Below are 54329 nucleotides of genomic sequence, written 5' to 3'. Positions count from 1 at the left end.
CTTGAGCATGCCCATGGCATCGGCCAGGCTGCGCACGCCGTCCCAGCGCAGCTCCATGTTGAAGTTCAGGCCGCCGCGAATGATGTGCAGGTGGTTGTCGATCAGCCCCGGCAGCACGCGCTTGCCGTGCAGGTCGATCACGCGGGTGGCGCTGCCGGCCAGCGGCAGCACGTCTTCGGCGCGGCCGACGCGGGTGAAGCGGCCGTCCCTGATGGCCACGGCGTCAGCCACGGGGTTGGCGCGGTCCAGCGTGGTGAAACGGCCGTTGTGCAGGATCAGGTCTGGGGTTTCGGTGTTGGTGGTCATGTTGTCGGAGAAGGAGGCGACGGCAAGGCCGGGGGCTGCGAGGGTGGCGCCGAGCGCTCCGAGGAGGCGCCGGCGGCTGGGGTCTGCGGACGGCTTCATGCGTCGCGCCTGCCGGAAGACTGGGCTTCGGCGGCGTTCACCGCCGTCGGCTGCGCACACTTCGGCAGTTCGCCGAACACGTGCGGCTTGACCTGGTGGTGCAGCCACGAGGTGGCCACCGCATCGGGCTTGATCACGCTCTTGATGAGCGGCGGGATCTGCTCGCCGAGCAGGATCCCGAGAAGCCCCACCAGGGCGATGACCGGCGGCGCCGGCGAGCGCACCTGGAACAGTGCGTAGATCACGCCGACCAGCAGGCCGAGCGCGAGCGACAGGACATAGGGCTTCATGATTTCGTTCGCCTCGGCGTTGTCGATCAACCTTCGTGTGCGCCGAACATGGTCTTGGCGTAAGTCACGCCAAGGCCGTAGGCGCCGCCAACCTTTTTCGCGATGCCGGTGGTCAGCTCGTAGGTGTCGCCGCGGGCCCAGTCGCGCTGCAGCTCGAGCAGGTATTGCAGCGAGGTCATCGGCTGCGCGCCGGCCTGCACCATGCGTTCCATCGCGCGGTTGTGCGCCTCGGCCGACACGTCGCCGCAGGCGTCGGCAATCACGTACACCTCGAAGCCCTGGTCGAGCGCCGACAGTGCCGGCCCCACGATGCACACGCTGGTCCACAGGCCCGCCAGCACGATGCGCGGCTTGCCGATCTGGTTCACGCGCTCGATCACGGCGGCGTCTTCCCAGGTGTTCATCGAGGTGCGGTCGAGCATCTTCTGGCCCGGGAAGGCGTCGGTGATCTCGCTGAACATCGGGCCCGAGAAGCTCTTCTCGGCCACCGTCGTGAGAATGGTCGACACGCCGAAGCCGGCGGCCGCCTGCGCCACCAGCGCGGCGTTGTTGCGCAGGTTCACGGCGTCGATCGAGTGCGTGGCAAAGGCCATCTGCGACTGGAAGTCGATCATGACCAGCGTGTGGTCGGTGGGGGTGAGCAGCTTGGCGCCGGCGGTGGGGGTGGCCTTGATGGACATGTGAAGCTCCTTGCGGTTGAGTGGATATTCGATTGAATTCACAATTGCTTTCGGAGGGAATCTCCTTGGCATGGGCTGAATCATCGGGTCCGCATCAACTGTCATCGACGAAACTTTTCACAGGCAATGATCGAAGTTTTCGATCATTCCTTTTTCACCCCTTTCTCACCCCTTTTTTCTTCTTCAAGGAACCGCAGCGTGCTCAAACTCAGCCTGGAAGCCATCGAGGTCGTCGACGCCATCGCCCGCCACGGCTCCTTCGCCGCCGCCGCCACTCGCCTGAACAAGGTGCCCTCCACCATCTCGTACGCCGTGGGCAAGCTGGAGGAGCAACTGGGCATGCTGCTGTTCGAGCGCAACGGCCCGCGCGTGACCCTCACTGCCGCCGGTGAAGAAATGCTCAAGGAGGGCCGCTGGCTGCTCAGCGCCGCGAGCGATCTCGAATCGCGCATGCGGCTGATCGCCACCGGCTACGAGTCGGAGCTGCGCCTCGTGCACGACTCGCTGATTCCCACGCAGGCGCTCATCGACGACATCCGTGCCTTCGAAGACCTGCGCTGCGGCACGCGGCTGCGCATCGGCTGCGAGGCGCTCACCGGCAGCTGGGAGGCGCTGCGCGAGGGCCGCGCCGACATCGTCATCGCCGCGGGCGAAGGCCCGGCCGGCGGCGGCTACCAGGCCGTGACCGTGGGCAGCCTCGACTTCGCCTTCTGCGTCGCGCCTTCGCACCCGCTCACGCGGCTCGGCCGGCCGCTGCAGCGCGGCGACCTGCTGGAGTGCAACGCCATCGTGGTGGGCGACAGCGCGCGCACGCTGTCGGAGCGCACCGTCGGCCTGCTGGCCGGCCAGCCGCGCATCACCGTGCCGTCAATGCCCGCGAAGATCGCCTGCCAGGTGGCCGGCCTGGGCCACGGTTTTTTGCCGCGCGCCTGCATCGTGGGTGAGCTGAAGCGCGGCACGCTGGTCGAACTGCCCACCGAAGAACCGCGCCCGCCCGAGGCGTTCTGGCTGGCCTGGAAGACCGGCGCGCAGGGGCAAGCGCTGCGCTGGTGGCGCGAGCGGATGAATCGCACGCTGGTGCCGGCGCTGCTGCCGCGATCGGCCTTCTGAGCCGCCGCGGCAGCGCCTTGCGGACCTACCCGGCCGTGCCCGGATAGTCGGACACGAAACCGCCGCCTGTCGGATATCTCGTGAAGAACCACATGGAAGCCTCGTCATCCAGACGGATGCAGAACAGCTTCTCGTCGCGCTCAGTCAACCTCAGCCCGTAGGCGTAGATCCGTTCCTCGACCTCATCGAGCAGCGAAAGCGCGCCTTCATCGACGAGGCTGTTGTACTCATCGATGAGCGCGACCAACCCCTGCGGGAACCGGTTCTCAAGAATCCGGGCGGAGAAACAGTACGGGATGTCTTCGTCAGCCCTGTAGTCGATGACGGCGATGACCTCTCCGTGCTTCGACAGGATGCGGTCGATCATCGAGCCGGCCTTTGCAGGAGCGCTCAGCCCGCCGCGCGCAGCTTGTCCAGCGCCCGGTCGAGGAACGCCAGCCGGTCCTGCCCCCAGAACCGCTCGCCGTTCAGGATGAAAGTCGGCGCCCCGAACACGCCTGCCTCCACCGCCTCCGCGCTGTAGACCCGGTAGGCCGCCAGCGTCTCGGCCGCCTGCTCCAGTGCCTGCAGCGAAGCGCCGTCGTAGCCGGTCTCGTCGGCCACCGCGATGCGCACCTCGGCCTGCGAGGTGTCGCGCTCCTCGGCCCACAGTGCGCGCAGCAACGCATGCGACAGCGGCTGCGCGTCGAGCCCCTGCAGCTGCGCGGCGATCACCATCCAGCCCGGGTACTTGTTCCAGTTGGGGTCGGTCGGCGCGCCCTTGGGGTAATGCGCGGGCGCCAGGTTCATGGGCATGCCGAGGTAGTCACTCCAGCGGGCGAGCTCCAGCGCGTGGTAGGTGCGGCGCGGCTCGGGCCGGGTCTTCAGCGGAATGCCGCCGGTCTGCGGCACCACGGCCTGGAAGTCGTACGGTTTGAGCGTGAGCCGCACATGGTGGCGGCGCACGATGTCTTGCAGTTGCGGGCCGCCGAGGTAGGCCCAGGGGGAAGAGAGGCTGTAGTAGCAGTCGAGCGCGATCATGTTTCGATTATCTTCAGCGCATGCCCGACGCCTCCGCGCTCCCCACCCTTCTCCCCTTGGGGTTTGCGCAGGCCATGCCGGCGCGATGAAGTTCCCCGCTTTTCTCTTCTCGCTGTTTCTCTCCAGGCTGGCCGACCAGATCCTGCTGTTCCTGGTGCCGCTCGTGGTGTTCCAAGTGACGCAGGACGTGGCTTGGTCGGGCTACGCCTTCGCAGCCGAGACGCTGCCGCGCTTTCTCTCGTTTCCCGTTTGCGGCGCGCTGTGCGACCGGGTGTCGCCGCTGAAGCTGCTGCGCGGCAGCCAGATCTTTCGGGCACTGGCCTGCGTGCTCGGCGTGCTGGCCAACGAAGCCATGGGCGGCATCTGGTGGCTCGTGGGGCTGTCGGCCGTGTGCGGCGTGCTCACCACGCAGGGAATGATGGCCCGCGAGGTGATGCTCCCGCAGATCGCCAGCGGAACCCGCGGCCTGGGCTTCGACAAGGTGCTGGCCTATGCGCAGACCGCCGACCAGACCGGCATGGTGCTCGGCCCCCTGCTGGCGGCTGCGCTGATTGCCGTGTGGCCGTGGCAGGCGGCAGTGTGCGCTGCGGCGGCGCTGTTCCTGCTGGCCGACGTAGCCACTGCCTGGTGGCGGCGCGGCAACCCCGTCGAGCTGCACGAGCCGCAGGGCGAGCCGGGGCAGCATCTGCTGAAACCCATCGCCACCGCACTCGGCCATCTGCTGCGCCTGCCGGGCCTGCTGCGACTGACCATGCTGACTGCAGGCGTGAACCTGATGCTCGGCACCACGCTGGCCTCTTCCGCCGCGATGGTCACCGGGCTGCACCAGCGCTCTGCCACCTACTACGCGTGGCTGCAGACACTGGGGGCCGTGGCGACCATCGTGATCCTGCTGGCGATCATCCGGGGATCGATCGCGCTGAAGCACATGGGCATCACCGCCTACCTGCTGATACTGGCCGGCGGCCTGCTCACGGCCGCAAGCACCAATCACTGGGGCTATGCGGCCGGCTTCCTGCTGGTCATCGGGTTCGACAAGATGTTCAGCATCTACATCCGCATCCACCGGCAGCGCATCATTCCGACGCAGGACTACGGCAAGACCACCGGCGTGATCGTGCTGCTGAACAACCTGACGCAGCCGCTTGCGGGGTTGATCGTCGGTGCGTTTGCCGATGCGACGCAGACGCGTGGGGTGATCTTTTCGGTATGTTTGCTGGTGGGTGCGATCGGCGTTGCTTCAGCCGTGGCCGCCCGCAGGAAAGCCGACGCCACGCAAACCTGACGGCGGCCCCGCCGCTCAGGACGCCTTCCAGAAGATGTAGTCAGCCTGGTACTGCACAACCTGCTTCTGCCCCTTGGTGGCCGGCGTGCACGGCACGGTCGCTGGCGCTGTGCCGCCTTGCAACGCCACCCGCTGGATGTAGGTCACGCCAGTCATCGCACCGGTGCCCACGGCCGGATTCGCCTTCACGAGCTGGAACGGCAGGCTCGTCGGCCCCGAGGGCGCCACCGCCAGCTGCGTGGCCGTGAGCCTGGAGCCATCGTTCGACTCCCAGGTGGCCGGCGGACCGTAGTACTTGCCGACCTGCTTGCCGCCGCGATCCCACAGCTTGGCATCGGGGCCGACGAACACCCACTCGGTCTGCCCGGGCACGTTGGCCTTGTCACGGCATTCGTAGGTGATGTCGCCCTTGCCCACGGTTTCCATGGCGACCTTGTTGCCGGCCGGCACCTGGATTGTCGGCGGCAGGCTGGACTGGTTGAACGCGGGGGCCATCGGGCCTGAAGACATGGAGCCGCATGCGATGAGCACGGCAACGGCCGGGACGACGCCGAGCGCGGCGATGAGACGGGTGGTGTGCATGAAAGTTCTCCTGGTTGTAGATAGGTAGACGGACAGCAGCTCCTCGCTGCTGGGGCGTTTACGCACCGGAGATGGATTTGGATGTGGAGGAAGAGATTTCACCTTCTCGCGGTGGGGGCAAGCCACGGATCGAATACGCGTCTCGCCGTGAAATACGAACGGGCGACTGACGATAGACAACCGTGATTTCCGTCCTGGCCGCGTGCACCTCCCGGGTCATCAACTCAGGAGGTAATGGATGAATCGAGAAATTCGCGGCCTGCATCGCAGGCGTTACATGAGAAAGCGCCGAGCAACTGCCTGGCACTTGGCTGCAGCGCTAGCGACGTTGGTCACTTCAGCCGCTCATGCATGCAGCCCAATCAAGAGCATTGGCATCGTGTTCGATTGGAACTCTGCAGAAGTTCCAGCCGAACAAGTTCTCAAGCTTGCCAGCTGGACCTCCATGCTTCGCGTGATCCTGTCCCGATCCGGGGCCCAGAGCAGTGACGCAACACCCCCTACCTCCGCCCGAACCCCACCCCCTGGGCCAACAACGTCAACACCGCAAACCCCAATATCACCCCCACCCCCGGATAAAGCATCGCCAGCTCCGTCCCAGGCGCAATCGCCGCAGTCAGCACTGCCAGCCCACAAGCCCCACCCACCTGCAGCGAACTGTTCAGCAGCCCAGCCGCCAGCCCTTGCTCATGGTCGGCAACACCATTCGTGCCGGCCACCATCAACGCCGAAATGCTCAGCGCAAACCCCACGCCCCACAGCACAGAAGCCGGCAGCAGCACGCCCCACAAATCAGGCTCAGGCCCGATGCGCAGCATCAGCAAATAGCACGGCACAAAAGCCACCAGCCCGACCATCAACACACGCGTCACGCCAAAGCGGCTGATCAGCGCACCGATCTTCGGGCCGATGACGACCACCATCAGCCCCGCCGGCAGCAGCACCAGCGCCATCTGCCATGGCTTCCAGCCTTGCAGGTTCTGCAGGTACAGGGCAATCAGAAACTGGAAGCCCATCGCGCCGCCGTACAGCAGTGCGGCACTCACGTTCGCCGCCACCAGCCCACGGTTGCGGAAGATGCCCAGCCGCACCAGCGGTTCTTTCACCGTGCGCTCGATGACGACAAAGCCGGCCAGCAACGCCACCGCCGCCACGAACCCGCCAACCGTGCGCAGCGAAGCCCAGCCGGCCTCTTCCGCCGACACCACGGTGAACACCATCAGCAGCATGCCCGCCACCAGCGTGACGGCGCCGCCGATGTCGAGCCGCTGCTGTCCCCCTGCCTTGGTGTTGCGCGGCGGGTCGGGCGGCAGGTAGCGCAGCGCGGCCAGCAACAGCAGCACCGCGACCGGAATCGGCAGCACGAAGATGTAGCGCCAGTTCAGCGCTGCCAGCAGCCCGCCGATGAGCAGGCCCGACGAGTACCCCGAGGCCTCGAACAGATTGAAGATGCCGAACGCCTTGTTGCGCGCCGGCCCTTCGGCAAAGGTGGTGGTCAGCAGCGACATCGCGGCCGGCCCGGTGAAGCCCGCGGCCATGCCTTTGATGAAGCGCGAGACGATCAGCAGCCCCGCGTCGGTGGCAAACGCGCCGCCCAGCGACACCAGCGCAAACACCGCCAGCCCCGCCACCAGCACGCGCCTGCGGCCGAACAGGTCGGCGCAGCGCCCGCCCAGCAGCAGAAAGCCGCCAAAGGCCAGGATGTACGCGCTGACCAGCCATTGCGCCGTGACCGCGCCAATGCCGAAGGCGTGCTGGATCTCGGGGATTGCCACCGCAATCATCGAGATGTCGAGCCCATCGAGCAGAATCACGCCGCTGAAGATGAGCAGCGCAATCCACATGCGCGCGGGCCAATGCAGGGGGTCTTTGTTTCTCTCCGCTGCGACAACAGCAACGCCTTCATCGTCAGGGCGCGCGTCGCACGGGTTCAAGCTGGCAGACATTTTTCAATTGCTCCAATCAATCCATGGTTTCTTTTGATTCGATTGGCTCGATCGTCCCGCGCCGCTCGCGCCTTGCAAAACGAGTAGTTCTCAACGAACCGTCAAATGGAGCTTGAAGATCGATGGCACTGACGACGACGCCGACGCCGATGAACAACCGCATGCTGCCTGGCACTCGCGCCCTGCGAACCTTCGAGGCGGCCGCGCGGCACCTGAACTTCACGCGCGCGGCCGACGAGGTGGGACTCACGCCCGCGGCCGTGAGCTACCAGATCAAGGAAATTGAAGACCAGCTGGGCGTGGTGCTCTTCACGCGCACCAGCCGCAGCATTCAGCTCACGCCGGCCGGCGCCGTGCTGTTCGAGGCGACCGCCGACGCGCTAGACACCCTGCACCGCGCCGCAGGCCGCGCCCGCAAGCTCACGCGCAATGCGGCGCACCTGCGCGTGTCGCTGAGCGCGCGCTTTGCCACCAACTGGCTGCTGCCGAGGCTGCCGCAGTTCAGGGCCGCCAACCCGGGGCTGGAGCTGACCTTCGACATCACCGACACGCTGCGCGACTTCGAGGCCGATGACATCGACATTGCCATCCGCTTCGGCACCGGCAGCTATGAAGGCGCGCGCGCTGACCGGCTGTTCGACACCCTCATCGTGCCCGTGTGCAGCCCCAGGCTCATCGAGACCGGGCCACCGCTGAACGAGCCGCGCGACCTGTTGCACCACACGCTGTGCTATGTCGACTGGAAGACCGACACCATGACCTGGCCCAACTGGCGCATGTGGATGGCCGCGGCCGGCGTCGACGACAACTTCGACGACAGCCGGTGCGTGGGCTTTGCCGATTCGAGCTACGTGGTGCAGGCCGTGGTCGAAGGCGGCGCAGTGGGGCTTGCCGACCTGGACATGATTGCGGGCGACCTGGCGCAGGGGCGGCTGGTGCGGCTGTTCGACGTCGGCGTGCGCATGGCGCCGCCGTATGCGTATCACCTGGTGTATCCGCAGGGGAGCGGGGAGGATGCGCGGGTTGTGGCGTTTCGGGAATGGCTGCTGAGGGAGGCAGGCGCACCGCCGACTGCCTGATTGATCGCCCTCACCCCACCGCGCTGCATCAAAGCTCGTTGCAATAGCTACTGACAGGCGCCCCAGCCAGCTCAGCCGCCATCGTGTCCCAAGCACCGGACGACACCACGCCCGCGATATGAGCCTGATGGTGGCTGCGTGACTCCCACGACTCAACCAGCGTGAACACGCAGTCGTTGTCGGCGCGCCCGAACAGCTGCACGCCACGGCATCCATCCGCCGATGGCAGCGACTGCTTGACCTGCTGCATGAGTTCGGCGAACGCGGATGCGCGCTCGGGCTTGGCTTCGAAAGTGATGATGACGTTGATCGGGTTCATGGGAGTTTCTTTGTCGTTTGCTTGAAGAAAAAGGCAGACGGCAGGTTAGCCAGCGCCCTCCCCCACGCCAAGGCGCGAAGCTGCGAAGAAATTGACCATGGCTGCGAAAGACGCAGCCGCCCCCATGTCGGTGAGTCAGTCAATCAGCCCGACTGAACGCGCCGCACGTACTCGGCAGGCGTTGCCTCGAAGCGCCTGCGAAACGCGCGATTGAAATGCGCCGCGCTCTCGAACCCCACCTTCGCAGCCGCATCGCCCGGCCGCAGCCCCGCGCCCAGCATCAGCATGCGCGCCTCTTCCAGGCGCAGGTCGCGAATGCAGCGCATCGGCGTGACCCCGGCCACCTCGCGAAAACTGTGCGCGAAGTGCGAAGGGCTCATGTGCACGTGGCTGGCAATCTCGGCCACCGACAGTGGCCGGCCCAAATGGCGACGCATGAAGGCGATGGCCGTTTGTATGCGTGCACCGGCCTTGGTAACGGCGCCCGCGCTGCGGATGGCGGCCGCGGCCTCGGCCTCGGAGCGCAGCAGCCGCAGCACGATTTCTTCAACTGCCAGCGGCGCGAGCGTGCGGCGATCCACCGGGTCGTCGGCCGCCAGCAGCAGGCGGGCAAAAGCCTCGACCACCTCCGGCCCCACCGCAGCCGTGAAGTTCTCGGTCACGCGGGCGGGCTCGGCCAGCGTGCCGCTTTCTGCCAGCGCGACAAAAGACTTGACCAGCATGTCGGGCGGCAGGTCGAGATGAATCGCGAGGTACGGATGCTCGGCGCTCGCCCCGACGACCGTGCCGAGGCACGCGACCTCGGCCCCGAGCACCAGGCACTGCGTGGCGCCGTAGTCGAGCGAACGACGGTCGCCGAGGTACGCGGTCTTGCGGCCCTGCAAGACCACCACCACGCCCGGCGTGAGGCGCTGGGTTTTCTCGTAACGCACCGGGCGCGAGAACCGGTAGCAGCGCAGCCCTGGATACAGCGCATCGGTGCGGCCATCCGCAGGGGTTCGCGCCGCGACCATGTCGCGCAGACGGGCCCAGGCGGCGGTAGGAATGGCCTCGGGCTTGTTGTCGGCAACGGGCGCAGTTGGCATCGGTTTTGTTGTGGGGAGAAGAAGAAAAGCGAAATGCGCAGCGCTGCCGGTTGGCGCGCGCCCGTTGCCGGGGCGCGCGGCCGGTGCTATTGGGTGCTGCCGATGTTCTGTCGCAGCGCTTCTACTTCCCAGTCAAACGAGTGGTGCGAGAAAATGAACCAGCAGAAGATCTGGACTGGCGGATGGAAGATGTGGCCGCAGTCCGCAAAGTATTCACGCTGTTAGATGCAGAGGTAAAGCAGGCTCGAGGTCGCATACAAGTAATTGTGCTCAACCACGCGGATGAAGAGGTTGGGGCAGATTGTCCAATGTTCATCCAGTTGAAGAATGGCGAGGAAAGGCAAAGGCCCTCGTACCTCCAGCGTGGCTACGCTCCCGTCCTCCTGAGACCTGACCTTTAGAGTTGTTCGGTATTGAAATGCTTTGGCGTCGCCTCGACGCAGTCCGGTTAGCGATGAGAGCATCTCGCCGGACCCCGATAGCTCACGGAGCTTAATAATTGCTTCTGAATCAACTATCTTCTGCCCCAACCCCCATTTATCCGCAAAGGTAACCGCTAGACACTCCTCTACATCCAAGAAGGAGTGCCCTCATGCCAATCGCCTTACTCGCGCTGACCCTCAGCGCTTTCGCCATCGGGACGACCGAGTTCGTCATCGTTGGTCTCATCCCCACTGTGGCCGCCGACCTCGGCATCGGCCTTCCCTCGGCCGGCCTGCTGGTCAGCCTCTATGCGCTGGGCGTCGCCATCGGCGCGCCGGTGCTCACCGCCCTGACGGGCAAGCTGCCGCGCAAGGCGCTGCTGCTCGGGCTGATGGCGCTGTTCACGGTCGGCAATCTGCTGGCGTGGAAGGCGCCGAGCTATGAATCGCTGATTGCCGCCCGCGTGCTCACGGGGCTGGCGCACGGGGTGTTCTTCTCCATTGGCTCGACCATTGCCACCGGCCTGGTGCCGAAGGAAAAGGCGGCGAGCGCCATCGCGATCATGTTCACGGGCCTCACGGTGGCGCTGGTCACGGGCGTGCCGCTGGGCACGTTCATCGGGCAGCACTTCGGCTGGCGCGAAACTTTCCTGGCGGTGTCGGCGCTGGGCGTTATCGCCTTCATCGGCAGCTGGATCTTTGTGCCCAGCAACATCCGCCACACGCCGCCGGCCTCGCTGGCGCAGCAAGCCAAGGTGCTGGCCGAGCCGCGCCTGTTGCTGGTGTATGCGAAGACGGCCATCGGCTATGGCGGCTCGTTCATTCCGTTCACGTTTCTCGCGCCGATCCTCACCGACGTGTCTGGCTTCAGCGCCGGCGCTGTGGGCTGGGTAATGCTGGTGTACGGCATCTCGGTAGCGGTGGGCAACATCTGGGGCGGCAAGCTGGCCGACCGCATGGGCCCGATTCCGGCGCTGAAGATCATCTTCGCGCTGCTGGCCGCGGTGCTGCTGGTGTTCAACTTCGCGGCGCCGCACAAGTGGCTGGCCCTGCTGGCGGTGCTGATGTGGGGCGCGGTGGCTTTCGGCAACGTGCCGGGGCTGCAGGTGTATGTGGTGAAGCAGGCCGAACGCTTCACGCCGCAGGCGGTAGACGTGGCCTCGGGCCTGAACATCGCGGCGTTCAATCTGGGCATTGCCGGCGCGGCCTGGGCCGGTGGGCTGATCGTGACGCACCTTGGGCTGATGCACACGCCGTGGATTGGCGCACTGGTGGTGCTGGTGTCGCTGGCCCTCACGCAGTGGAGCGGCACGCTCGACCGCCGTGCCGGCATTCCGGTTCGCGCTTCGGGGCCGGTGCCGGTCGGTCACTGAACCCCCTCTTTTTTCAACACACAAGGACAACACACATCATGAACACGAACAACATCATTCCCGCCTTCGGCCTCGGCACCTTCCGCCTGAAGGGCCAGGTGGTCATCGACTCGGTGAAGAACGGCCTCGACGTGGGCTACCGCACCATCGACACGGCGCAGATCTACGGCAACGAGGCCGAGGTGGGCCAGGCCATTGCCGAAAGCGGCGTGGCCCGCGACAGCCTCTTCATCACCACCAAGATCTGGACCGACAACTACGCCAAAGACAAGCTGGTGCCCAGCCTGAAAGACAGCCTCGCCAAGCTGCGCACAGACCATGTCGACCTGACGCTGATCCACTGGCCCTCGCCCGGCAACGCAGTGCCGGTGGCCGAGTTCATGGGTGCGCTGGCCGAGGCCAAGGCGCAGGGGCTCACGAAGCGCATTGGCGTGTCTAACTTCAACATCGCGCTGATGAAGGAAGCCATTGCGGCCGTGGGCGCGGAGCAGATCGCCACCAACCAGATCGAGCTGCACCCCTATCTGCAGAACCGCAAGGTGGCTGAATTCGCGAAGAGCCAGGGCATTCACATTACTTCTTACATGACGCTGGCTTACGGCAAGGTGCTGGGCGACCCGGTTGTCGAAGCGATTGCCAAGGCGCACGGCGCGACCACGGCGCAGGTGGTGTTGGCGTGGGCGATGCAGCTGGGCTATGCGGTGATTCCGTCGTCCACCAAGCGTGCGAACCTCGAGGGCAATCTGAAGGCTCTGCAGTTGAAGCTGACGGACGAGGAAATGGCGCAGATTGCGGTGCTCGACCGCAATGAGCGCCTGACAGACCCGGCCGGTCTGTCGCCGGCCTGGGACTGAGCTCCCGACGCTCTTCCTCTCAACCCGCGCTGCCCACGGGCTTGAACCCCCAGGCCTGCGCCCGGAACCCGGTGAAGCTGATGGGGCCGGCCACGGCGCTGGCTTCCACCTTGTTGTCGGCGAGCCCGATGACCAGCGGCGCATTCGAATTGCTCGCCCCGGACTTGCACTGGATGTACCAGTAGCCGGGCTCCTCGGTGGACAGCAGGCTCCAGAGTTGCCTGTCGGCATCGGACAGGCCGACGGGCATCATCACGACGGGCGTGGGCATGACCGTGGAGCCGGGCTGCAACGTCAAGACGAACCCGGTGCCCATCTTTGTCTGCAGGTACCACCAGCCCGGTGCCTGGGGTGCGGGAACGAACAACCATTGCTGGTTGCCGACCTGCGGCAGCTTGAGCGTGTACCCGATGACCCCTGCGCCCTTGGCGGGGTTGTTGCCGCTCACGTCCAGCACGTAGTGGTCGCCTGGCAGGTACTGGATGTTGTAGGGCCCGAGGTTCAAGTTCTCCACGGGGATGGCGGGTGCTGGCGCTGCAGCACCTGTTGCGGTGATCGACATTGTCGTTTCTCCTTTCCTGGAATGCGTTTGCTTGCAGGTGATGCTCAGGTCCGCACCGAGCCGAGCGCGTGTTCGACCCAGTACAGCTGCAGCAGGGCTTCGGCGTCCGCGGTGTCCGCGTTCGCGCCCTTGTCCTGCAGCAGCTGCAGGGCCTGCGGGTAGACCGTGTTCTCCGGAATGAAGAAGGGCAGCGTCGGGTTGATGTTGGTGTAGCGATCGCCAAGCAGCATCTTGGCGAGCATCGGCATGAGTTCGGTCGAAGTTCCGTTCAGGCTCATGTCGAGCACCGGCGACGACTTCAACTGGTTCATGAGGAACGGCGGCGAATTGTTGAAGGGATTCGCATCGCCGTTCATCCACTGGTCCGCACCCCAGCCGTGGGTATCGCTGGCAACCCAATCGGGCATGTAGCCAGTGCCGAAGGTGATGGCGGTAATGTCCTCGAGTGCATGGCCCGCCTTCACCGCCAGGGCGATTGCCGCGACCGTGGGATCGTGGTTGAAGAAGCAGCCGTCGACGTTGCCGTCGAGCGAGCCCAGTTGCCCGGGCATCGCGCCGCTCGACGTGGCCGCCTTGGCGATGGTCACGTCGCCATGGTCGGGGATCATGTTCGTGTACATGACCGGCTGCCACGGTATGGCCGTCTGCACAGAGTTCTTCACTTCGAGCCCGCCGACATTGAAGGTCACGAAGAGCGCTTTCTTCATCAAGATATCCTGGACCTTCGCGTCGCCATGCAGCGCAAGCTGCGAGGCGTAGACCTCATCGATCGAATACGCGGGCGCCTTCGGATCGGTGTTCATCTTTTGGTAGAACCCGATCTCCCCGTTCTGGGAGGTGAAGAGATTGATGATGTCTTGCGGCGTCTTTCCCGCCAATAGCTCGCTCGTGATGATCGAGCCCGTCGAGCATCCCGCGATGAGGTCGGTGTTGTCGATGATCTGAGGGAACTTCGCGTACAGCTTGTTCAAGACCGATACCGGCATCAGCCCTCGTATGCCACCGCCGACAAACGAGAGGATGGTGAATTTCTGCTTTTCCGCCATTGCCAACTCCTTTCAAGAGAAATGACTTCCATGAAATAAATCCCCGGCCGGGGAAGCGGAGTCTGGGCGCTGGTTGCGTTTGTCGCTACGAGTGAAATCCCGTTCAATCCATCAGCGTAATTCCGAAGGCCGCGCAACGATTCGGAACGCACCACAGTGGGACAGAAGTTGCGCGAAGGTACTCGTCTTCATGCAGCTGAGTTGCGAAATTCGTCGAGCGCGTACCTAAGTTCGCGCTCCTCTTCGAGGGTCAGCGCAAGTGCCAGTTCGCGAAAGCTGGATTGGTAGCAGGGCAGCATCAGCGCTGCGGTGAGTGCGTTGGCGCTGCTGCTGCTGTTGTTTGCGATGTGCGCGTGGCACGCGGCGATGCTTCGATAGATGGCGAGCGCCTGTGCAACCAGTGCGCAGGGTTGCGTTGTCGCGGTGTTCCTGATGCTGCTCATGCCGACTCCTCATCGCGCGCTTCGTATCGCGCCGTGAGGCAACTCTATTCACGCTGGTTTGCAGCGGGGAGTAACAACATCGTCGTGAATCGGGGCGGCTGCCGCGCCCTCAGCCTCGATCGCGCGGGCTCAGGAACCCCGTCGCGTCGCAGCCCAGTCCGAAAGAATCTGCACGGCCTCACGGTCGAGCTTCTGCTCCGCAGGCAGGCCGCGCTGCGCAAGCGCGGCGCCGGCTTCGGCGCGAAGCGCATCGACATCGATGGGGTGCCGCGCCGCCACAGTCACACCCTTGAATGCCTCGCCCGACTGCGCGAGCGAGGCCGCGTAGTACAGCTTGGCGATGCCCGCGATGTGCATCGCCGCCACGCACATGGCGCACGGCTCGCACGAGGTGTAGAGCTCGCAGCCCGACAGGTTGACGGTGTCGAGCTTGCGGCAGGCGTCGCGGATGGCTTCGACTTCGCCGTGCGAGGTGGGGTCGGAATGGGCGACTGAATGGTTGAAGCCTTCGCCGACGATCACGCCGTCTTTCACGACGACGGCGCCGAAGGGCTCGGTGCCGGGCTCCTGGAGCGCTTGTGCCGAGAGGGTCAGTGCGCGTTGCATGAATTGCTGTTGGTACATGGTGTTCAGGCCTTTCTGGCGCTGCTGTCCAGCGCCGTGAGCGTGTTGGTGGCGTGGTGCGCTTTCGGCGAGAAGAGCCCAGCCGTTGCCGCGGCATAGCGACGCGGGTCGAAGCACAGCATGAGCGGCAGCAGCACCACCACGACTACGGCAAGGTAAGCCCATGCGAGCGTGAAGCCGCCGGTGTGCTCGCGCACCCAGCCGGTGACGAAGGGCGCGAGTGCGGCGATCATGAAGCCCACGCCCTGCATGAAGCCCGCGAGCGCGCCGGCCTGTGCGGGGTCGGGCAGGTGATCGAGCGCCAGCACCATGCACAGCGAGAACGCACCGCCGAGGCCGAAGCCCAGCACGACGGCGATGGCGACGGCCGGCACGGGCGCATCGAAGGTCAGCGCGCAGAAGCCCGCCAGTTGCGCAACCAGCGTGAGCACCAGCCAGGGCCGCAGGTCGCGCCCCCGGCTGCGCGCGATGGCGGGCATGGCGAGCGCGGCGACCACCTGCGCGGCCGTCATCAGCGCGAGCACCGAGCCGCCCTGCTGTGCGGTCCAGCCCTGCTGGGCATAGAAGTGCGGCAGCCATGCGACGAGGCTGGTGTAGCCACCGTTGATGAGGCCGAAGCACGCCGCCAGCAGCCATGCGCGGCGGCTTGCGAAGCAGCGCAGCCACGAGAGGTTCTGGCGCGGCGCATCGGCGACTGTGAATTCCATGCGACGCATGTTCAGCCAATACAGCAGCGCGAAGGTTGCGAGCAGGGCCCATATCGCGAGGCCCGCGTGCCAGTCGGGCTGCGCTCCGCCGATTGCATGCGCCACCCACGGGCTGGCCATGGCGCCGAGCCCGCCGCCGCCCATGATCGCGGCGGAGTACAGCCCCGTCATCACGCCGATGCGCGTCGGGTAGGCCTGCTTCACCACGCCGGGCATCAGCGCCTGCACCAGCCCGACACCCGCTCCCGCGAGCGCCGCGCTCCACAGCAGCGCGGCCGCACCGCCCGCCACATAGCGGCTCGCACAAGCGAAGGCAATGGCCCCGAGCCCGAGCGCGACACCGCCGCGCGCGCCGATGCGCTGGCCCACTGCCGCGCCGCACAGCGACGTGGCCCCCATCGCGAACATCGGCAGCACCGTGAGCAGCGCCACCGCATGAAAGCCGATGCCGGTCGCAAGGCGTATGGGTTCGAGCAGCGGGCTGCTCGACGTGAGAAAGGCGCGCAGGTTCAGCGCCACCAGCACGATCACGACCGCGAAGGCGACGCCTCCGTCACGACTGCGCCCTGCCCTCACAAGGCAGCCACGTCGGCCTGCAGCACGCCGTTGCGCGCCACGATGCGGCCGCCCGCCACCACCAGCTTGCGCACGGGCCGCGACACCACGGCCTGCGCGACCGTTTGCGCATCGACCAGCACGAGGTCGGCGCGGTTACCGGGCACGAGGCCGTAGGCCTCGAAACCGCAGCCGCGCGCGCCGGAGTGCGTGACGGTGTCGAGCGCGACTTCGATCTCGTCGTCGCGGCGCAGGTTGTAGCGCAGGCCGATGATCATGGCGCGCTCGAGCATGTCGGGGTTGCCATAGGGCGACCAGGTGTCGCGGATGCCGTCGTTGCCGCCGAGCACGCTCACACCGGCCTGCCGGCAAGCCATGAGCGGCGGCACGGTGCGCGAGGGCGGCGCGCTGGTGACGAGCACCACGCCGAGCCTGGCCATGCGCGCGAGCAGCGCATCGCGCTCTCGTTCGCTCACGTCGCCCAGGCAGAAGCCGTGGCTGATGGCCACCCTGCCCTGCAGGCCCAGCGCCTCGGTGCGCTGCAGGATGAGGTCGAGCGAGAACGCGCCCATGGCGCCGGGCTCGTGCAGGTGGATGTCGATGGGGCGCTGGTGCTTGTCGGCAATGCCGAACAGCACGTCGAGCGACTTCACTGGGTCGCCGTCGATGGCGCAGGGGTCGAGGCCGCCGAGCACGTCGGCGCCCTGCGCCAGCGACTGGTCGAGCAGCTCGGCCGTGCCGGGGCGGCCCAGCAGGCCCGATTGCGGGAAGGCGACGATCTGGATCTGCTGCACGTCGCGCAGCGCCTCGCGCGTGCGCAGGGTGCCTTCAAGGTGGCGCAGGCCGGCCTGCGTGTCGACGTCGACGTGCGTGCGCAAGCGCGTGGTGCCGAGCGCGAGAAAGGCCTTGGCGAGCACCAGCGACTGCGCGGCCGCGTCGTGCCCGCTGGAGTGGCGGAAGGCGCGCTCGTTCTCGATCTTGTCGGTGAGATTGGTGCCGACCTCGTTGCGGTACCAGTCCATCCCCCACATCGTCTTGTCGAGGTGGGTGTGGCCTTCGACGAGGCCCGGCAGCAGCAAGGCGCCCTGGCCGTCTTCGATGGTGGCGCCGGCCGGCGCAGCAAGCGCGGCGCCGATCTCGGCGATGCGCCCGTCCTGGACCCGCACGTCGACCGGGGAGGCGCCCATGGGGCGCACGTTGCGGATCAGGAGCGATGGCATGTTGAGAGTCCGTTCGTTGAAAGCATCAGGCAGGTTGCGCTGCAACGGTACGCGGCACGATGCGCGCCGTGAAGAGCGCCACGATCACGAACACCAGTGCATTCGTCGCCAGCGCCACGAGCCCGATGTTGAGCGACTTGAAGACGACCGGTGCAGCCGGGAACAGCGTACCCAGGTTCGAGCTGGTGGTCATCATGAAGGCCAGCACCGCGCCGCCCGCCAGGATGCCCGCGAAGGCTGCGTGCTTGTTGCCGAAGGGCTTCTTCATGAGGCTGAACAGCAGCGAGGGCAGCAGCTGCGTGAGCAGGCTCGACGCGAAGATGGCCACCGACACGATGGTGGTGCCGCCGCGCAGCACGAAGTACACCGCCACCAATGCAAACAGAGGCAGCACGCCGCGCGCCACGCGCGACACCTGCTTGTCAGTGGCGTTGTGGGCGAAGCCTTCCTTGTAGACGTTCTTGCCGATCACGGTGGAGGCCGTGAGCAGAATCATCGAGCCCGGCACCAGTGCGGTGAGCACGCCCGTGCCGCCGATCACGCCGACGAACCATGGGTCGAAGGTGTGCTTTGCCAGCCCGAACAGCGCAAGGTCGACCTCCGAGCCCTTGAGCCCAGGCACCTGCAGGATGGCCGCGAAGCCGACGAGGAACAGGAAGGCGATGACCACCTGGTACAGCGGCATCAGGATGGTGTTGCGGCGCACCGCGCTCGCGCTCCTGGCGGCATACACCGAGGTGAGGTTGAACGGGTACAGGTAATAGCCCAGCGCCGTCAGCAGGATGGTCGAGTTGTACCAAGTGAGGTTCAGGCCTTCTTTCGGAAACTCGAAGAAGCTGGGGCTGGCCGCGTGGATGGCGGTGAACATGGCCGTGACGCCGCCGTAGTAGTGCCACGGCAGGTAGATGCCGAGGAACACGGCGAGCGCGAGGATGAGCACGTCTTTCACGATGGCGATGCTGGCCGAGCCATGGATACCCGAGAACAGGATGTAGCTCACCATGACCACGGTGCCGATCCAGATTGCCACCTGCGGCGCGATGGAGCCGTATGAAGCTTCCGACACGATGATGCCGAGCCCGCGCAACTGGATGGTCAGCAGCGCGACCATGCCCATGAGCGCGACGATGGACACCAGCACGCCGAGCGGGCGGCTGTCGTACTTGTGCGCGAAGAAGTCGGAGAACGACACCAGCTTGTGCGCGGTGGCGTAGCGCCAGATGGCAGGCAGCATCCAGAAGGCCATGAGATAGGCCAGCCCGCCGTAGGCCAGGATGTAGAAGGCCGGCGAGCCCTTGCTGTAAGACCAGCCGCTGGCGCCCAAAAAGGTGAAGGTGGAAAACGATTCACCCGCCATCAGCAGGAACACCATGATCGCGCCCAGCCCGCGCCCGCCGAGCGCCCATTGCTCCAGGCTCATGGTGCGGCCGCGCCGCGCGAGCACCGCGAGGCCCAGCGCACCGACGACGAACAGGGCAATCACGCCGAGTGCGGCGTTCATCGGGCTTCTCCGTTGGCCGCTGTGGGCGCATCGAGGTCGCCTTCAGCGCGGTCGATGACCACCATGAGCAGCGAGGTCAGCACCAGCCAGCTGACGTTCCACACCATCAGGAAGGGCATGCCGAACACGAAGGTGGGCGCGATGGAGGACAGCCATCCCCCGCTGAAGAAAGCGGCTGCCGGCAGCGCGGCCAGCCATTTGGCGGATTTCATGGGTTGCCTCGATTCCTGTTCTGGTTGAGATTCGAATTCAGTTTTGGTTAACCATATACAATTATTTTGGTTAACCAAACGAGGCGAATGGTACGAAGCGGGAGGGGCCGAGTCAATCCGGGGGATTTCCCGGAGGCGACACGGCGCGGGCAATAATCCCCACGCCTATGCCTTCCACCGCACGCAAATCCCCCACTTCCGCCGCCCCTGCAGAGCCCACCGACGCCAACGAAGCCAACGTGGACGAGCGCGTCTACGCCGCCGTGTCGAAGGCGTTGCTCAGCGGCAAGCTGCGCCCCGGCACGCCCCTGCGCGAACGCGCGCTGGCCGAGGCGCTGGGCTGCACGCGCGGTGCGGTGCGCAAGGTGCTGGCGCGGCTGGGGTCGGAAAAACGGCTGGTGCTGGAGCACAACCGCGGCGCCTTCGTGCCCAACCCGTCCATCGACGACATGCGCGGCATCTACCGCGCGCGCCGCATCGTCGAAGCCGGGCTGGTGACCACGCTGTTCGGCAACCTCGAACGCGAGCAGGTGGCTGCGCTGCGCAAGCACGTGCAGGCGGAGCAAAAGGCGTTCAAGGAAGGCAGGCGTGAAGACTCGATCCGCCTGGCGGGCGACTTTCACCTGCTGCTGGCGGAGATGGCGGGCAGCGACGAGCTGCTGTCGTACATCCGGCGGCTGATTTCGAACACCGAGCTCTACAAGGCGCTGTACGACTCCGCCGAGGCCGCAAGCTGCGCGCCGCGCGAGCATGAGCAGATCATCGAGGCGCTGACGACGGGCAAGTCGCTCGACAAGGCGCTGGCCGTGGCGCTGGAGCACCTCGACGAGCTGGAGCAGCGCGTCATCGCAGGCGCGGCGGCCGAGCAGGAGGTGGACCTGGCGACGCTGCTGAACGGCGGCGGCACCACCGCGCACGGGCACAGCCACTGAGGCATCCACGCTTCGCTCGCGGGCGAAGTGTCGGTTGGCAGGGCTCGCGATGATCGGCGCCATGCACACACTCTCCTGCGCCAGCAAGCCCCGCACCAACGCCGCCTTCGAATGGGCGCTGCTCGCGCTGCTGGCCACCTGCTGGGGCGCTTCGTACACCTTCATCAAGATCGGCGTGGCGACGATCCCGCCCGTCACGCTGATCGCGGCACGCACGCTGATTGCCGGCCTGCTGCTGCTTGCGGTGCTGCGCATGCGCGGCGTGAAGCTGCCGAAGGAGCCGGCGATGTGGTGGCGCTTCGCACTGCAGGCCTGCCTGAACAGCGTGCTGCCCTTCACGCTCATTGCGTGGGCTGAACGCAGCGTGGATGCGGGCCTGGCGACCATCCTCAACTCGACCTCGCCGATCTTCATCTTCCTGCTGGGGCTGGGCCTTGGCGGCTCCGAGAGGCCCACGCTGCGGCGCCTGTTCGGCGTGGGCGCGGGGCTGGCGGGCATCTGCCTGATCGTCGGCTTCGAGGCGCTGAACGGGCTCGGGCATTCGCTGCTCGCGCAACTCGGGCTGGTGGCCGCCGCCGTCTGCTACGGCTGCGCCGCGATGTTCGGCCGCGTGTTCAAGGGGCTGGACCCGATGGTGCCGGCCGCCGGCTCGCTGCTGAGCGGCACGGCGATGCTGCTGCCCGCGAGCCTCGTGATCGACCGGCCGTGGACGCTCGCGCCGTCTGCCGCTTCGATGATGGCGGTGCTGGCGCTCGCGGTGCTGTCCACCGCGCTGGCCTTCACGATCTACTTCCGGCTCATCAAGACGCTGGGGCCGATGTCGACGGCTGCGCAGGCTTATCTGCGCGTGCCTATCGGCGTGATGATCGGCGTGGTGTTTCTTGGCGAGGCACCGGCGCCCACGGCGTGGGCCGGCCTTGCATGCATCATGGCCGGCGTGATCGCGATGACGATGCCGGCGCGCCGGGCGTGAACTGAACCCCGGCCCGTAGCTGGCAACTCAGTCGATGCTGATGTTCGCGGCCTTCGCGACCTCGGCCCACTTCACGCGGTTGTCGTGCACGGTCTTCTTGAACTGTGCCGGCGACTCGATGCGCACGGTGTTGCCCTGGCTCTCGAAGCGCTCGCGGATCTCGGGCTGCTCCAGCACCGCCTTCACGGCGGCATTGAGTTTGTCGACGATCTGCGGGTCGGTGCCCTTGGGCGCGAAGATGCCGAACCAGATCGAGCTGTCGAAGCCCTTGGTGCCCGGCAGGCCGCTCGATGCGATGGTGGGCACTTCTTTCACTGCCGGCACGGCCGCCGCGGTGGTCACGCCCAGCAGGCGCACCTTGCCGGCCTTGTAGTGCGGAAGAATGGTCTGCACCTGGTTCATGATGCAGCAGGTCTCGCCGCGCACCACCGAGGTAATGGCCTCGGGGCCGCCCTTGTAGGGCACGTGCACCATGTTCAGGCCCAGGCGCGAATTGAATTCGGCAAAGGCCATGTGCGTGCCGGCGCCGTTGCCTGTAGACGCATAGTTGTACTTGCCGGGGTTGGCCTTGACCAGCTCGACGAATTCCTTCAAGGTCTTGACGTTGATCACGTCGGGATTGATGGTGAGCACGTTCGACACGTCGAGCACCGGCGCCACCGGAATGAAGTCGGCTTCCACATCGAAGGGCAGCTTCTTGTAGAGCGCGGCGTTGCTGCCGTGCGTGGCAGCTGTGCCGAAGGCAAGCGTGTAGCCGTCGGGTTTCGAATGAGCCACGTAGTCGCTGGCGATGTTGCCTGCGGCGCCAGACTTGTAGTCGATGACGACGGGCCGCCCGAGCTGCTTTGCCAGTGGCTCCTGGATGACGCGGGCCACCACGTCGACGCCCGAGCCGGCCGGAAAGCCCATGATCAGCGTGACGGGTTGTTGCGGCCAGTCCTGTTGAGCGAGGGCGGCGGGCACGACGAGCGAGGCCGCTGCCAGCAGCAATACACGGCGGGCAAGACGAGTGAGTGGAGAATGGGCCATGACAGTCTTTCGGTCGTTCAGTCTTTTGTCTTCAATGCAGACGGTGCAGGCGCGAATTGTGGCGCGCCGCTGATGCCCGATTCCATATGAGCTTATGCGCGTCGACATGCATGTATCGCGCCTGCTCCCCATAATTGCCCCATGGTCCGTTCCTCCCAACAACTACACACCCCACGCGAGCCCGCGCCCCTGCGCGCGGCCGCCACGGTGCTGCTGCTGCGCGACAGCGCCGCCGGCGTCGAAGTGCTGATGACCCGCCGCTCGGCCACCGCCAGCTTCGCGCCCGGCGCCTACGTATTTCCCGGCGGCCATATCGACGACGCCGACGAAGCGGCCAAGCGCATCGCCACGCGCCGCCCCACGCAAAGCCGCGTGCAGCGCACGCAGGCCATCGCGGCCATTCGCGAGGCTTTCGAGGAGCTGGGCATCCTGCTGGCGCACCATGCCGACGCAAGCCCTGTCAGAGCCGAAGAAGTCGCCGCCATGGACCGCGGCGACACCGCCGGCACCGCCTTTGCCGACCAGTGCGCGGCACGCGGACTGGTGCTCGACTCGGACCGCGTGTTCACCTTCGCGCACTGGATGACCGACCGCGACCTGCCCAAGCGCTTCGACGTGCCCTTTCTGGTGGCGCGCATGCCCGAAGGCCAGACGCCCACGGCCGACGAGAGCGAACAGTTCGAGCCCAGCTGGGTGCATCCGGCCGATGCGCTCGCGCGCCATGAGGCCGGCACCTTCTTCATGATCTTCCCGACCGTGCGCACGCTGCAGCGCATGGCCGCATACCCCACCGTCGATGCCCTGCTCGCGGCCTGTGCCAGCGAGGCCCCGCTGTGGACCAGCTGCCCGCGCGCCGGCCTGCTCAAGGGCGAGGACGCGCGCTACATGGAACACGAGTCGCCCTATGGCGAACTCGCGCTGGTGTGCCCCGACGGCCAGCTCCTGCACGCGCTCGACTGGCAGAGCGAGCACCCGGTGCCGCTGCTGAAGAACGTGATGCGCCTCACCGCACCCAACCCGAGCGCGATGACTGGCCCGGGCACCAACAGCTACCTCGTGGGCGACGCGGCGACGGGCTACATCGTGATCGACCCGGGCCCGAACGACTTCGACCACATCGGCCGGCTGTGGCGCGCCACGAAAGGCGACATCCGCATGATCGTCTGCACGCACTCGCATGCCGACCACTCGCCGGGTGCGGCGCCGCTGCAGGCGCTGTGCAAGAACGGCAAGCCGCCGATCCTGGGCCTGGCCTCGAAGCCGACCGCGCGCGCCACCGCGCGCTTCACGCCCGAGCGCGAACTGGCCGACGGCGAACGCCTCGTGCTGTCGGGCGCCAACGCTGCCGGCGAAACCGTCACCCACACGCTGCACGTGATACACACACCCGGCCATGCGGCCAACCACCTATGCCTGGTGCTGGAAGAAGACGGCCTGCTGTTCTCCGGCGACCACATCCTCAACGGCAGCACCACGGTGGTCGATCCGCCCGACGGCGACATGAGCGCGTACCTCGATTCGCTCGACACGCTCGATGCGGCCTGCGAGGCCGGCGGCATCGACTTCATCCTGCCCGCGCACGGCTACGTGATCGGTTTTGCCCGCACCGCCATCGGCATGCTGAAGGCGCACCGCCTGAAGCGCGAAGCCAAGATCGCCGCCGCGATGCAGAAGCTGCCCGAAGGCACGCCCGAAGAATGGCTGCCGCTGGCCTACGACGACGTGCCCGAACGCATGTGGCCGGTGGCGGCCCGCTCGCTGGCCGCGCACGTGGCACGCATCCGCCAACTGGCGGCGCCCCGATGAACATGAAGACTGCTCCCGTCGAAGACGAAGGCATCCGCCTCGCCAAGCGCGTGGCCGCAATGGCTGGCGTGTCGCGACGCGAAGCCGAACTGCTGATAGAGAACGGCGCAGTGCGCGTCGATGGCGTGCCGCAGATGCTGCCGCAGTCGCGCGTGCTGCCGCACCAGCAGGTCGAGATCGAGGCGGGTGCCAAGCCCGAGCCGGTAGTGCCTGTCACATTGCTTCTGTACAAGCCTGCCGGCATGGCAACCGACACCGCGCACCGCCTGCTGGTGGCTGCGAATCATCACGAGCCCGAGCGCGCCGGACAGCGCTTTCTGCCGGCGCATGCAAAGGCGCAACGCTGCATGACGCCGCTCGAAACCGGCGCCAGCGGGCTGGTCGCGTACACGCAGGAATTCCGCATCGAACGCAAGCTGCAGGAAGACGCCGGCATCCTCGAACACGAGGTGATGGTGGACGTGGCCGGCCCGGTGAGCGCCGAGGTGCTGGCGCGGCTGGAACGCTCGCCCGCGCGCGTGAGCATCGGCCGCCAGAGCGACGAGCAGACAGGCCTGCGCTTCGCGCTCAAGGGCGCGCGGCCTGGGCAGATTGCCAACATCTGCGACGGCGTAGACCTGCGCATTCTGGCGATGCGGCGCATCCGCATTGGCCGCGTGCCGCTGGCGGGGCTTCAGCCCGGGCAGTGGCGCTACCTTGCACCCCACGAACGCTTCTGAAAAACAACAACGAAGAAATAAAGAAGAGAAGAGAAAGAGGACGACAACGACGATGCACCGCATGTTCGCGGCCTGCAATTTTCAGCCAGCGGCCCCGATGGGCCGCCGTCAGGGAGACTGAGCCATGAAGTTCGGACCACCGAGCACCGCCCTGGCCTGCACCGTGCCTCTGGCACTGGTGGCGGGCTGCACGCTTTTCGCGCCACCACCGCCGCCCGCGCCACCGGCACCACCGCCTGCCGTGGTCTCGAAGGACGGCCTGGCGCCCATCACAGAAGAACAGGTCGAGCGCATCCGCGAAGCCATCGGCGGCAAGCCGCCCAGCCCGGCCGTCGGCAAAGTGGTGCGCAGCGCCTCGCCGACCATCGAGTCCTTCGTGCGGACCGAGGGCTGCATCACCGCGCGCAACGGTGCGGTGCTCAACCCCTTTGCCGCGCCCGGCCGCCTGTTCGACGGCACGGGCTTCCAGGGCGGCCCGATGTCGGAAATGCAGTACCACGACAAGACCGCCTGCGTGACGGTGAAGCGCATCCAGAACTGGAAGATGGTCACGCCGAAGCTGTTGCGCTTCGAGGTGGTCTACGTGGGCGACGACGGCGAGGAGCGGGCCGTGAAACGCCATGAGCTGATGCGCCAGCCCAAGGGGGGCTGGCTCTTCACGCGCTGATTCCGCCCCCCTCGCGCAGACTGGGACAAACCCGAGGGACAGTGCTTTTCCGCACAGTCCGGGCACCCGGGCGCGCGACAAATGTTGCACAAAGCGTAACGGCATGTACGATCCCTGCCGGCCGAAAGGTGGCAGACCTTGGCCGAGGCTTCATCGCTGCAGACACCCGACATAAACAGGGGGCGCAGCGATGCATTCGAATCACATGTCCGAGGGAGAAACTCATGTTCGCTATCCGCAGCGCCGTTATTCCGGTGTTGGCATCGTTCGTCTTCGCCGGTTGCACGCACCTGCCGGCCACGCAGCCGGTCAAGCCTGAAGTGCTCGGCGCCCTCCAGCCCGTCGAGGTGAAGGTCGGCATCACGCAGGCCGAGCTGTATGCGGCCTTTGTCCGTTCGAATGCGGCTGCCACCGGCGCCGCGGCATGCGGGGCCGTTCCGGGGTTGGGCATTCTGCTGGCCGCGGCCTGTGGCGGTGCGATGGGCGCGGTGGATGCAAGCGTCAACGCCACGCGGGCCAAGGCGGCCGAAGAGAGCGTTCGCCCGCTCAAGGACGAACTGGTCGACGTGAACTTTGACCAGCTCATGCGCGAGTCGCTCACGCAGTCGCTGCAGTCGGTGCCCAACATGCAACTCGCGGACGTGGCCGTTACCAAGACCGTCACCACGGAGGCGTACGAGAAGACGTTCAAGGGCTCGACGTCGAACGCGGTGATGTTCATCAACCTCGACTACCACCTGTCGCCCGACTTCTCCACGCTGGAAGTCTCGGCGCGAGGCCTGATCTATCCGCGCGGGGCCACGGCGCGCAAGGCGGCCAAGCTGCCGACCGCGCTGTCGGCAACGCCTTCGGAGCCGGCACTTGCGCTGCAGAACGCGACCTACCGCAGCAACATCATCTACCGCGCGAAGCACCCGGCGTCGGGTGACGACGCCACGAAGAACATCGCGGCCTGGAAGGCCGACAACGCTCGCCTGCTGAAGGTGGCGCTGCTGGACGGCATCGCGCAGTCGACGGCGCTGCTGGCCTCCGATCTGCAGAGCAAGCACCCCATCTATGCAGCCGCGACGGCCAATGTCGACACCCCGCTCGGCCTGAAGGCCAACCTGGTGTCGCAACGCAATACCGGCAAGCTGCTTCGCTACCCCGACGGTTCGCTTTACTTCGATGCGGCACTGGCCAACGTGGCGGCCGCAGCGCCGGCGGTTGTGGCTGCGTCCCCAGCTACTCCTTCGGCCGATGCAGCCGCCCCGGCAGCGGCAGTGTCCGCCGTGCAGGCCGTCGCGGACACGGCTGCGAAGTGACCCGCATGGGTTGGCGCCGCGCAGCCTGCTGCGCACTGGCGGCGCCGCTGCTCCTGGCGGGCTGCGCGTCGGACAAGGTTGCAGGCCTGCATCGCCGGACTGCAGCTGCACAGCTGCCCCCCACAGCGCCGGCCTGCGCGTTCTCCCTCGGCGGCATCGACGACCAGCGCGACGCGCAGAGCCTGGGCCAGATGGGCCGCACGCACATCGACGGCGCGGGCTTCGACGGATGGTTCAGGAGCGGCATCGCATCGATTCCCGGCTACACGCGCGATGCCGGCGCACCGGCGATCCGGGTCACGGTGCTGAAGGCCTATGTGCACGGCCTCGTCACGCTGAAGTCGGCCAACCTCGTCGTGCGCGTGCAGTTTCCGCCGGAGGGTTCGGGCGCCACAACGACGACGAAAACCTATCGCGGCTTCGACGACTCGATGAACTGGTCCACGTCCGAGAGCGAAATCCAGGAGGCCTTCAACACGGCACTGGACAGCCTCACCGCGCAGATCGGCACGGACCTGAAGAAGCGCTGCAAGGGCTGACTCACGCCGTGAGCGTGCGGGCCTTCTGCGCGCGCAGCGCCACCGCAAACGACAGCTGCGCCACGATGCCCGCCCCCGCCAGCACGATGGCCGATGCCAGCGCGGGGTTGCGGTGGCCCATGCCCGCGAGCGCCGTGCACAGCGCGCCCACGGCCATCTGCGTGAAGCCGTAAAGGCCCGAGGCCGAGCCGATGACCTGCGGGTTCACGCTGATTGCCTGCGTGAGCGCGGCCGGCGAGGCCATGCCGGCGCCGACCGTGAACAGGAACATGCAGGCGACGATGAGCGGCACCGAAAGATGATCGGTCAGCGCCGCGCCCAGCAGCACGAAGGCCGCGGCCACGCTCAGCGCATTCGAGCGGACCATGAGGCGGTCGACGCGTACGCGCGAGATCAGATGGCTGGTGAGGAAGCTGCCGAGCCACACGCCCGACACCAGGATGGCGAGGTAGATGCCCGCCTCGTGCGCCGGCCGGTGCAGCTGGTCCACGAAGATGAAGGGCGCCGAAGCGATGAAGGCATACATCGACGTGGTGGCGCAACCGCCGCCGACCGAGAAGCCGAGAAAGGCCGGCGAGGCCAGCAGCTTCCTGTAGTTGCGGGCGAGCTCACGCGCATTGACGGCCGCGCCGGGCGCGCCGGTTTCGGGCAGCAGGCGCCAGGTGAACAGGAAGCCGATGACGCCGAGGGCAAAGAGCGCATAGAAGATCGAGCGCCAGCCCAATGCGGTGGCGAGCGCACCGCCGAGCAGCGGCGCGAGGCTCGGGCCGATGGTGACCATCAGGTTCATCAGCGCGAGGCGACGCGTGGCCTCTTGCGGCTCGGCCGTGTCGCGCACGATGCTGCGGCCGAGCACGAGGCCGGCGCAGCCGCCGACTGCCTGGAACAGGCGCGCCGCGATGAGCGAATGCACTTCAGGCGCGACCGCGGCCGCAAGCCCCGCCACGCAATACAGCCCCAGCCCGAACAGCAGCACCGGCCGTCGCCCGTAGCGATCGGCCAGCGGGCCGTACACCAGCTGGCCCACTGCCAGGCCGAAGATGTAGAGGCTCACCGTCATCTGCATGGCGCCGATGCCTGCGCCGAGGCTCTTTGCGGCGATGGGCAGCGCGGGCACGAAGATGTGCATGGCCAGCGTGCCGCTGAAGGTGACCAACGCCAGCAGCCACAGCGGCGCGTGGGGGCGGCGCTGCGGCGCGGAGGTGATGGCTGCGGTCATTGCTTGGTGATGGTTGCGCCGCCGGTCAGGTTGCCTTGCGCAAGGTTCGTATCTTCAGGCTCCCAGCCGCCGCCCAGCGCCATGAAAAGCATGACCTGGTCGTCGGACAGCTGCGCTTCGCTGGCGGCCAGCGCGGACTCGCTCGCGGCCAGCGCGCGCTCGGCGTCGAGCGAATCGAGGTAGCCGGTGCGGCCGTTCTGGTAGAGCTGGCGCGCCTGCCGCGCGACGATGGCGCTCTGGTCGCGCGAGGCTTCCAGCGCGGCCCGGCGGTCGAGTTCGCGGGCGTAGTTGCCGAGCGCGGTCTCTGTCTCGCGCAGCGCGGTGAGCACGGTGCCGTCGAACTTGGCGAGCGCGCCGCGCGTGCCGGCTTCGGCCTGCGCGATGCGCGACTGGACCACGCCGGTGTTCGGGATCGTCCACGAGATCAGCGGGCCGAGGCTGTAGCTCATGCTGTCCTTGCGCCCGAAATCAGCGGCGGTGCTGGCCGACATTGCCGACAGGCCGATCGACACGTGCGGGTACAGATCGGCCGTGGCCACGCCGATGCGCGCGGTGGACGCGGCCAGCGTGCGCTCGGCCTGGCGGATGTCGGGCCGGCGGCGCAGCAGCTGCGCGCCGTCGCCCACGGGCAGCACGCCGGCCACGCGCGGCGGCGTGGTGCAGCGGGCCACCTCGCGCGGAAAGTCTTGCGGCAGCGCGCCGGTGAGCGTGGCCAGGCGGTACAGCGCGGCCTGGCGGCTGGCCTGCAGCGGCGGCAACGCGGCGTTGAGCGATTGCAGCTGCGCACGCGCGCGGCCCGCATCGATGGCGCCGGCGCGCCCGGCCTTCTGCAGGCGCTCGGTGACGTTCACCGCGTCTTTCTGCAGGTCGGCGGACTTCTGCGCGATCTCCAGGCGCAAGCCGGTGGAACAGGCTTCGGCATAGGCGCGCGCGGTGCCCGCTGCGACGTTGACGCGCACCAGGTCGAGCGCGGCTTCGGCCGCTTCGGTGTTGGCGGCCGAGGCTTCGATGGCGCGGCGCAGCTGGCCGAACAGGTCGACCTGGTACGACAGCGAGGCGCCCAGGCCGTAGTTGAAGGTGCTCGGCGGCTCGTAGCCGCGCTGCAGCAACTGGATGCCCGACTGGTGGCCGAACGACGGGCCGCCGTTCACGCCGATGGTGGGGTACCTGCCGCCGGCCACTTCGTCGTCGATGGCGCGCTCGCGCTCGAGGTTGGCGACGGCCTGGCGCAGGTCGGTGTTGTGCGCGAGAGCCTGCTCGACGAGCTTGTCGAGCAGCGGGTCGTGGTACAGGCGCCACCAGTGCGCAGGCAGTGGCGCGGCGTTGGCGGGCGCCTCGGCGAAGGGCTTGCCGGCAGCGCTCTGGCTGGCGAGCGCCTCGGGCGGCTGCTTGTAGTCGGGGCCGACCGCCGCGCAGGCCGCGAGCCCGGCGGCGACGGCCAGCGATGCAAGGCGAAATGCGAAGCGGGTCATGCTGTTCATCCCTTCTGCGGCGCTGGGGTCGTTGCCGCCGTCTTCTGCGCCGCCTTGTTCTCCAGCACCTGCACCGTCACCGTCTGGCCCGCAACAAGGCGCGCGCCCTGCGGCAGCGGATCGAGCTTGATGCGCACCGGAATGCGCTGCGCGAGCCGCACCCAGTTGAAGGTCGGGTTCACACTGGGCAGCAGGTTGGCGCTGGTGGAGCGGTCGTGGTCGGCGATGCCGGCAGCCACGCTGTCGACCGCGCCTTCGAACACCGCGCCGCCACCCATCGGCGTGACGCGCACGCGGTCGCCGAGATGGATGCGGGGCAGCTTGGTTTCTTCGAAATAGCCTTCGACGTAGAACGACTGCGCATCGACCAGCGCGAGCACCGGGCGGCCCGCCGCGGCGTAGCTGCCCTGGCGCAGGTCGAGGTTGGTGATGAGGCCGTCGGTGGGCGCGCGCACTTCGGCGCGCTGCAGGTTGAGGCGGGCCGAATCGAGCGCCACCTCGGCTTGCGCAACCGCGGCCTGCATCTGCTCGACGCGCGAGCGGGTCTGTTCGCGCGACTCCTTCGAGATCAGGTCGTCGAGGCCAGTGTTCCGTGCGTTCTCGCGCTGCGCCTGGGCGCTCTGGGCGCGCTGCGCGGCGAGCACGGCCTGGGCCTGGCGCACGGCGAGGTCGTAGCGCGCGCGGTCCACCTCGAACAGCAGCGTGCCGGCGGCGACCGGCTGGTTGTCGCGGATCGGCACTGCCGTGACGAGGCCCGACACGTCGGGCGCGATCTGCACGACGTTGGCGCGCACGCGGCCGTCGCGCGTCCACGGTGCGAGTTCGTAGTGGTCCCACAGTCGCAGGCCGGCCCACACGGCGGCGGCCACCACGACCACGGTGAAAAGAACGCGCCCGAGGCGCTGGGCCCACGGGTTTTCTGCGGAAGGACTGGTGGCTTTCATGGAGATTTCGTTGTCTGTTTGTTTATTGGAGGTAGGAGGTGACGCGGCTCAGCGCGTAGAGCAGCAGCAGGTAGAGCGCCATGTCGAACAGCGCCGGATGCCACACCCAGCGGTACACGCCGGTGGCCGCGAGCAGGCGGCGCACGCCCCACAGCGCGAGCAGCGCACCGAGGGCCAGCACCATGATCCAGGGCAGGTAGAGGCCGTAGAAACTGGCTTCGCCGATCATGCGGAAGCTCCTTGCCTGGACGCGCCCAGCATCGGCGGTGCGTCGGGAAAAAGATTGCGGCGCAGGCCGACCAGTGCGGTAACGGCGGCGCGCGAAGTCGATGAAGCGGCGGTGTCGCGCGCTTCGAGCATTGCGTTCAGCGCCTCGTCGATCTGCGGCAGCAGTCCCGGCGGACGCGGGTTCATGCGGCCTTCCGAACGCTGGCGGAAGAAGCGCGAGATGCCGCCCAACAGCGCGGCCGATGTGGCCAGCGGCAGCTGGGCGCGCACGCGCTGCAGCACGGCGATGTCGGCGCCCATGCGCAGGTCGCGCAGCGCATCGTTGGCGGCCACGCCTTCAACGGTGCCGCCGGCCTGCGCGATGCGCGGCGCGAGCAGGCCGATGCGGTCGAGCATGCGCACGGCATAGGTATCGCTCTGCGCGTACTGCGGTTGAGAAGACGCGGCCATGTCGCCGAGTTCGCGCCATGTGGCGCGCTGGATGCGGCGCGCGCTCCAGTCGGCGCCCACCGAACGCACCAGGCGGGTGACGCGCGCAGCAACGACCACGCCGACGATCTGGCCGATCATGCTGTTGAGGAAGCTCACGAGATCGGAGCTGGCCGTGTCGTGCAGCGCGAGCGTGCCGGCCACGCCGAAGATCAGCGCCATCGCGGGCATGAAATGCGTCGGGCGCGGCAGGTAAAGGCCCAGCAGCAGGAAGAGCGGCGCGCAGATGACCACGAGCATGCCGAAGTCCTGCACCGTGGGCATCAGCACCAGCACATAGAGCGCCGAGATCGGAATGGACAACAGCGTCCACTTCAGGAAGCCGTGGATCGCCGGCACGGGGTCGTCCATGGTGGCGAAGAAGCAGCAGAAGACGGCGGCCATCATGGTCGCGGCCGAGCCCATGGGCCAGCCGGTGACGATCCAGAACGCGCCGCACAGGCAGATGGCGATGACGGCCGCAAGCGCGGACAGCAGCGCCATGCCGTAGTCGCGGTGCAGCACGCGGCTGCCGAGCGCTGCCGTGCGGCGCAGCGGCGCGGCGCCCTTGAGGCCCTCGTCGATGTCCAGGCGCAGCTGGGCGCAGGCGGTCCAGCCGTCGACGAGTTCTGCGAGACGGCCTGCGAGGCCGATGCGCAGGGCGCGGCCCCATGGAGTCTGTTGCTCCGCGCTCGCGGGTGTGGCGCTCATTACGTCGATGGCGCGGCGCAGGGCTTGCAGGCGTTCGGCGCGGGTTGCTGCGTCGCCGGTGGGTTCGGCTTCTTCGCGCAGCCACTGTGCGGCCTGTGAGAGCACGGCAGCCACATCGGGGGCCAGCTGGCCTTCGGCCTGCTCCAGCGCCTGCAGGCGGTCTTCGACGGCCGACAGGGCCGGAGTGAGCGCGGCGACGCGGTCCTGCATGGCGCGGATGGCGCCGGCGGTCCAGCGCAGGTGCGTGGTGTCGAAGGGTACATGGGTGGAGAGCAGGCGCAGCTGCGTGATGTCGCCGGCGAGGCGGCGGCGGTCGTCGTCGAGGCGTTTCGGATCGGCGTTGCTGCTGCGGCCGGCGGGCTGCAGCAGGTCGCCGAGCCACTTGCGCGCATCCTGCAGCGTGCGGTCGAGCAGGCCCAGCACGGTCGGCGCAAGCCCCGCGGGCAGCACCAGGCTGTGGACCAGCGTGGCGCAGAAGATGCCGAGGCCGATTTCTTCCACGCGCGCCACGGCGGTGTCGAACAGCGCGAGCGGCGTCTGCACCGACGGAAAGCCGATCAGTGCCGCCGTGTAGCCCGCGAGCATGAACACATACGAGCGCGGCGTGCGGTCGAGCAGCGAGATGCACAGGCACAGCCCGACCCACAGCGCGAGCACCAGCGTCAGCAGCTCGGGCGCGTTGGACAGCGCGGGCACCAGCATCACAGTGGCGGTGCTGCCGATGAGCGTGCCGCAGAAGCGGTACACCGCCTTGGAACGCACGGCGCCGGCCAGCGGATGGGCAACGATGTAGGTGGTCATGAGCGCCCAGAACGGACGCGGCAGGCCGGCGCGGCTGGCAAGGTACATCGCCAGCATGGCCGCGGCGAAGCTCTTGCCGGAAAAGAGAAGCTCCGCGCGGCTGAAGCGCGGCAGGCTGAGCGCGGCCATCTACTTGCGCCCTTCTTGCGGCGGCTGCGCGGCGCGGCCCAGGCGCTCTTCGAGCACGGCAAACACGCGCAGGCAGGCGGCGATGTCTTCGTCCGGCACGCCTTCGAACATAGCGGTGCGCATCAGGCTCAGCGCGGCCTCGATGGGCGCGCAGGCGGCCTTGCCGGCTTCGGTGAGATGCAGGGTCTTGGCGCGGCGGTCGGACGGATCTTCGTGCCGCTCGACGAAACCGGCCTCGACCAGCTGATCGAGCGAGCGCACCAGCGAAGGGCCTTCGATGCCCAGCGCCTCGGCCAGCACGCCCTGGCGCACTTCGCCGTTCATGCGGCCGAGCATCACGATCGGCCAAGCCAGCGATTGCGACACCCCGACGTGCGCCACCGCCTTGTCTGCATGGGCGCGGTAGCCGCGCTGCAGCACCGAAAGCGACATGCCGAGCCGCATCAGCGCGTTTTCGCGTGTCGGTTGGGAGTTGTCGGAGTCGGTCACGGTAGCCGCCTATTAGTTAGCATGCTATCGATTGTAAGGGTAACTACCAATCCCTGCTGGCGGCAAGGCTGTCGCCCGCCTTCAGGCCGAAGGCGCGAAAAAAGAAAAACGGGAAGAAGAAAAGTGTGAAGCCCGCCGATAAGCCGGATTCTGTGCATCGAGGGCCTCTTGCGAAGCCCTCGACGTGACCGCCATTACTCTGGGCCGCCTGTCACCAGACGGCTCGATGCCACCTACCCGCCAGCTCAGCGGAACCACCTCAATACTGGCCTACTTGGTGTTGCTGCGCGCAGAGATTGCCCGTTTCACCCGAACTTAATCGGCTCGTCTCTGTTGCTCTGATCCTCACCTCACGGTGGAGAGTCGTTAACTCCTGCGCTGTCCTATGCAGTCCGGACGTTCCTCCAGTGCGCTCTTTCGAGACTTGCACCAGCGGCGGTCTGGCGTGCTTCACGGGGCGGATTATCGCCTCACGGGCGAAAGCGCCTTTTCAGGCGATGCTGCGCCGCCATTTGTAACCCGCCGCCTCGCCGGCCCGAACTAAGGGCATGACGCAAAACACCAGACGCCGCTTCGCCATTGCCGCGGGCACTTCGACCCTGGGGCTGGCCATTGCCCAGGTCTTCGGCTGGGGCACACGCCCTGCGCAGGCGGCGGAGAACGAGAAATTCGAAGTCACGCACACCGAGGCCGAATGGCGCAAGCTGCTCACCGCGAGCCAGTTCTCGGTGCTGCGCCAGGAAGGCACCGAGCGGCCCTACACGAGCCCCCTCAACGACGAGCACCGGGCCGGGCGCTTCAGCTGCGCGGGCTGCGCGCTCGACCTGTTCTCCTCGAAGACCAAGTTCGACAGCCGCACCGGCTGGCCGAGCTTCTGGCAGCCGCTCGACAAGGCCGTGGGCGAGCACCAGGACCGGTCTTTCGGCATGGCGCGCACGGAAGTGCACTGCCGCCGCTGCGGCGGCCACCTGGGTCATGTGTTCGACGACGGGCCCAAGCCCACCGGGCTGCGCTACTGCATGAACGGCGTGGCGATGGCCTTCACGCCTGCAGCGGCATAGGGGCCGCAGGGGTCATGGGCTGGTCTCACAATGCGCGCTGTCCGTCCGACAAACGCATTGACCCAAGGAGACTCCGTCCATGAAGGCCCAGAACATCCTCGAGACCATCGGCAACACACCGCACATCCGCATCAACCGCCTGTTCGGCAATGCGAAGCAGCAGGTGTGGATCAAGTCGGAGCGCGCCAATCCCGGCGGCTCCATCAAGGACCGCATCGCGCTGTCGATGGTGGAAGACGCCGAGAAAAGCGGCGCGCTCAAGCCCGGCGGCACCATCGTCGAGCCCACCTCGGGCAATACCGGCATCGGCCTTGCCATGGTGGCGGCCGTCAAGGGCTACAAGCTGATCCTGGTGATGCCCGACAGCATGTCTATCGAGCGCCGCCGCCTGATGCTGGCTTACGGCGCCTCATTCGACCTGACACCGCGCGCCAACGGCATGAAGGGCTCCATCGCCCGCGCCGAGGAAATCGTGGCCGGCACGCCCGGTGCGTGGATGCCGCAGCAGTTCAACAATCCCGCGAATGTCGAAGTGCACGTGCGCACCACGGCAGAGGAAATCGCGGCCGACTTTCCTGATGGCATCGACGTGCTGATCACCGGCGTGGGCACGGGCGGCCACATCACAGGCGTGGCGCAGGTGCTGAAGAAGAAGTGGCCGAAGCTGCAGGTGTTCGCGGTCGAGCCGGTGGCTTCGCCGGTCATTTCCGGTGGCGCGCCGGCGCCGCACCCCATTCAGGGCATCGGCGCGGGCTTCATTCCGAAGAACCTCGACACCTCGCTGCTCGACGGCGTGCTGCAGGTCGATGCCGAACCGGCGCGAGAAATGGCCCGCCGCTGCGCGCGCGAGGAAGGCATGCTGGTCGGCATTTCGTCGGGTGCCACGCTCGCTGCCATCGCGCAGAAGCTGCCCTCGCTGGCACCCGATGCGGTGGTGCTGGGCTTCAACTACGACACCGGCGAGCGGTACCTTTCGGTCGAAGGCTTCCTGCCCGCCTGACCCGCTATTCCTTTCATAGCGCCCCGGGCGCTTAAAATGCGCGGCCTGCTTGATAAACACAAGCCCTACGCCGCCATGCTGAGAATCTCCGAACTCAAACTCCCGCTCGACCACGCGCCCGACGCGCTGGTCACCCTGATCGCCAGGACGCTCGACGCTCCGCTCGACGCGATCGCCTCCCACACCGTCTACAAGCGCAGCTTCGACGCGCGCAAGGTCGAGCTGCTCACGGTCTACATCTGCGACGTGCAGCTGGCCGATGCGAAGCTGGAAGCCGCGCTGCTCGCCAAGCACGCGGGCCATCCGCACATCCAGGCCGCTCCGGACATGCGCTACACGCCGCCGGCCAATGCGGCAGAAGGCACTGCCCGGCCGGTGGTGATCGGCTTCGGCCCCTGCGGCATCTTCGCGGCGCTGATGCTCGCGAAGATGGGGTTCAAGCCCATCGTGCTCGAGCGCGGCAAGACCGTGCGCCAGCGCACCCGCGACACCTGGGGCCTGTGGCGCAAGAGCGTGCTCAACCCCGAGTCGAACGTGCAGTTCGGCGAAGGCGGCGCCGGCACCTTCTCGGACGGCAAGCTCTACAGCCAGATCAAGGACCCGCGCTTCCTCGGCCGCAAGGTGATGGAAGAGTTCGTGAAGGCCGGTGCGCCGCCAGAAATCCTTTACGTCGCGCATCCGCACATCGGCACCTTCAAGCTGGTGAAGGTGGTCGAGAACATCCGCGAGCAGATCGTGGCGCTGGGCGGCGAGATCCGCTTCGAGCAGCGCGTGACGGACGTGCACATCGAAGACGGCCACCTGCGCGGCCTCACCGTGCTCGACCAGACGACCGGCCAAAGCAGCGAACTGCACGCCGACCACGTGGTGATGGCGCTGGGCCACAGCTCGCGCGACACGTTCGAGATGCTGCACAAGCGCGGCGTGCACATCGAGGCCAAGCCCTTCTCCATCGGCTTCCGCGTGGAGCATCCGCAGGGCCTGATCGACCGCGCACGCTGGGGCCGCCATGCGGGCCACCCGCTGCTCGGCGCGGCCGACTACAAGCTGGTGCACCACGCGAGCAACGGCCGCTCGGTCTACAGCTTCTGCATGTGCCCCGGCGGTACCGTGGTCGCGGCCACCAGCGAGCCGGGCCGCGTGGTCACCAACGGCATGAGCCAGTACTCGCGCAACGAGCGCAACGCCAACGCGGGCATCGTGGTGGGCATCGACCCGCGCGATTTCCCAGGATGGGAATCCAATTCCTCTGGCGATGCGCTCGCGGGCATCGCACTGCAGCGCGAACTCGAAAGCAATGCCTTCGTGCTCGGCGGCGGCGACTACCGCGCGCCGGGCCAGCTGGTGGGCGACTTCATCGCCGGCAAGCCCTCTACGGCGCTCGGCAGCGTGACGCCTTCGTACAAGCCGGGCGTGACACCGACCGACCTGCACAAGGCCCTGCCCGCCTACGCCATCGAGGCCATGCGCGAGGCCTTCCCCGCCTTCGGCCGCAAGATCAAGGGCTTCGACACGCACGACGCGGTGCTCACCGGCGTCGAGACGCGCACTTCGTCGCCCATCCGCATCACGCGCGGCGACGACTTCCAGAGCCTCAATGTGCGCGGCCTCTACCCCGCCGGCGAAGGCGCGAGCTACGCGGGCGGCATCCTGTCGGCCGGCGTCGATGGCATCAAGGTGGCCGAGGCCGTGGCGCACGGCGTGCTGGCCGAGGCCGAACGCGAACGCACCGCGAGCGTCTGATGCACTTCGAGCGCCCCACCCTCGGCCAGCTGACCGCCGCCACGCTCGCGATGGCAGCCGTGGTGCTGGCTTCCAACATCCTCGTGCAGTTCGCCATCAACGACTGGCTGACCTGGGGCGCCTTCACCTACCCGGTGGCGTACCTCGTGAGCGACCTCGTCAACCGGCGCTTCGGCCCCGGCATGGCGCGGCGCGTGGCATGGGTCGGCTTTGCCGTCGCCGTGGGCAACTCGCTGCTGCTCGCGCCGGCGCGCATCGCGGCCGCCTCGGGGCTGGCCTTCATCGCTTCGCAGCTGCTCGACATCGGCGTGTTCGACCGGCTGCGGCGCGGCCTCTGGTGGCGCGCGCCGCTGGTGGCCACGGTGATCGCAGCGGTGCTCGACAGCATCGTGTTCTGGGGCATCGCCTTCGCGGGCACCGAAGGCCCGTGGTTCACGTGGGCGCTGGGCGACCTCGCCGTGAAGCTCGCCGTCGGCGTGCTGATGCTGCTGCCGTTCCGGCTGCTGATCGGCCGGCAGGCGGCGCGGGCTTCGGCCCTGGGCCACTGAGGACATCGATGGCGAACGACGACTTCCACTTCTACGAGCCCACCAAGGGCCACGGCCTGCCGCACGACCCGTTCAACGCGATGGTCGGGCCGCGCCCCATCGGCTGGATCTCGTCGCAGGACGCGAACGGCGTGCTCAACCTCGCGCCCTACAGCTTCTTCAACGCCTTCAACTACACGCCGCCCATCGTCGGCTTCGCCAGCATCGGCGCCAAGGACAGCCTGCACAACATCCGCCAGACGCGCGAGTTCGGCTGGAACCTGGCGACCCGGCCGCTGGCCGAGCAGATGAACCGCTCGTGCGCCGCCGTGCCGCCCGATGTGAACGAGTTCGAGCTCGCCGGGCTCACGACCGCCGCCTCGCAAACCATCGCGGTGCCGCGCGTAGCCGAAAGCCCCGTGTCCTTCGAATGCAGGCTCACGCAGATCCTGCAGCTAGAAGGCGTGGACGGCACGCCCGTGCAAACCTGGCTGATCCTCGGCGAAGTGGTGGGCGTGCACATTGCGCGCCACCTGCTGAAGGACGGCATCTACGACACCGCCGCGGCGCAGCCCATCCTGCGCGGCGGCGGACCGGCGGACTATTTCGAAGTCAGCCCCGACAATCTCTTCAGGATGTTCCGGCCGCGCTGAAGGCGCCAAACCGGACTTCATTTCTTTCCCTTTCATTCCACCGCGACCCTCGCCGCGCCCCCCGCATGACCGACGCTTCCACCGCCACCCCGAAGACGAACGCGCGCCCGCCCCGGCGTCAGCAACTGGACATGGCCGATCAGCTGAAGCAGCTGCAGGCCGGCCCCGATGCGGATTCGGGCACGAGCAGCAGCGCGGAAACTCCCGCGCAGCAGCCTCGCCAGTCCCGCCCACCCCGCCAGAACAACCAGGGCGCAGGCAACCAGCGCCCGCAGCGGCAGCAACAGCAGCCGCGCAAGCAAGGTGCGCAAGGCCAGGCACAGGGCCAGGGCCAGGCAGCGGCTCAACCGCAGCGCGCGCCGCGCAAGGTCAACCCGGTGCTCGAGCGCCTGTTCGAGCTGTACCCGCAGCTCTTCGGCGCGCGCTTCGTGCCGCTGAAGCTCGGCGTGTACGAGGAACTGCTCGCGCGCCACCCCGAAGACTTCAAGGCCGAAGACCTGAAGATCGCCATGGGCCAGCACGCGCGCTCCACGCGCTACCTGGAGGCCGTGGCCGCCGGCCTGGCGCGCCACGACCTCGACGGCAACGCGCTCGACCCGGTCGCGCCGGAGCACGTGCACCACGCCATCCTCGAGCTGCACCGCCGCCGCCTGCAGCGTGCCAACGGCGAAGACCTGCGCCCGCAGCTGGTCGCGCGCATCGCCAAGGCCGTCGAGGCCTCGGGCCTGGATCGCGAGGCCTATGCAGTGCTGGTGCGCTCGCGCGACGAGAACAACAACGCCGTGGTGGACGAGGCGCTGGCCGAACTCGCCCAGCAGGCCGCCAAGCGCGAGGCGCTGCTGCGCGCCTTCGAGGCCAGCGACCGCAGCGAGCAGGAGTTCGCCGACATGTACGGCATGAAGCACGGCGAGGTGACGCGCACGCTGCAACGCGCGCGCGCCGATCGCAAGGCACCTGCGGCGCCGGCCGTCGAAGCACCCGCAGCAGACTGAACACGCCACACAAACAAAAAAGCCGCCACAGCAATGTGGCGGCTTTTTTTCATGGCGCCGCGGACTTGCCGCGACCGACTCTGATCAGCGCTGCGCGTTCTGCAGCGCAGCAATGCGCTCTTCGATCGGCGGGTGCGTGGCAAACAGCTTGCCGATGCTGCCGGTGATGCCCATGGCTTCCACGGCCTTCGGCAGTTCGCCGGCCGGCAGGCCACCCAGGCGCGCGAGCGCGTTGATCATTGGCTGCTTCTGGCCCATCAGCGCGGCCGCACCGGCGTCGGCGCGGAACTCGCGATGGCGCGAGAACCAGGCCACCACCATCGCGGCGGCAAAGCCGAGCACAATGTCCAGCACGATGGTGCTCACGTAGTAGCCGATGCCGGGGCCCGACGAACGGTCGTCGCCGCGGCGCAGGAAGCTGTCGACCGCATAGCCGATCACGCGCGACAGGAACACGACGAAGGTGTTCATCACGCCCTGAATGAGCGTCATCGTGACCATGTCGCCGTTGGCGATGTGGGCCACTTCGTGGCCGATGACGGCCTCGACCTCTTCGCGCGTCATGCCCTGCAGCAGGCCGGTGGACACCGCCACCAGCGACGAGTTCTTGAACGCGCCGGTCGCAAAGGCATTGGGCTCGCCTTCGAAGATGCCGACCTCGGGCATGCCGATGCCGGCCTTGTCTGCGAACTTGCGCACCGTGCCGACGATCCAGGCCTCGTCGGGCGACTGGGGGTTGTCGATCATGTGCAGGCCGGTGGTCCACTTGGCCATGGGCTTGCTGATGAGCAGCGAGATGATCGCGCCGCCGAAACCCATCACCAGCGCGAAGCCGAGCAGCGCGCCCAGGTTGAGCCCGTTGGCCGTGAGGAAGCGATTGACGCCCAGCAGGCTGGCGACCACGCCGAGCACCGCGACGACCATCACATTGGTCAAAACGAACAGAAGGATACGTTTCAAGTTGAATTCTCCGTGGGGAAACCTGCCACCTAGATGAGGACCCCGGGGCCCTCTTCAAGCCGTGCGCGGCATGGAGGCCCTGGGTGTTGTAGTGCGTTCTGGGCGCTCCGGTCGGCGGCAGCCGGTAGAGCCATGATAGGAGCAAAAGTTCTATGCCCCTGGTATTCCCCGGCCCGACAAGGGCCTGAAAACCTGCGAGTCGGCATAGAACGCCGCCGCCTCGTTGCCGCCCCACCAGCCGGGCACCCCGAGCACCGGCAGCGGCACGAAGGGCTTGCGTTCGAGCTGCCGCGCGTCGAGCGCCTGCGCCATGCGCGCGTCATCGAACGCCGCCGGGCCGCTCGCGTCGTGCGTCAGCAGCACGTGTGCGGTGATCGGCTTGCGCGGCGTGACCAGTTTTTCGAGCAGCGCATGGCCGAAGAGCAGCAGGCGCGCCTCGCTCCACAGCCCGCGTTGCGTGACGAACAGCGTGTGCCAGTCGCGCGCGATCAGCGCCTGCCAGAGCGCGGGTGGCGCATCGAGCACCGCACCGTTCTCGTCGAACAGCGTGAGCGCATCGCGCAGCGGGCCTCGCACGGCGGCAACGCCGCTGCGCGCGATCTCGGCCGCTTGCAGTTCGTTGAGCCGGCGCTTGGTCTGCGGAAAGGCGAGCCACACGAGTCCATTGAAAAGATCGTGCAGGTTGTCGCGCGTGGGGACGGTGCGGGTCTGGAAGATGTGGGCCTCGTAGGCCTGGCCTGCGGGCAGCGCGTCCTGATGTACGAAATCGGGCGCCTGCGCGGGCTTGACTGCCTGCAGGGCGGCCGCCACCCCGGCGTGCCGTGCGGCCTGCTCTACCGCGACGCCGCTCGAACGATAAGGCGCCAGCCAGGGCTGCGCCCAATCAACCGCCGGCAGGGTCAAGGCGCGGACGCGCCCGTCCAGCGGATGCGGTCAGGGTGCTGCATCACGGCGAACTCCGACGTGAGCTTGTCGAAAAGCTTGAGCGAGCTGCCGTGCTTGCCGAGCAGGCCGGCCGTGCGCAGGGCCTTTGCCACGTCGTTGAGCGGCACGTCGTTGCCGCTGCGCAAGGCCGGTGCAGCCTGCAGGATGAATTCGGCCGCTTCGGAGATTTGCGGTTGCTGTTGCTGCTGCGGTGGCGGCGCGGCCTTGACGGCCTTCGCCGTCTTGCGGGCCGGCGTCTTGGCCGCGGCCTTCTTGGCAGCAGGCGTCGCCTTGGCCCGCGCGGTCTTCGCGGGTGCAGACTTGGCCGCAGCCGCCTTCTTCGCCGGCGCGGTGCGCACCGCGGGCTTCGTGCTGGCGTGGTGCGCGAGGTCCATGAAGGCGTCGTACACGCCGACCGTCTCTTCGCCCGTCTTGCCCTGCTGGCCGATGCCGCAGACGCGGCAGCCCTTTTCGCGCAGGCGGATCACGAGCGGCGCAAAGTCGGAGTCGGAAGACACCAGCACCACCACGTCGGGCCGCTCGTTGATGGCCAGGTCGATGGCGTCGACCGACAGCGCGATGTCGGTGCTGTTCTTGCCGGCCGACAGGTTCACCATCGGCCGCACCGACAGCCGCTTGAACATCGCCTGCCGGTTCACCGCCATCTCGGCGTTGCAATACGCGCGGCGCACGTGAATGGCGCCGTATTCATCCATCGTGCGCTGCACGGCCTGTTCGATCACATCGGCCGAGACGTTGTCGGCGTCGATCAGCAACATCACGCGCAGCGTCGGTGTCATGAGAGCTTCCAGTTGATCGTTTCGCCGCCGCGCAAGGGCTTGAGCGTGGCATCGCCGTAGGGCACGGTCTCCGGCACGGTCCAGCTTTCGCGCTTGAGCGTGATGGTGTCGGTGTGGCGCGGCAGTTCGTAGAAGTCGGGGCCGTGGAAGCTCGCGAAGCCTTCGAGCTTGTCGAGCGCATTCACGCTGTCGAAGGCCTCGGCGTACAGCTCGATGGCCGTGAGCGCGGTGTAGCAGCCGGCGCAGCCCAGCGCATGCTCCTTCAGGTGCGCCGGATGCGGTGCGCTGTCGGTGCCCAGGAAGAAGCGGTCGCTGCCGCTGGTGGCTGCCTCGACCAGCGCCACGCGGTGCGTCTCGCGCTTGAGCACGGGCAGGCAGTAGTAGTGCGGGCGAATGCCGCCGGTGAAGATGGCGTTGCGGTTGTACAGCAGGTGGTGCGCCGTGATGGTGGCTGCCGTGAAGCGATCAGCGTCGCGCACGTAGTGGGCGCCTTCCTTCGTGGTCAGGTGCTCGAACACCACCTTCAGCTCGGGAAAGTCGCGGCGCAGCGGAATCATCACGCGGTCGACGAACACGGCTTCGCGGTCGAACAGGTCAATGGCGGGGTCGGTCACCTCACCGTGCACCAGCAGCAAGAGGCCGTGCTTCTGCATGGCTTCGAGCGTCTTGTAGGTCTTGCGGATGTCGGTCACGCCGGCATCGCTGTTGGTGGTGGCGCCGGCCGGGTAGAGCTTGAGCGCGCGCACGCCGGCTTCGGCTGCCAGCGCGATCTCTTCGGGCGGCAGCTTGTCGGTGAGGTAGAGCGACATCACGGGCTCGAAGGCCGCGCCCTCGGGCACGGCGGCGCGGATGCGGTCGCGGTAGGCCACGGCCTGTGCGGCGGTGGTCACGGGCGGGCGAAGGTTGGGCATGATCAGCGCGCGGCCGAACTGGCGAGCGCTGTGGGGAACGACGGCTTCGAGGGCGGCGCCATCGCGCACGTGCAAGTGCCAGTCGTCGGGGCGGGTGATCGTGAGGGTGTCTGTCATGGCGCTGGGATTGTCGCATCGCCCCCCTGGCGCCCTCCCACCGGGCTACGGATGCGAGAACACGCGACAGGCGTTCCGGGCCACCTGCTGACTCCACTTGACGTGGTTGACCGAACTGCGCGCCCCCTTGCCCGGCGGCCAGGGGTCGAAGATTCGCAGCGTGGTGCCACGCCCGCCGGGATCGTCGTCGCCGCGAATACCCACGACAAGCACCATGTGGCCCGGACGGCCGACACCGGCGGCATACCCCCTCGCACCCCACGGCAGATCGAACATCAGCGGCCCGTGCTGCAGTGCGGCACGCAGCTGGCCGACCGACCAGGGCACCGGCGGGCGCACCGCCAGGCCGTGCGCGGACGCAAAGAGCGCATCGGCCGTCATGGCGTCGTCGGCATTCGCGAAGGTCCGCAGGCCGCCGTCGTCGCCGATCAGCTCGGCTGGCGTGCGCGCCACCACCGCCTGCACGTTGGAGCGCGTGATCATGGCCGTGCAGGCGGCCCAGCATTGGCCGGGCGTGGGCTGCGGAATCAGCGCAACGGGGTGCAGGATCGGCGCGTGGCACTCGTTGCCGAACACCAGGTTCTGCGTGCAGGGGCCGGCCTCGCCGTCTTCGGCGAGCCAGTTCGCGGCCTGCAGGCGGCGCACCGCAATCCGGGTGATCGGGCCGTAGTCGCCGTCGAGCACGAGCCCGGGGTTCGGCTGGAGCTTCCGGTTCAATGCCTCTTGCAATCTGCGAACGTCGGCGCCACGCGCACCCTGCGTCAGTGTTGTCATCGGTTCTGTTCCCTTCGCCCCACAGACTTTCGGTGCAATCGGTTGCATTGTCAAAAGCGGTGCCGCCGCGTCCATCGGTCGGACGGCATATACGGGATGGCGACCCCGTCTGCCCCGGGGCACGCCCGTTGCTTGACGTGCTGCGCCATTCGGCCGAAGGTTCGGCCGGCCCAGGCCTTGCGAGAACAAGAAAACAGGAAACCGCCATGCTGTCCACGGCAATGCTTTACTTTCGCGAGACCGCCAAGGCCGGCTCGCTGCGCCGCGCCGCGGAGCAACTGGGCGTGGCGCCGAGCGCCATCAGCCGCCAGATCGCCAAACTCGAAGGCGAACTGCAGACCGCCCTGCTCGACCGCCGCGCCAACCGCACCACCCTCACGCCGGCCGGCGAGTTGGTGCTCGCACACGCCGACCAGGTGCTGCAGAACAGCGAGGCGCTGCGCGGCGCGTTGCAGGAGCTGATCGGCCAGCCCGTCGGTACAGTGCGCATCGGCAGCATCGAGGGCATGGTCAGCCACTTCCTTGCGAACAACCTGGCGCGCTTCCAGAAGCGGCATCCGCAGGTGAAGCTGCAGGCCTCGGTGGTGGGCTCGCGCGCGGTGCTCGAAGCGCTGCAGGAAGGCCGCATCGACATCGCGCTGGCCTTCAACCTGCCCGAGCGCCACGCCTTCCGCGAACATGCGCGGCTGGAGCAGCCGCTGTGCGCCATCGTCGCGCCCACGCATGCGCTGGCGCGGCGGCGCAGCGTGTCGTTCCGCGAACTCGAAGGCCACCGCGTGGCACTGCCCGACCGCTCGTTCCAGATCCGCCACCTGGTCGACCGCATCGCATCGAAGACGCAGGTGTCGCTCGACCTGGTGATCGAGACCAGCACGCTCGACATGGCCAAGGGCGTGGTGCGCAACAGCGATCTCATCACCTTCCTGCCGCGCTATGCGGCGCTGCACGAGGTGTCGAACGGCGACCTGTGCGCCGTGCCGCTGCAGGAGCGCGACTTTGCCGCCACCGCGACCAGCCTGCTTACGATGCCGGGGCAGCGCCAGTCGCCGGCATCGCGCGCACTGCTCGAAATGCTGGCCACCAGCATGGGGCGCTACGGCTCCAACGCGGTGCCGCGTTCTGATTCCGGCAACACGCGCGTGCAGAAATGAGCCTTCCCGTCGGCCTCGTCGCTCCCTACATTGGGCGCTGACGAGGAAAGACGGCATGACAACCACAAGCACCGAAACCATTGCGTTCCCCGAAGGCGGCTACCGCTACGCGAAGGGCGTGTTCCAGTATTCCGCCGGCGTGGCGGCGCTGCCCGGCTTTGCCATCGAGCGGGTGCGCTTCCAGCAGGCCGTGCCGCTTGCCGACGGCTTCGACGCCATCGCGGCGCACCTGCGCGCCATCGGCCGGCCGCTCACCGCGCTGTGCGCCTGCGAACTGCGCTCGCCCGCGCCGTTCTCCGAACGCGGCTTTCACGACTTCAACCGCATCTATGCCGGCACGCTCGAGCGCTGGCAGCTGCTGCGCGGCGACCACAACCCGGTGGCGCGCACCAACGTGTGCCCGCGCGTCGGCGCACCGGCCACGCCGGCCTTCCAGGCCTTCTCGTACACCGTGCCGGCCGACGACGATGCCGGGCCGCCGAGCTTCGTGGTCTCGGGCGGCGGCGAAGCGCCCGACGGCCACGCCAGCTACCGCGAGGTGATGGTCCGCCTGGGCGACACCAGCCCCGACGGCCTGCGCGCCAAGCTCGGCTACGTGATGACGGAAATGGAACGCCGCCTGGCCGTGCTGGGCTTCGGCTGGCGCGATGCCGCGACCGTGCAGGCCTACACGGTGCATGACATCGGCGCGCTGGTGTTCGACGAGATCGTGCAGCGCGGCGCACTCACCACCGGCCTGACCTGGCACCTCGCGCGCCCGCCGATCGTGGACATGGAAGTCGAGATGGACCTGCGCTGCGCAAGGCGCGAGATCGCGCTGTCATGGCCCTAGGCCAGGCAGGGACTGACCGCCTGCTGGCACATGTCGTGCTTGAGAGTTTCCTTTCGTCCTTTCCGCCATTCCACCCAACGGAGTTCCATGTGAAGCGTGCTGCCCCTGCCCTGTTCCTGAAGCCCCTGGCCGCCTGCGCGGCACTCGCCATCCTGGCCCTGGCCGCGCCCCATGCGATGGCCCAGGAAAAGACGCTGCGCATCGCCATGACGGCAGCCGACATTCCGCGCACGCTGGGCCAGCCCGACCAGGGCTTCGAGGGCAACCGCTTCACCGGCATTCCGATCTACGACTCGCTCACGCAGTGGGACCTGTCGAAGGCCGACGCACCGAGCGTGCTGATTCCCGGCCTCGCCACCTCGTGGGCAGTGGACGCCAAGGACAAGACCAAGTGGGTCTTCAAGCTGCGCCCCGGCGTCAAGTTCCACGACGGCTCGGCCTTCACCGCCGACGCCGTGGTGTGGAACGTGCAGAAGGTGCTCGACAAGGAAGCCGTGCAGTTCGACCCCAGCCAGGTCGGCGTGACGGCCTCGCGCATGCCCACGCTCAAGTCGGCGCGCAAGATCGACGACACGACGGTCGAGCTCACCACCAGCGAGCCCGACGCCTTCCTGCCGATCAACCTCACGAACCTGTTCATGGCCTCGCCCGCGCACTGGCAGAAGAAGTTCGATGCCGCCGCCGGCGCCACGCCCGCCGACAAGGCCAAGGCCGCCTGGACGGCCTTCGCCGCCGACCCCGCCGGCTCGGGCCCGTTCAAGGTCACGCGCTTCGTGGCGCGCGAGCGGCTGGAGCTGGCCGCCAACAAGACCTACTGGGACGCCAAGCGCGTGCCGAAGATCGACAAGGTCGTGATGCTGCCGATGCCCGAGGCCAATGCGCGCACCGCTGCGCTGCTGGGCGGCCAGGTCGACTGGATCGAGGCGCCCGCGCCCGATGCCATGGCGCAGATCACGCAGCGCGGCTTCAAGATCTATTCGAATGCACAGCCCCACGTGTGGCCCTGGCAGCTCTCGTTCGCCGAAGGCTCGCCCTGGCTCGACAAGCGCGTGCGCCAGGCCGCCAACCTGTGCATCGACCGCGGCGGCATGAAGCAGCTGCTGGGCGGCATGATGGCCGAGCCCAAGGGCACGGTGCCGCCGGGCCACCCGTGGTTCGGCAAGCCCACCTTCGACATCAAGTACGACGTGAAGGCCGCGCAGGCGCTGATGACGCAGGCCGGCTACTCGGCCGCCAAGCCGATCAAGGTGAAGGTGCAGATCTCGGCATCGGGCTCGGGCCAGATGCAGCCGCTGCCGATGAACGAGTTCGCGCAGCAGTCGCTCAAGCAGTGCTACTTCGACGTGCAGTTCGACGTGATCGAATGGAACACGCTGTTCACCAACTGGCGCAAGGGCGCGAAGGACCCGTCGGCCAACGGCGCCAACGCGGTCAACATCAGCTTCGCGGCCATGGACCCGTTCTTCGCGATGGTGCGCTTCGTGAGCACCAAGGCCTTCCCGCCGGTGTCGAACAACTGGGGCTACTACGGCAGCCCCGAGGTCGACAAGCTGGTGGCCGATGCGCGCACCAGCTTCGACGACAAGGCACGCGACGCCGCGCTCGCGAAGCTGCACACGCACATCGTTGACGACGCGCCCTTCGTGTGGATCGCGCACGACGTCGGTCCGCGCGCCATGTCGGCCAAGGTCAAGAACGTGGTGCAGCCCAAGAGCTGGTTCATCGACATCGCCACGATGACGATGGACTGACCGCCTTCTTCCAGCCAGCCCATCAGCCAGCTATCCAGCCAATGTTCGCCTACCTCCTGCGCCGCGTGATCTACGCCGTGCCGATCATGATCGGCGTGGCCCTCGTGTGCTTCCTGCTCGTGCACATCGCGCCGGGCGATCCGCTGGTGTCGATATTGCCGCCCGATGCGTCCGCCGACCTGCAGGCGCAGCTGCGCGAGCTCTACGGCTTCAACCGTTCGCTGCCCGAGCAGTTCGCGATGTGGCTGTGGCGCGCGATGCATGGCGACCTGGGCGTGTCCATCGCCAGCAACCGCGCGGTGGCCGGCGAGGTGTTCACCGCCGTGGGCAACACGCTGCGGCTCGCGGTGGTGGCAACCTTCATCGGCTTCGTGCTGGGCTGCCTGTTCGGCTTTGTGGCGGGCTACTTCCGCAACTCGTGGGTCGACCGCCTGGCCTCGATGTTCTCGGTGCTGGGCGTGAGCGTGCCGCACTACTGGCTGGGCATGGTGATGGTGATCGTGTTCTCGTCGCAGCTCATGTGGCTGCCGGCCACCGGCGCAGGCCCCAGCGGCTCCGACGACTGGGCCTGGGACTGGGAGCATCTGCAGTTCCTGCTGCTGCCGGCGCTCACGATGTCGGTGATTCCCATGGGCATCATCGCGCGCACCGTGCGCGCACTGGTGGCCGACATCCTCGACCAGGAGTTCATTGTCGGGCTGCGTGCCAAGGGGCTCACGCACCTCGGCGTGTTCCGCCACATGGTGAAGAACGCGGCGCCCACGGCGCTGGCGGTGATGGGCCTGCAACTGGGCTACCTGCTCGGCGGCTCGATCCTCATCGAGACCGTGTTCTCGTGGCCGGGCACCGGCTTCCTGCTGAACTCGGCCATCTTCCAGCGCGACCTGCCGCTGCTGCAGGGAACGATCCTGGTGCTGGCACTGTTCTTCGTGCTGCTGAACCTGCTGGTCGACGTGCTGCAGACCTTGCTCGATCCGCGCATCGCGCGCGCCTGAAGAAGAAAGCCGCCAAGCCATGTCCACCGTGCTTCCCGCCTCTTCATCTTCCGCAATCGCAGTCGAACCCTTGCCGGCCCAGCGCTCGCGCGGCTACTGGGCCTCGGTGTGGCTGCGCTTCCGGCGCGACCCGGTCGCCGTGGGCGCGGCCATCGTCGTGCTGCTGCTGATCGCGCTCGCAGTCTTCGGCCCCTGGCTCGCGCCGTCGGATCCCTACCAGTCGTCGATGCTCAAGCGCCTGAAGCCCATCGGCACCGAAGGCCTGCCCTTCGGCAGCGACGAGCTGGGCCGCGACATGCTCTCGCGCCTCATCGTCGGCGCGCGGCTGTCGCTGTTCATCGGCATCACGCCGGTGCTGTGCGCCTTCGTGCTGGGCACGATCATCGGCATCGTCGCAGGCTACGCGGGCGGTCTGACCAACACGCTGATCATGCGCACCATCGACGTGTTCTACGCCTTCCCATCGGTGCTGCTGGCCATCGCGCTGTCGGGCACGCTGGGCGCGGGGGTGGTCAATTCGCTGATCTCGCTGACCATCGTGTTCATTCCGCAGATAGCGCGCGTGGCCGAGAGCGTGACCACGCAGGTGCGCACCCGCGACTACGTGGAAGCGGCGCGCGCTTCAGGCGCCAGCCCCTTCACCATCGTGCGCGTGCATGTGTTGGGCAATGTGCTCGGCCCGATCTTCGTGTACGCCACCAGCCTGATCGCGGTGTCGATGATCCTGGCTTCGGGCCTGTCGTTCCTCGGTCTCGGCGTGAAGCCGCCGGAGCCCGAGTGGGGGCTGATGCTCAACACGTTGCGCACCGCCATCTATGTGCAGCCATGGGTCGCTGCGCTGCCGGGCGCGATGATCTTCATCACTTCGATCTCTTTCAACATCTTGTCCGACGGGCTTCGGTCCGCCATGGACAACAAGGGCTGAGGCAAGTCAATGGACACACTCGTAGACATCGGCGGCCCAGCCCAACCGCTCCTGACAATCAAGGGCCTGGTCAAGCACTTCCCCTTGAAGAAAGACCCACTGGGCCGCGGCGGCGGCGTTGTGCGCGCAGTCGACGGCGTGGACTTCGAAGTGCTCAAGGGCGAAACGCTAGGCGTGGTCGGCGAGTCGGGCTGCGGCAAGTCGACCACCGCCCGCCTGCTGATGCAGCTCATCGAACCCACACGCGGCGAAGTCGTGTTCGACGGCCGCGAAGTCGGCAGCCGCGACCTGCCGCTGAAAGAATTCCGCCGCCAGGTGCAGATGGTGTTCCAGGACAGCTACGCCTCGCTCAACCCGCGCCTCACCATCGAAGACTCGATCGCCTTCGGCCCGCAGGTGCACGGCGTATCGCGACGCGAATCGGTGGAACGGGCGCGCGACTTGCTGGCTCGCGTGGGCCTCTCGCCGCAGCGCTTTGCCGAACGCTACCCGCATGAGCTCTCGGGCGGCCAGCGGCAGCGCGTGAACATCGCGCGGGCACTGGCACTGCAGCCGCGCATGGTGATCCTCGACGAAGCCGTCTCCGCGCTCGACAAGTCGGTGGAAGCACAGGTCATCAACCTGCTGCTCGACCTGAAGACCGAGTTCGGGCTGACCTACGTGTTCATCAGCCACGACCTCAACGTGGTGCGCTACGTGAGCGACCGCGTCATGGTGATGTACCTCGGCCAGGTGGCCGAGATCGGCCCGGCCGATGCGCTGTACGACGCGCCCGCTCACCCCTACACGCGTGCGCTGCTGTCCTCCATGCCGTCGATGGACCCCGACCACCGCACCGAAGAAGCGGCGCTTGCGGGCGATCCGCCGAACCCCATCAATCCGCCCTCGGGCTGCCGCTTTCATCCGCGCTGCGCGCTGGCCGCGCCGGTGTGCGCCAAGGTCGTGCCCGAGCGCATCGTCACCGGCTCGCAGCATGCGGTGAGCTGCCTGATCCACGAGGCGGGCAGCGGGCATCCGATGGCCACCGAAGCCCGGAGAGAAGCGGCATGAGCGCCGCGCCGGGCCGCCCCAAGCAAGCTCGCACCGCAGTGCGAAGCACGAAGGTACCCCAATGAGCGACAACAACGAACCGATGGTCCGCCTGCGCGACCTCAGCGTCACCTTCAGCGGCGGACGCAAGCCGGTGCACGCCGTCAGCGGCGTGAGCCTCGAAGTGCAGCGCGGCGAGGTCGTCGCGCTGATCGGCGAATCGGGCTCGGGCAAGAGCGTGACCATGCGCACCCTGCTGCGCCTGCACCCCGAGCGCCGCACCCGCATGGGCGGCACGGTGCAGGTGGCCGGCCGCGACGTGCTCGCGATGTCGCAGCGCGAGCTGGCCGACTTCCGCGGCAAGGTCGCGTCGATGATCTTCCAGGAGCCGCTGCTGGCGCTCGACCCGGTGTATTCGGTGGGCGCGCAGATCGTCGAGTCGATCCGCCGGCACGAATCCGTCACGCAGGCCGAGGCGCAACAACGCGCGCTGGCGCTGTTCGAGCGCGTGCGCATTCCAAGCCCCGAACGGCGCCTGCAGGCCTATCCGCACGAGATGTCGGGCGGCATGCGCCAGCGCGCCATGATTGCACTGGCACTCGCCTGCAAGCCCCAGCTGCTGCTGGCCGACGAGCCCACCACTGCGCTCGACGCCACGGTGCAAATTCAGATCTTGCTGCTGCTGCGCGAGCTGCAGCGCGACCTGGGGCTTTCGGTGATCTTCGTCACGCACGACATCGGCGCCGCCGTCGAGGTGGCCGACCGCATCGCGGTGATGTATGCCGGCCGCATCGTCGAGGAAGGCACTGCGCGCGAGCTGATCCGCTCGCCGCGCCATCCGTACACGATCGCGTTGCTCAAGAGCCGCGCGCATGGCGCACTGGCGCGCGGCACGCGGCTCGAAACCATCGGCGGCGCGCCGCCCGACCTGTCCGCGCTGCCGCCCGGCTGCGCCTTTGCCGAACGCTGCGCGCTCGCAAGCGATGCCTGCCGCGCCGCTCGACCACCGGTGGTCGAGCTTGCGCCGAACCACCGCGTGCGCTGCATCCACACCGATGCCGCGGCGGCCATTGCGCCGGTGCTCGTCGCCTGACAGACAACCTCTTCAACATCTTTCATCGCCATGCCTCTGCACGACCCCGCCCACGCCTTCGTCCCTTACCCCGATGCGCCGGTGCCGCGCGCCCCGACCGGTCCGCTGGCCGACCTGAGCTTTGCGGCGAAAGACCTGTTCGACGTGGCCGGCTACCCCACGGGCGGCGGCAATCCCATCGTGCTGGCGATGTCGGGCATCAAGACCCACACCGCGCCGACCGTGCAGAAGCTGCTCGATGCCGGCGCGCGCTTTGCCGGCAAGACCGTGACCGACGAACTTGCGTTCTCGATGAACGGCAACAACGCGCATTTCGGCGCGCCGATCAACGGCGGCGCACCCACGCGCATCACCGGCGGCTCGTCGTCGGGCTCGGCCTCGGCCGTGTCGTCGAGCCTGTGCGACTTCGCGCTGGGCACCGACACCGGCGGCTCGGTGCGCGCGCCGGCCAACCACTGCGGCCTGTACGGCCTGCGCCCTACCCACGGCCGCGTGAGCCTCGAAGGCGCGCTCGACCTCGCACCCAGCTTCGACACCTGCGGCTGGTTCGCGCGCGACATCGGCATCTTCGCGCGCGTGGCCGATGTGCTGCTGGGCGCCGACGCCACGCCGCTGCCCGAACGCGTGCGGCTGCTGCGGCCCGACGATGTCTGGGCATTGGCCGTGCCCGCCGCGATCGAAGCGCTGAAGGGCGCTGCCGATCGCGTGCAGGGCCTGCTCGGTGCCGCCAAGGGCACCACGGTGGCGCTGGAATCCTTCGACACGATGTACTGGAACTTCCGCTACCTGCAGTCGCGCGAGGCCTGGCTCACCGATGGCCCATTGATCGAACGCTACGCGCCGCCGCTGGGCCCGGGCGTGGCAGAGCGCTTTGCGTGGTCGCGCGAAGTGACCGATGCGCAGGTTGCAGCGGGCCGCACCTTCCGCACCGCGTTTCGCGAGCACCTGGCCGCACTGCTCGGCACCGACGGCGTACTGCTGATGCCGACCATGCCCGACATCGCACCGCTGCGCAGCGACAGCGAAGCCGCGCTGGAGGACTACCGCAACCGTGCGATCCGCATGCTGTGCATCGCGGGCCTGGCGGGCTTTCCGCAGCTCTCGATGCCGCTGGCCTCGCGCGACGGTGCGCCGCTGGGCATTTCGCTGCTCGGACCGGCGGGGTCGGACCGGTCGCTGGTTGCGCTGGCGCAGCGCATCGTGGGCTGAGGCCGGGCAAGCCTCAGAACTGCACGCTGCCGCTCTGCCGAAGAAAGCAGACGTCGCAATCGACGCCGCCTCCCGCACGCTCGATCACCACGAAGTCGCCCGCATCCACCGCCAGCAGCGCGTGATGCCAGGTGCCGGGCGCGAGCACCACGCCCTGGCGCCCGTCGGTGACGAAAGCCGCGAGTTGCTGCGCCGAGGTGGGCGCCTCGCCCGCGCGGGCGACCACGATCACGAAGCGCCTGTCGCCCAGCGGCACGAAGGTCTGGCTGCCGAGCGCGTGGCGCTCCATCTCCGACACCTCGTGCGGAAAGTGCCGCGCCTGCGCACGGAACAGCGCGAGCATCGGCCGGCCGCCTTCGGCGTCGAGTTGCAGGTCGTCGAGCAGGTCGAAGCGCTGTGCATTGCCTCCGTTGATGGGCCGGCCCTCGCCGGTGGGTGCCTCGATCACGGTGCCATACGGGGCAAAGGCATGGGAAGTCAGCGGCTGTGCGACGAGCAACGCTGCGCTGGCGGGAGAAAAATCGTTCATGCCGCAATTGCAGCAGAAAGCATGCCTTCCGCTACGCGAGGGATACTGTTCACCATGAGCACGACAGAGCCCCAGTTGATCGCCCCGGCGCTTGCCGACGGCGGCCTCGCCGCCATGTTCACGGCACCGGGCGGCGCCCAGGCCTTTGCCGTACGCTGGCAAGGCAGCGTGCACGGCTATCTCAACCAGTGCCCCCATGCAGGCGGCCCGCTTGATTTCGAAGGCCAGGTGCTGGAAAGTTCAGGCCGCTTCCTGATGTGCGCGCGGCACGGCGCCATCTTCGAGCCCGACACTGGTAAATGCGTCGGCGGCCCCTGCCGCGGCGCACGGCTCACGCCGCTGGCGGTGCATGAAAAAGCGGACGGCAGCGTGTGGCTCGGCCAGGCCGAATGAAGACGAAGACAACCCTCCAGGAGAAAAAAGATATGCGCAGCAACAACAGGCTTCACCCCCTCACCCTGTCGGTCACGGCCCTCGCCTTCGCCGGCCTCATGGCGGGCTGCACCGGCATGTCGCCCGGCAGCGGCAAGGCCTTCACGGGCATGAAGGTCACGTCGAGCGCCTTCGGCGACAACGGCGTCATTCCGGCCGACTACGCCGGCG

Annotated in this window: 59 protein-coding genes and 1 other RNA gene (2 of these 60 running past the window's edge); 29 read left to right on the top strand and 31 right to left on the bottom strand. The window is 67.6% G+C overall.

What is annotated here, in order from left to right; genetic code table 11:
- The 3 genes from ACTG4X_RS06435 to ACTG4X_RS06425 form a co-directional block, all read right to left on the bottom strand.
- Positions 1–306 carry the 5' portion of an amidohydrolase gene (locus ACTG4X_RS06435; protein ID WP_440534368.1) on the bottom strand. It extends 1590 nt beyond the left edge of the window, so only the first 306 of its 1896 coding nucleotides appear in the window; it begins with the start codon at positions 304–306; its stop codon lies beyond the left edge, outside the window.
- A 95-nt stretch (positions 307–401) separates the two neighbouring features.
- A complete protein-coding gene (locus ACTG4X_RS06430) occupies positions 402–695 on the bottom strand; it encodes a DUF1427 family protein (RefSeq protein ID WP_440533477.1) in 294 nt (97 codons plus the stop codon).
- Between the two features lie 26 nt (positions 696–721).
- Positions 722–1375: a hydrolase gene (locus ACTG4X_RS06425; protein ID WP_093056307.1), complete on the bottom strand. Its 654-nt coding sequence runs from the start codon at positions 1373–1375 to the stop codon at positions 722–724.
- Between the two features lie 198 nt (positions 1376–1573).
- Here ACTG4X_RS06425 and ACTG4X_RS06420 point away from each other — a divergent pair, with 198 nt between their 5' ends.
- The gene (locus ACTG4X_RS06420; RefSeq protein ID WP_093078589.1) at positions 1574–2485 is read left to right on the top strand and encodes a LysR family transcriptional regulator; all 912 of its coding nucleotides are present in this window, start codon (positions 1574–1576) and stop codon (positions 2483–2485) included.
- Between the two features lie 25 nt (positions 2486–2510).
- Here ACTG4X_RS06420 and ACTG4X_RS06415 read toward each other — a convergent pair whose 3' ends face one another.
- Together ACTG4X_RS06415 and ACTG4X_RS06410 are read right to left on the bottom strand one after the other, a co-directional pair.
- A complete protein-coding gene (locus ACTG4X_RS06415) occupies positions 2511–2852 on the bottom strand; it encodes a hypothetical protein (protein WP_097200149.1) in 342 nt (113 codons plus the stop codon).
- A 23-nt stretch (positions 2853–2875) separates the two neighbouring features.
- A complete protein-coding gene (locus tag ACTG4X_RS06410) occupies positions 2876–3505 on the bottom strand; it encodes a 2-hydroxychromene-2-carboxylate isomerase (protein ID WP_354338833.1) in 630 nt (209 codons plus the stop codon).
- A gap of 85 nt (positions 3506–3590) precedes the next feature.
- Here ACTG4X_RS06410 and ACTG4X_RS06405 point away from each other — a divergent pair, with 85 nt between their 5' ends.
- Positions 3591–4790 (top strand): MFS transporter, encoded by a 1200-nt coding sequence (locus ACTG4X_RS06405; RefSeq protein WP_440533476.1) that lies wholly within the window; start codon positions 3591–3593, stop codon positions 4788–4790.
- 15 nt (positions 4791–4805) lie between these two features.
- On the opposite strand, the gene ACTG4X_RS06400 is transcribed toward ACTG4X_RS06405, so the two are convergent.
- The gene (locus tag ACTG4X_RS06400; RefSeq protein ID WP_440533475.1) at positions 4806–5372 is read right to left on the bottom strand and encodes a DUF3455 domain-containing protein; all 567 of its coding nucleotides are present in this window, start codon (positions 5370–5372) and stop codon (positions 4806–4808) included.
- A 500-nt stretch (positions 5373–5872) separates the two neighbouring features.
- Positions 5873–7318, bottom strand: a complete 1446-nt coding sequence (locus ACTG4X_RS06395) for an MFS transporter (protein WP_440533474.1) — start codon at positions 7316–7318, stop codon at positions 5873–5875.
- Between the two features lie 122 nt (positions 7319–7440).
- Here ACTG4X_RS06395 and ACTG4X_RS06390 point away from each other — a divergent pair, with 122 nt between their 5' ends.
- Entirely contained in the window at positions 7441–8397 is a 957-nt protein-coding gene (locus ACTG4X_RS06390; RefSeq protein ID WP_440533473.1) for a LysR substrate-binding domain-containing protein, read from the top strand.
- Between the two features lie 28 nt (positions 8398–8425).
- On the opposite strand, the gene ACTG4X_RS06385 is transcribed toward ACTG4X_RS06390, so the two are convergent.
- Positions 8426–8716 (bottom strand): putative quinol monooxygenase, encoded by a 291-nt coding sequence (locus ACTG4X_RS06385; RefSeq protein WP_440533472.1) that lies wholly within the window; start codon positions 8714–8716, stop codon positions 8426–8428.
- A gap of 143 nt (positions 8717–8859) precedes the next feature.
- Positions 8860–9801, bottom strand: coding sequence for an AraC family transcriptional regulator (locus ACTG4X_RS06380; RefSeq protein ID WP_440533471.1), 942 nt, complete (start codon positions 9799–9801; stop codon positions 8860–8862).
- An 83-nt stretch (positions 9802–9884) separates the two neighbouring features.
- On the opposite strand from ACTG4X_RS06380, the gene ACTG4X_RS06375 reads away from it, so the two are divergent.
- The 3 genes from ACTG4X_RS06375 to dkgB all read left to right on the top strand — a co-directional run bounded on the left by ACTG4X_RS06375 (position 9885) and on the right by dkgB (position 12450).
- Complete coding sequence (locus tag ACTG4X_RS06375) at positions 9885–10202, top strand: DUF3732 domain-containing protein (protein WP_440534367.1); 318 nt, start codon at positions 9885–9887, stop codon at positions 10200–10202.
- 191 nt (positions 10203–10393) lie between these two features.
- Positions 10394–11596, top strand: a complete 1203-nt coding sequence (locus ACTG4X_RS06370; protein ID WP_093056323.1) for an MFS transporter — start codon at positions 10394–10396, stop codon at positions 11594–11596.
- A gap of 38 nt (positions 11597–11634) precedes the next feature.
- Positions 11635–12450 carry a 2,5-didehydrogluconate reductase DkgB gene (gene dkgB, locus ACTG4X_RS06365; RefSeq protein ID WP_440533470.1) on the top strand — a complete coding sequence of 272 codons (816 nt, stop codon included), beginning with the start codon at positions 11635–11637 and terminating at the stop codon, positions 12448–12450.
- A 19-nt stretch (positions 12451–12469) separates the two neighbouring features.
- On the opposite strand, the gene ACTG4X_RS06360 is transcribed toward dkgB, so the two are convergent.
- The 8 genes from ACTG4X_RS06360 to ACTG4X_RS06325 form a co-directional block, all read right to left on the bottom strand.
- A complete protein-coding gene (locus ACTG4X_RS06360) occupies positions 12470–13012 on the bottom strand; it encodes a hypothetical protein (RefSeq protein WP_440533469.1) in 543 nt (180 codons plus the stop codon).
- A 44-nt stretch (positions 13013–13056) separates the two neighbouring features.
- On the bottom strand, positions 13057–14058 hold the full coding sequence (locus ACTG4X_RS06355) for a patatin-like phospholipase family protein (protein ID WP_440533468.1): 1002 nt from the start codon (positions 14056–14058) through the stop codon (positions 13057–13059).
- Between the two features lie 188 nt (positions 14059–14246).
- Positions 14247–14501, bottom strand: a complete 255-nt coding sequence (locus ACTG4X_RS06350) for a hypothetical protein (RefSeq protein WP_440533467.1) — start codon at positions 14499–14501, stop codon at positions 14247–14249.
- Between the two features lie 129 nt (positions 14502–14630).
- Positions 14631–15125 carry a nucleoside deaminase gene (locus ACTG4X_RS06345; protein WP_440533466.1) on the bottom strand — a complete coding sequence of 165 codons (495 nt, stop codon included), beginning with the start codon at positions 15123–15125 and terminating at the stop codon, positions 14631–14633.
- Positions 15126–15130: 5 nt separating this feature from the next.
- Entirely contained in the window at positions 15131–16408 is a 1278-nt protein-coding gene (locus tag ACTG4X_RS06340) for a cyanate transporter (RefSeq protein ID WP_440533465.1), read from the bottom strand.
- Entirely contained in the window at positions 16405–17607 is a 1203-nt protein-coding gene (locus ACTG4X_RS06335) for an amidohydrolase family protein (RefSeq protein ID WP_440533464.1), read from the bottom strand. The genes ACTG4X_RS06340 and ACTG4X_RS06335 overlap by 4 nt, the downstream gene beginning before the upstream one ends.
- Before the next feature lie 25 nt (positions 17608–17632).
- Complete coding sequence (locus ACTG4X_RS06330; protein WP_440533463.1) at positions 17633–19108, bottom strand: sodium:solute symporter family protein; 1476 nt, start codon at positions 19106–19108, stop codon at positions 17633–17635.
- On the bottom strand, positions 19105–19320 hold the full coding sequence (locus ACTG4X_RS06325; RefSeq protein ID WP_440533462.1) for a DUF3311 domain-containing protein: 216 nt from the start codon (positions 19318–19320) through the stop codon (positions 19105–19107). The genes ACTG4X_RS06330 and ACTG4X_RS06325 overlap by 4 nt, the downstream gene beginning before the upstream one ends.
- A gap of 167 nt (positions 19321–19487) precedes the next feature.
- Between ACTG4X_RS06325 and ACTG4X_RS06320 the strand changes: the two genes are divergently transcribed.
- Both ACTG4X_RS06320 and ACTG4X_RS06315 read left to right on the top strand, forming a co-directional pair.
- Entirely contained in the window at positions 19488–20252 is a 765-nt protein-coding gene (locus ACTG4X_RS06320; RefSeq protein WP_440533461.1) for a GntR family transcriptional regulator, read from the top strand.
- Between the two features lie 61 nt (positions 20253–20313).
- The gene (locus ACTG4X_RS06315; protein ID WP_440533460.1) at positions 20314–21225 is read left to right on the top strand and encodes a DMT family transporter; all 912 of its coding nucleotides are present in this window, start codon (positions 20314–20316) and stop codon (positions 21223–21225) included.
- A 27-nt stretch (positions 21226–21252) separates the two neighbouring features.
- Here the strand turns inward: ACTG4X_RS06315 and ACTG4X_RS06310 are convergent, their stop codons facing one another.
- Positions 21253–22254, bottom strand: coding sequence for a Bug family tripartite tricarboxylate transporter substrate binding protein (locus tag ACTG4X_RS06310; protein WP_176928812.1), 1002 nt, complete (start codon positions 22252–22254; stop codon positions 21253–21255).
- A 141-nt stretch (positions 22255–22395) separates the two neighbouring features.
- On the opposite strand from ACTG4X_RS06310, the gene ACTG4X_RS06305 reads away from it, so the two are divergent.
- From ACTG4X_RS06305 to ACTG4X_RS06285, 5 genes are all read left to right on the top strand, one after another.
- Entirely contained in the window at positions 22396–24060 is a 1665-nt protein-coding gene (locus ACTG4X_RS06305; RefSeq protein WP_440533459.1) for an MBL fold metallo-hydrolase, read from the top strand.
- Entirely contained in the window at positions 24057–24779 is a 723-nt protein-coding gene (locus ACTG4X_RS06300) for an RNA pseudouridine synthase (RefSeq protein ID WP_440533458.1), read from the top strand. The genes ACTG4X_RS06305 and ACTG4X_RS06300 overlap by 4 nt, the downstream gene beginning before the upstream one ends.
- Positions 24780–24903: 124 nt before the next feature.
- Positions 24904–25446: a hypothetical protein gene (locus ACTG4X_RS06295; RefSeq protein WP_097200164.1), complete on the top strand. Its 543-nt coding sequence runs from the start codon at positions 24904–24906 to the stop codon at positions 25444–25446.
- 224 nt (positions 25447–25670) lie between these two features.
- Positions 25671–26750: a hypothetical protein gene (locus ACTG4X_RS06290; RefSeq protein WP_440533457.1), complete on the top strand. Its 1080-nt coding sequence runs from the start codon at positions 25671–25673 to the stop codon at positions 26748–26750.
- 5 nt (positions 26751–26755) lie between these two features.
- Positions 26756–27289 (top strand): hypothetical protein, encoded by a 534-nt coding sequence (locus ACTG4X_RS06285; RefSeq protein ID WP_093173136.1) that lies wholly within the window; start codon positions 26756–26758, stop codon positions 27287–27289.
- A gap of 1 nt (position 27290) precedes the next feature.
- Here ACTG4X_RS06285 and ACTG4X_RS06280 read toward each other — a convergent pair whose 3' ends face one another.
- The 7 genes from ACTG4X_RS06280 to rnpB form a co-directional block, all read right to left on the bottom strand.
- Positions 27291–28508, bottom strand: coding sequence for a multidrug effflux MFS transporter (locus ACTG4X_RS06280; RefSeq protein ID WP_440533456.1), 1218 nt, complete (start codon positions 28506–28508; stop codon positions 27291–27293).
- Entirely contained in the window at positions 28505–29989 is a 1485-nt protein-coding gene (locus ACTG4X_RS06275) for an efflux transporter outer membrane subunit (protein WP_440533455.1), read from the bottom strand. Before ACTG4X_RS06275 ends, ACTG4X_RS06280 begins: the two co-directional genes overlap by 4 nt.
- Entirely contained in the window at positions 29986–30924 is a 939-nt protein-coding gene (locus ACTG4X_RS06270) for an efflux RND transporter periplasmic adaptor subunit (protein WP_440533454.1), read from the bottom strand. The genes ACTG4X_RS06275 and ACTG4X_RS06270 overlap by 4 nt, the downstream gene beginning before the upstream one ends.
- A gap of 22 nt (positions 30925–30946) precedes the next feature.
- Entirely contained in the window at positions 30947–31153 is a 207-nt protein-coding gene (locus tag ACTG4X_RS06265) for a DUF1656 domain-containing protein (RefSeq protein ID WP_093056341.1), read from the bottom strand.
- Positions 31150–33261, bottom strand: coding sequence for an FUSC family protein (locus ACTG4X_RS06260; RefSeq protein ID WP_440533453.1), 2112 nt, complete (start codon positions 33259–33261; stop codon positions 31150–31152). Before ACTG4X_RS06260 ends, ACTG4X_RS06265 begins: the two co-directional genes overlap by 4 nt.
- Positions 33262–33705: a MarR family winged helix-turn-helix transcriptional regulator gene (locus ACTG4X_RS06255; protein WP_093056399.1), complete on the bottom strand. Its 444-nt coding sequence runs from the start codon at positions 33703–33705 to the stop codon at positions 33262–33264.
- 168 nt (positions 33706–33873) lie between these two features.
- Positions 33874–34202: RNase P RNA component class A (gene rnpB, locus ACTG4X_RS06250), an RNA gene on the bottom strand.
- A gap of 96 nt (positions 34203–34298) precedes the next feature.
- Here rnpB and msrB point away from each other — a divergent pair.
- The 6 genes from msrB (at position 34299) to ACTG4X_RS06220 (ending at position 39726) form a co-directional block, all read left to right on the top strand.
- Positions 34299–34811, top strand: a complete 513-nt coding sequence (gene msrB, locus ACTG4X_RS06245) for a peptide-methionine (R)-S-oxide reductase MsrB (protein WP_440533452.1) — start codon at positions 34299–34301, stop codon at positions 34809–34811.
- A 79-nt stretch (positions 34812–34890) separates the two neighbouring features.
- A complete protein-coding gene (gene cysK, locus ACTG4X_RS06240) occupies positions 34891–35811 on the top strand; it encodes a cysteine synthase A (RefSeq protein ID WP_093056344.1) in 921 nt (306 codons plus the stop codon).
- Positions 35812–35886: 75 nt separating this feature from the next.
- On the top strand, positions 35887–37554 hold the full coding sequence (locus ACTG4X_RS06235; RefSeq protein WP_440533451.1) for an NAD(P)/FAD-dependent oxidoreductase: 1668 nt from the start codon (positions 35887–35889) through the stop codon (positions 37552–37554).
- Entirely contained in the window at positions 37554–38102 is a 549-nt protein-coding gene (locus ACTG4X_RS06230) for a VUT family protein (protein ID WP_440533450.1), read from the top strand. Before ACTG4X_RS06235 ends, ACTG4X_RS06230 begins: the two co-directional genes overlap by 1 nt.
- 8 nt (positions 38103–38110) lie before the next feature.
- Positions 38111–38734 carry a flavin reductase family protein gene (locus ACTG4X_RS06225; protein ID WP_440533449.1) on the top strand — a complete coding sequence of 208 codons (624 nt, stop codon included), beginning with the start codon at positions 38111–38113 and terminating at the stop codon, positions 38732–38734.
- Between the two features lie 65 nt (positions 38735–38799).
- Positions 38800–39726 (top strand): ProQ/FinO family protein, encoded by a 927-nt coding sequence (locus tag ACTG4X_RS06220; RefSeq protein WP_440533448.1) that lies wholly within the window; start codon positions 38800–38802, stop codon positions 39724–39726.
- An 84-nt stretch (positions 39727–39810) separates the two neighbouring features.
- On the opposite strand, the gene htpX is transcribed toward ACTG4X_RS06220, so the two are convergent.
- The 5 genes from htpX to ACTG4X_RS06195 all read right to left on the bottom strand — a co-directional run bounded on the left by htpX (position 39811) and on the right by ACTG4X_RS06195 (position 44212).
- Complete coding sequence (gene htpX / locus ACTG4X_RS06215; RefSeq protein WP_093056349.1) at positions 39811–40686, bottom strand: protease HtpX; 876 nt, start codon at positions 40684–40686, stop codon at positions 39811–39813.
- Between the two features lie 150 nt (positions 40687–40836).
- Positions 40837–41589: a DUF3025 domain-containing protein gene (locus ACTG4X_RS06210; RefSeq protein ID WP_440533447.1), complete on the bottom strand. Its 753-nt coding sequence runs from the start codon at positions 41587–41589 to the stop codon at positions 40837–40839.
- Positions 41586–42410, bottom strand: coding sequence for an NYN domain-containing protein (locus ACTG4X_RS06205; protein WP_440533446.1), 825 nt, complete (start codon positions 42408–42410; stop codon positions 41586–41588). The genes ACTG4X_RS06210 and ACTG4X_RS06205 overlap by 4 nt, the downstream gene beginning before the upstream one ends.
- The gene (gene pyrC / locus ACTG4X_RS06200) at positions 42407–43438 is read right to left on the bottom strand and encodes a dihydroorotase (RefSeq protein ID WP_354339503.1); all 1032 of its coding nucleotides are present in this window, start codon (positions 43436–43438) and stop codon (positions 42407–42409) included. Before pyrC ends, ACTG4X_RS06205 begins: the two co-directional genes overlap by 4 nt.
- Before the next feature lie 45 nt (positions 43439–43483).
- Complete coding sequence (locus ACTG4X_RS06195) at positions 43484–44212, bottom strand: peptidoglycan-binding protein (RefSeq protein WP_440533445.1); 729 nt, start codon at positions 44210–44212, stop codon at positions 43484–43486.
- Positions 44213–44418: 206 nt separating this feature from the next.
- Here ACTG4X_RS06195 and ACTG4X_RS06190 point away from each other — a divergent pair, with 206 nt between their 5' ends.
- From ACTG4X_RS06190 to ACTG4X_RS06155, 8 genes are all read left to right on the top strand, one after another.
- Positions 44419–45363 carry a LysR family transcriptional regulator gene (locus ACTG4X_RS06190; RefSeq protein ID WP_097200179.1) on the top strand — a complete coding sequence of 315 codons (945 nt, stop codon included), beginning with the start codon at positions 44419–44421 and terminating at the stop codon, positions 45361–45363.
- Positions 45364–45418: 55 nt separating this feature from the next.
- Positions 45419–46195 carry a 2-amino-5-chloromuconate deaminase CnbZ gene (gene cnbZ / locus ACTG4X_RS06185; protein WP_097200180.1) on the top strand — a complete coding sequence of 259 codons (777 nt, stop codon included), beginning with the start codon at positions 45419–45421 and terminating at the stop codon, positions 46193–46195.
- Between the two features lie 89 nt (positions 46196–46284).
- A complete protein-coding gene (locus ACTG4X_RS06180) occupies positions 46285–47946 on the top strand; it encodes an ABC transporter substrate-binding protein (protein WP_440533444.1) in 1662 nt (553 codons plus the stop codon).
- 41 nt (positions 47947–47987) lie between these two features.
- The gene (locus ACTG4X_RS06175) at positions 47988–48941 is read left to right on the top strand and encodes an ABC transporter permease (protein ID WP_093078530.1); all 954 of its coding nucleotides are present in this window, start codon (positions 47988–47990) and stop codon (positions 48939–48941) included.
- 19 nt (positions 48942–48960) lie between these two features.
- Positions 48961–49866: an ABC transporter permease gene (locus ACTG4X_RS06170; RefSeq protein ID WP_093056358.1), complete on the top strand. Its 906-nt coding sequence runs from the start codon at positions 48961–48963 to the stop codon at positions 49864–49866.
- 9 nt (positions 49867–49875) lie between these two features.
- On the top strand, positions 49876–50916 hold the full coding sequence (locus tag ACTG4X_RS06165; RefSeq protein ID WP_440533443.1) for an ABC transporter ATP-binding protein: 1041 nt from the start codon (positions 49876–49878) through the stop codon (positions 50914–50916).
- 61 nt (positions 50917–50977) lie between these two features.
- Positions 50978–51988 (top strand): ABC transporter ATP-binding protein, encoded by a 1011-nt coding sequence (locus tag ACTG4X_RS06160; RefSeq protein ID WP_440533442.1) that lies wholly within the window; start codon positions 50978–50980, stop codon positions 51986–51988.
- Between the two features lie 30 nt (positions 51989–52018).
- Entirely contained in the window at positions 52019–53197 is a 1179-nt protein-coding gene (locus tag ACTG4X_RS06155) for an amidase (protein ID WP_440533441.1), read from the top strand.
- Positions 53198–53210: 13 nt separating this feature from the next.
- Here the strand turns inward: ACTG4X_RS06155 and ACTG4X_RS06150 are convergent, their stop codons facing one another.
- Positions 53211–53726, bottom strand: coding sequence for an ureidoglycolate lyase (locus ACTG4X_RS06150; protein ID WP_440533440.1), 516 nt, complete (start codon positions 53724–53726; stop codon positions 53211–53213).
- Positions 53727–53780: 54 nt separating this feature from the next.
- Between ACTG4X_RS06150 and ACTG4X_RS06145 the strand changes: the two genes are divergently transcribed.
- Complete coding sequence (locus ACTG4X_RS06145; protein ID WP_093056362.1) at positions 53781–54119, top strand: Rieske (2Fe-2S) protein; 339 nt, start codon at positions 53781–53783, stop codon at positions 54117–54119.
- Between the two features lie 32 nt (positions 54120–54151).
- On the top strand, positions 54152–54329 hold the start of the coding sequence (locus tag ACTG4X_RS06140; protein WP_093056363.1) for a YbhB/YbcL family Raf kinase inhibitor-like protein. The gene runs 413 nt beyond the window's last position; only the first 178 of its 591 coding nucleotides appear in the window; it begins with the start codon at positions 54152–54154; its stop codon lies off the right edge, out of view.

The organism is Variovorax sp. YR566 (genome assembly GCF_051992195.1).
Taxonomy (GTDB): domain Bacteria; phylum Pseudomonadota; class Gammaproteobacteria; order Burkholderiales; family Burkholderiaceae_C; genus Variovorax.
This window is presented reverse-complemented; position numbering and strand designations above follow the sequence as displayed.

Excerpts from the sequence above, each read along its gene's own strand:
- ACTG4X_RS06280 (WP_440533456.1), bottom strand. The coding sequence starts at position 28,508 with ATGACCGCAGCCATCACCTCCGCGCCGCAGCGCCGCCCCCACGCGCCG.
- ACTG4X_RS06300 (WP_440533458.1), top strand. The coding sequence starts at position 24,057 with ATGAACATGAAGACTGCTCCCGTCGAAGACGAAGGCATCCGCCTCGCC.
- ACTG4X_RS06285 (WP_093173136.1), top strand. The coding sequence starts at position 26,756 with ATGGGTTGGCGCCGCGCAGCCTGCTGCGCACTGGCGGCGCCGCTGCTC.
- ACTG4X_RS06150 (WP_440533440.1), bottom strand. The coding sequence starts at position 53,726 with ATGAACGATTTTTCTCCCGCCAGCGCAGCGTTGCTCGTCGCACAGCCG.
- ACTG4X_RS06370 (WP_093056323.1), top strand. The coding sequence starts at position 10,394 with ATGCCAATCGCCTTACTCGCGCTGACCCTCAGCGCTTTCGCCATCGGG.
- ACTG4X_RS06175 (WP_093078530.1), top strand. The coding sequence starts at position 47,988 with ATGTTCGCCTACCTCCTGCGCCGCGTGATCTACGCCGTGCCGATCATG.
- ACTG4X_RS06155 (WP_440533441.1), top strand. The coding sequence starts at position 52,019 with ATGCCTCTGCACGACCCCGCCCACGCCTTCGTCCCTTACCCCGATGCG.
- ACTG4X_RS06325 (WP_440533462.1), bottom strand. The coding sequence starts at position 19,320 with ATGAAATCCGCCAAATGGCTGGCCGCGCTGCCGGCAGCCGCTTTCTTC.
- ACTG4X_RS06335 (WP_440533464.1), bottom strand. The coding sequence starts at position 17,607 with ATGCCATCGCTCCTGATCCGCAACGTGCGCCCCATGGGCGCCTCCCCG.
- ACTG4X_RS06330 (WP_440533463.1), bottom strand. The coding sequence starts at position 19,108 with ATGAACGCCGCACTCGGCGTGATTGCCCTGTTCGTCGTCGGTGCGCTG.
- ACTG4X_RS06430 (WP_440533477.1), bottom strand. The coding sequence starts at position 695 with ATGAAGCCCTATGTCCTGTCGCTCGCGCTCGGCCTGCTGGTCGGCGTG.
- ACTG4X_RS06275 (WP_440533455.1), bottom strand. The coding sequence starts at position 29,989 with ATGAACAGCATGACCCGCTTCGCATTTCGCCTTGCATCGCTGGCCGTC.
- ACTG4X_RS06230 (WP_440533450.1), top strand. The coding sequence starts at position 37,554 with ATGCACTTCGAGCGCCCCACCCTCGGCCAGCTGACCGCCGCCACGCTC.
- ACTG4X_RS06395 (WP_440533474.1), bottom strand. The coding sequence starts at position 7,318 with ATGTCTGCCAGCTTGAACCCGTGCGACGCGCGCCCTGACGATGAAGGC.
- ACTG4X_RS06350 (WP_440533467.1), bottom strand. The coding sequence starts at position 14,501 with ATGAGCAGCATCAGGAACACCGCGACAACGCAACCCTGCGCACTGGTT.
- ACTG4X_RS06385 (WP_440533472.1), bottom strand. The coding sequence starts at position 8,716 with ATGAACCCGATCAACGTCATCATCACTTTCGAAGCCAAGCCCGAGCGC.
- msrB (WP_440533452.1), top strand. The coding sequence starts at position 34,299 with ATGACGCAAAACACCAGACGCCGCTTCGCCATTGCCGCGGGCACTTCG.
- ACTG4X_RS06260 (WP_440533453.1), bottom strand. The coding sequence starts at position 33,261 with ATGGCCGCGCTCAGCCTGCCGCGCTTCAGCCGCGCGGAGCTTCTCTTT.
- ACTG4X_RS06225 (WP_440533449.1), top strand. The coding sequence starts at position 38,111 with ATGGCGAACGACGACTTCCACTTCTACGAGCCCACCAAGGGCCACGGC.
- dkgB (WP_440533470.1), top strand. The coding sequence starts at position 11,635 with ATGAACACGAACAACATCATTCCCGCCTTCGGCCTCGGCACCTTCCGC.
- ACTG4X_RS06345 (WP_440533466.1), bottom strand. The coding sequence starts at position 15,125 with ATGTACCAACAGCAATTCATGCAACGCGCACTGACCCTCTCGGCACAA.
- ACTG4X_RS06220 (WP_440533448.1), top strand. The coding sequence starts at position 38,800 with ATGACCGACGCTTCCACCGCCACCCCGAAGACGAACGCGCGCCCGCCC.
- ACTG4X_RS06295 (WP_097200164.1), top strand. The coding sequence starts at position 24,904 with ATGAAGTTCGGACCACCGAGCACCGCCCTGGCCTGCACCGTGCCTCTG.
- ACTG4X_RS06170 (WP_093056358.1), top strand. The coding sequence starts at position 48,961 with ATGTCCACCGTGCTTCCCGCCTCTTCATCTTCCGCAATCGCAGTCGAA.
- ACTG4X_RS06390 (WP_440533473.1), top strand. The coding sequence starts at position 7,441 with ATGGCACTGACGACGACGCCGACGCCGATGAACAACCGCATGCTGCCT.
- cysK (WP_093056344.1), top strand. The coding sequence starts at position 34,891 with ATGAAGGCCCAGAACATCCTCGAGACCATCGGCAACACACCGCACATC.
- ACTG4X_RS06410 (WP_354338833.1), bottom strand. The coding sequence starts at position 3,505 with ATGATCGCGCTCGACTGCTACTACAGCCTCTCTTCCCCCTGGGCCTAC.
- ACTG4X_RS06160 (WP_440533442.1), top strand. The coding sequence starts at position 50,978 with ATGAGCGACAACAACGAACCGATGGTCCGCCTGCGCGACCTCAGCGTC.
- ACTG4X_RS06195 (WP_440533445.1), bottom strand. The coding sequence starts at position 44,212 with ATGACAACACTGACGCAGGGTGCGCGTGGCGCCGACGTTCGCAGATTG.
- ACTG4X_RS06290 (WP_440533457.1), top strand. The coding sequence starts at position 25,671 with ATGTTCGCTATCCGCAGCGCCGTTATTCCGGTGTTGGCATCGTTCGTC.
- ACTG4X_RS06205 (WP_440533446.1), bottom strand. The coding sequence starts at position 42,410 with ATGACACCGACGCTGCGCGTGATGTTGCTGATCGACGCCGACAACGTC.
- ACTG4X_RS06380 (WP_440533471.1), bottom strand. The coding sequence starts at position 9,801 with ATGCCAACTGCGCCCGTTGCCGACAACAAGCCCGAGGCCATTCCTACC.
- ACTG4X_RS06320 (WP_440533461.1), top strand. The coding sequence starts at position 19,488 with ATGCCTTCCACCGCACGCAAATCCCCCACTTCCGCCGCCCCTGCAGAG.
- pyrC (WP_354339503.1), bottom strand. The coding sequence starts at position 43,438 with ATGACAGACACCCTCACGATCACCCGCCCCGACGACTGGCACTTGCAC.
- ACTG4X_RS06425 (WP_093056307.1), bottom strand. The coding sequence starts at position 1,375 with ATGTCCATCAAGGCCACCCCCACCGCCGGCGCCAAGCTGCTCACCCCC.
- ACTG4X_RS06235 (WP_440533451.1), top strand. The coding sequence starts at position 35,887 with ATGCTGAGAATCTCCGAACTCAAACTCCCGCTCGACCACGCGCCCGAC.
- ACTG4X_RS06360 (WP_440533469.1), bottom strand. The coding sequence starts at position 13,012 with ATGTCGATCACCGCAACAGGTGCTGCAGCGCCAGCACCCGCCATCCCC.
- ACTG4X_RS06265 (WP_093056341.1), bottom strand. The coding sequence starts at position 31,153 with ATGATCGGCGAAGCCAGTTTCTACGGCCTCTACCTGCCCTGGATCATG.
- ACTG4X_RS06415 (WP_097200149.1), bottom strand. The coding sequence starts at position 2,852 with ATGATCGACCGCATCCTGTCGAAGCACGGAGAGGTCATCGCCGTCATC.
- ACTG4X_RS06310 (WP_176928812.1), bottom strand. The coding sequence starts at position 22,254 with ATGGCCCATTCTCCACTCACTCGTCTTGCCCGCCGTGTATTGCTGCTG.
- ACTG4X_RS06315 (WP_440533460.1), top strand. The coding sequence starts at position 20,314 with ATGCACACACTCTCCTGCGCCAGCAAGCCCCGCACCAACGCCGCCTTC.
- ACTG4X_RS06355 (WP_440533468.1), bottom strand. The coding sequence starts at position 14,058 with ATGGCGGAAAAGCAGAAATTCACCATCCTCTCGTTTGTCGGCGGTGGC.
- ACTG4X_RS06145 (WP_093056362.1), top strand. The coding sequence starts at position 53,781 with ATGAGCACGACAGAGCCCCAGTTGATCGCCCCGGCGCTTGCCGACGGC.
- cnbZ (WP_097200180.1), top strand. The coding sequence starts at position 45,419 with ATGACAACCACAAGCACCGAAACCATTGCGTTCCCCGAAGGCGGCTAC.
- ACTG4X_RS06165 (WP_440533443.1), top strand. The coding sequence starts at position 49,876 with ATGGACACACTCGTAGACATCGGCGGCCCAGCCCAACCGCTCCTGACA.
- ACTG4X_RS06405 (WP_440533476.1), top strand. The coding sequence starts at position 3,591 with ATGAAGTTCCCCGCTTTTCTCTTCTCGCTGTTTCTCTCCAGGCTGGCC.
- ACTG4X_RS06270 (WP_440533454.1), bottom strand. The coding sequence starts at position 30,924 with ATGAAAGCCACCAGTCCTTCCGCAGAAAACCCGTGGGCCCAGCGCCTC.
- ACTG4X_RS06190 (WP_097200179.1), top strand. The coding sequence starts at position 44,419 with ATGCTGTCCACGGCAATGCTTTACTTTCGCGAGACCGCCAAGGCCGGC.
- ACTG4X_RS06400 (WP_440533475.1), bottom strand. The coding sequence starts at position 5,372 with ATGCACACCACCCGTCTCATCGCCGCGCTCGGCGTCGTCCCGGCCGTT.
- ACTG4X_RS06255 (WP_093056399.1), bottom strand. The coding sequence starts at position 33,705 with ATGCGGCTCGGCATGTCGCTTTCGGTGCTGCAGCGCGGCTACCGCGCC.
- ACTG4X_RS06305 (WP_440533459.1), top strand. The coding sequence starts at position 22,396 with ATGGTCCGTTCCTCCCAACAACTACACACCCCACGCGAGCCCGCGCCC.